This is a genomic window from Spirosoma harenae (assembly GCF_054776975.1).
The window spans coordinates 1-57,671 of record NZ_BAAHBD010000015.1 but is presented as its reverse complement, the minus strand read 5'-3'; the positions used below and the strand labels follow the sequence as shown (position 1 = coordinate 57,671).

The 57,671-nt window shown below is 45.7% G+C and carries 48 protein-coding genes (1 of these 48 running past the window's edge); 14 read left to right on the top strand and 34 right to left on the bottom strand.

From position 1 onward, the window contains the following. The 3 genes in view from ACYVE4_RS20995 to ACYVE4_RS20985 are tightly spaced (each overlapping or abutting the next) and all read left to right on the top strand, a layout consistent with a single transcriptional unit that may run on beyond the window. A protein-coding gene (locus tag ACYVE4_RS20995; RefSeq protein WP_461042215.1) for an anti-sigma regulatory factor crosses the window boundary here: on the top strand, positions 1–385 show its 3' portion. It extends 29 nt beyond the left edge of the window; the window shows 385 of its 414 coding nt (coding positions 30–414); its start codon lies off the left edge, out of view; the stop codon is at positions 383–385. Beyond that, on the top strand, positions 378–1,415 hold the full coding sequence (locus ACYVE4_RS20990) for a SpoIIE family protein phosphatase (protein WP_461042194.1): 1,038 nt from the start codon (positions 378–380) through the stop codon (positions 1,413–1,415). Before ACYVE4_RS20995 ends, ACYVE4_RS20990 begins: the two co-directional genes overlap by 8 nt. Beyond that, positions 1,399–3,066: a sensor histidine kinase gene (locus ACYVE4_RS20985; protein ID WP_461042193.1), complete on the top strand. Its 1,668-nt coding sequence runs from the start codon at positions 1,399–1,401 to the stop codon at positions 3,064–3,066. Before ACYVE4_RS20990 ends, ACYVE4_RS20985 begins: the two co-directional genes overlap by 17 nt. A gap of 32 nt (positions 3,067–3,098) precedes the next feature. Here the strand turns inward: ACYVE4_RS20985 and ACYVE4_RS20980 are convergent, their stop codons facing one another. The 5 genes from ACYVE4_RS20980 to ACYVE4_RS20960 form a co-directional block, all read right to left on the bottom strand. Then, positions 3,099–3,794: a 3-keto-disaccharide hydrolase gene (locus ACYVE4_RS20980; protein ID WP_461042192.1), complete on the bottom strand. Its 696-nt coding sequence runs from the start codon at positions 3,792–3,794 to the stop codon at positions 3,099–3,101. Positions 3,795–3,940: 146 nt separating this feature from the next. After that, positions 3,941–4,777 (bottom strand): formylglycine-generating enzyme family protein, encoded by an 837-nt coding sequence (locus tag ACYVE4_RS20975; RefSeq protein WP_461042191.1) that lies wholly within the window; start codon positions 4,775–4,777, stop codon positions 3,941–3,943. A 22-nt stretch (positions 4,778–4,799) separates the two neighbouring features. Continuing rightward, a complete protein-coding gene (locus tag ACYVE4_RS20970) occupies positions 4,800–7,115 on the bottom strand; it encodes a DUF7133 domain-containing protein (RefSeq protein ID WP_461042190.1) in 2,316 nt (771 codons plus the stop codon). Positions 7,116–7,182: 67 nt separating this feature from the next. Then, the gene (locus ACYVE4_RS20965; protein WP_461042189.1) at positions 7,183–7,998 is read right to left on the bottom strand and encodes a lysophospholipid acyltransferase family protein; all 816 of its coding nucleotides are present in this window, start codon (positions 7,996–7,998) and stop codon (positions 7,183–7,185) included. Positions 7,999–8,145: 147 nt separating this feature from the next. Beyond that, positions 8,146–8,928 carry a DUF3050 domain-containing protein gene (locus tag ACYVE4_RS20960; RefSeq protein ID WP_461042188.1) on the bottom strand — a complete coding sequence of 261 codons (783 nt, stop codon included), beginning with the start codon at positions 8,926–8,928 and terminating at the stop codon, positions 8,146–8,148. A 156-nt stretch (positions 8,929–9,084) separates the two neighbouring features. Between ACYVE4_RS20960 and ACYVE4_RS20955 the strand changes: the two genes are divergently transcribed. Then, on the top strand, positions 9,085–9,777 hold the full coding sequence (locus ACYVE4_RS20955; RefSeq protein WP_461042187.1) for a porin family protein: 693 nt from the start codon (positions 9,085–9,087) through the stop codon (positions 9,775–9,777). A gap of 343 nt (positions 9,778–10,120) precedes the next feature. Further along, positions 10,121–11,158 carry a fatty acid desaturase gene (locus ACYVE4_RS20950; protein ID WP_461042186.1) on the top strand — a complete coding sequence of 346 codons (1,038 nt, stop codon included), beginning with the start codon at positions 10,121–10,123 and terminating at the stop codon, positions 11,156–11,158. Between the two features lie 223 nt (positions 11,159–11,381). Here ACYVE4_RS20950 and ACYVE4_RS20945 read toward each other — a convergent pair whose 3' ends face one another. The 13 genes from ACYVE4_RS20945 to ACYVE4_RS20885 all read right to left on the bottom strand — a co-directional run bounded on the left by ACYVE4_RS20945 (position 11,382) and on the right by ACYVE4_RS20885 (position 29,402). Continuing rightward, positions 11,382–13,358, bottom strand: coding sequence for a M1 family metallopeptidase (locus ACYVE4_RS20945; protein WP_461042184.1), 1,977 nt, complete (start codon positions 13,356–13,358; stop codon positions 11,382–11,384). A 72-nt stretch (positions 13,359–13,430) separates the two neighbouring features. Continuing rightward, complete coding sequence (locus ACYVE4_RS20940; RefSeq protein ID WP_461042183.1) at positions 13,431–14,039, bottom strand: cytochrome c oxidase subunit 3; 609 nt, start codon at positions 14,037–14,039, stop codon at positions 13,431–13,433. A 65-nt stretch (positions 14,040–14,104) separates the two neighbouring features. Beyond that, positions 14,105–14,911: a 4-(cytidine 5'-diphospho)-2-C-methyl-D-erythritol kinase gene (gene ispE, locus ACYVE4_RS20935; protein WP_461042182.1), complete on the bottom strand. Its 807-nt coding sequence runs from the start codon at positions 14,909–14,911 to the stop codon at positions 14,105–14,107. Between the two features lie 84 nt (positions 14,912–14,995). Beyond that, positions 14,996–17,428: an OmpA family protein gene (locus ACYVE4_RS20930; RefSeq protein ID WP_461042181.1), complete on the bottom strand. Its 2,433-nt coding sequence runs from the start codon at positions 17,426–17,428 to the stop codon at positions 14,996–14,998. 81 nt (positions 17,429–17,509) lie between these two features. Beyond that, positions 17,510–19,657 (bottom strand): T9SS type B sorting domain-containing protein, encoded by a 2,148-nt coding sequence (locus ACYVE4_RS20925; protein WP_461042180.1) that lies wholly within the window; start codon positions 19,655–19,657, stop codon positions 17,510–17,512. A 234-nt stretch (positions 19,658–19,891) separates the two neighbouring features. Further along, a complete protein-coding gene (locus ACYVE4_RS20920; protein ID WP_461042179.1) occupies positions 19,892–21,316 on the bottom strand; it encodes an ATP-binding cassette domain-containing protein in 1,425 nt (474 codons plus the stop codon). A 114-nt stretch (positions 21,317–21,430) separates the two neighbouring features. Further along, a complete protein-coding gene (locus ACYVE4_RS20915) occupies positions 21,431–21,997 on the bottom strand; it encodes a hypothetical protein (RefSeq protein WP_461042178.1) in 567 nt (188 codons plus the stop codon). A gap of 161 nt (positions 21,998–22,158) precedes the next feature. Then, positions 22,159–23,883: a GMC oxidoreductase gene (locus tag ACYVE4_RS20910; RefSeq protein WP_461042177.1), complete on the bottom strand. Its 1,725-nt coding sequence runs from the start codon at positions 23,881–23,883 to the stop codon at positions 22,159–22,161. Positions 23,884–23,993: 110 nt separating this feature from the next. After that, positions 23,994–24,632 carry a gluconate 2-dehydrogenase subunit 3 family protein gene (locus ACYVE4_RS20905; protein WP_461042176.1) on the bottom strand — a complete coding sequence of 213 codons (639 nt, stop codon included), beginning with the start codon at positions 24,630–24,632 and terminating at the stop codon, positions 23,994–23,996. 137 nt (positions 24,633–24,769) lie between these two features. Beyond that, entirely contained in the window at positions 24,770–25,834 is a 1,065-nt protein-coding gene (locus ACYVE4_RS20900) for a hypothetical protein (protein ID WP_461042175.1), read from the bottom strand. A gap of 10 nt (positions 25,835–25,844) precedes the next feature. Continuing rightward, entirely contained in the window at positions 25,845–27,287 is a 1,443-nt protein-coding gene (locus ACYVE4_RS20895; RefSeq protein WP_461042174.1) for an MBOAT family O-acyltransferase, read from the bottom strand. A gap of 154 nt (positions 27,288–27,441) precedes the next feature. After that, positions 27,442–28,638, bottom strand: coding sequence for a M20 metallopeptidase family protein (locus ACYVE4_RS20890; RefSeq protein ID WP_461042173.1), 1,197 nt, complete (start codon positions 28,636–28,638; stop codon positions 27,442–27,444). A 68-nt stretch (positions 28,639–28,706) separates the two neighbouring features. Then, positions 28,707–29,402 (bottom strand): RDD family protein, encoded by a 696-nt coding sequence (locus ACYVE4_RS20885; protein WP_461042172.1) that lies wholly within the window; start codon positions 29,400–29,402, stop codon positions 28,707–28,709. A 157-nt stretch (positions 29,403–29,559) separates the two neighbouring features. Between ACYVE4_RS20885 and ACYVE4_RS20880 the strand changes: the two genes are divergently transcribed. The 8 genes from ACYVE4_RS20880 to ACYVE4_RS20845 all read left to right on the top strand — a co-directional run bounded on the left by ACYVE4_RS20880 (position 29,560) and on the right by ACYVE4_RS20845 (position 37,823). Further along, positions 29,560–30,504 carry a stage II sporulation protein M gene (locus ACYVE4_RS20880; RefSeq protein ID WP_461042171.1) on the top strand — a complete coding sequence of 315 codons (945 nt, stop codon included), beginning with the start codon at positions 29,560–29,562 and terminating at the stop codon, positions 30,502–30,504. After that, the gene (locus ACYVE4_RS20875; protein WP_461042170.1) at positions 30,501–31,418 is read left to right on the top strand and encodes a hypothetical protein; all 918 of its coding nucleotides are present in this window, start codon (positions 30,501–30,503) and stop codon (positions 31,416–31,418) included. The genes ACYVE4_RS20880 and ACYVE4_RS20875 overlap by 4 nt, the downstream gene beginning before the upstream one ends. Further along, positions 31,402–32,220 (top strand): DUF4129 domain-containing protein, encoded by an 819-nt coding sequence (locus ACYVE4_RS20870; RefSeq protein WP_461042169.1) that lies wholly within the window; start codon positions 31,402–31,404, stop codon positions 32,218–32,220. The genes ACYVE4_RS20875 and ACYVE4_RS20870 overlap by 17 nt, the downstream gene beginning before the upstream one ends. A 6-nt stretch (positions 32,221–32,226) precedes the next feature. Next, positions 32,227–33,426 carry a DUF4350 domain-containing protein gene (locus tag ACYVE4_RS20865; RefSeq protein WP_461042168.1) on the top strand — a complete coding sequence of 400 codons (1,200 nt, stop codon included), beginning with the start codon at positions 32,227–32,229 and terminating at the stop codon, positions 33,424–33,426. Between the two features lie 100 nt (positions 33,427–33,526). Beyond that, entirely contained in the window at positions 33,527–34,501 is a 975-nt protein-coding gene (locus tag ACYVE4_RS20860) for an AAA family ATPase (RefSeq protein WP_461042167.1), read from the top strand. 3 nt (positions 34,502–34,504) lie between these two features. After that, the gene (locus ACYVE4_RS20855) at positions 34,505–35,665 is read left to right on the top strand and encodes a hypothetical protein (RefSeq protein WP_461042166.1); all 1,161 of its coding nucleotides are present in this window, start codon (positions 34,505–34,507) and stop codon (positions 35,663–35,665) included. Next, positions 35,662–36,480 carry a tetratricopeptide repeat protein gene (locus ACYVE4_RS20850; RefSeq protein ID WP_461042165.1) on the top strand — a complete coding sequence of 273 codons (819 nt, stop codon included), beginning with the start codon at positions 35,662–35,664 and terminating at the stop codon, positions 36,478–36,480. The genes ACYVE4_RS20855 and ACYVE4_RS20850 overlap by 4 nt, the downstream gene beginning before the upstream one ends. Further along, positions 36,477–37,823: a DUF58 domain-containing protein gene (locus ACYVE4_RS20845; RefSeq protein ID WP_461042164.1), complete on the top strand. Its 1,347-nt coding sequence runs from the start codon at positions 36,477–36,479 to the stop codon at positions 37,821–37,823. The genes ACYVE4_RS20850 and ACYVE4_RS20845 overlap by 4 nt, the downstream gene beginning before the upstream one ends. Positions 37,824–37,889: 66 nt before the next feature. Here ACYVE4_RS20845 and ACYVE4_RS20840 read toward each other — a convergent pair whose 3' ends face one another. The 9 genes from ACYVE4_RS20840 to ACYVE4_RS20800 all read right to left on the bottom strand — a co-directional run bounded on the left by ACYVE4_RS20840 (position 37,890) and on the right by ACYVE4_RS20800 (position 48,763). Next, positions 37,890–38,996, bottom strand: coding sequence for an alkene reductase (locus ACYVE4_RS20840; RefSeq protein WP_461042163.1), 1,107 nt, complete (start codon positions 38,994–38,996; stop codon positions 37,890–37,892). 102 nt (positions 38,997–39,098) lie between these two features. Beyond that, positions 39,099–39,368, bottom strand: a complete 270-nt coding sequence (locus tag ACYVE4_RS20835) for an ArsR/SmtB family transcription factor (RefSeq protein ID WP_461042162.1) — start codon at positions 39,366–39,368, stop codon at positions 39,099–39,101. Between the two features lie 140 nt (positions 39,369–39,508). Continuing rightward, positions 39,509–41,173 (bottom strand): complex I subunit 4 family protein, encoded by a 1,665-nt coding sequence (locus ACYVE4_RS20830; RefSeq protein WP_461042161.1) that lies wholly within the window; start codon positions 41,171–41,173, stop codon positions 39,509–39,511. Positions 41,174–41,177: 4 nt separating this feature from the next. Continuing rightward, positions 41,178–43,085 carry an NADH-quinone oxidoreductase subunit 5 family protein gene (locus ACYVE4_RS20825; RefSeq protein WP_461042160.1) on the bottom strand — a complete coding sequence of 636 codons (1,908 nt, stop codon included), beginning with the start codon at positions 43,083–43,085 and terminating at the stop codon, positions 41,178–41,180. 130 nt (positions 43,086–43,215) lie between these two features. Continuing rightward, complete coding sequence (locus tag ACYVE4_RS20820; protein ID WP_461042159.1) at positions 43,216–43,851, bottom strand: 2OG-Fe(II) oxygenase; 636 nt, start codon at positions 43,849–43,851, stop codon at positions 43,216–43,218. A gap of 28 nt (positions 43,852–43,879) precedes the next feature. Further along, positions 43,880–44,191: an NADH-quinone oxidoreductase subunit NuoK gene (gene nuoK, locus ACYVE4_RS20815; RefSeq protein WP_461042158.1), complete on the bottom strand. Its 312-nt coding sequence runs from the start codon at positions 44,189–44,191 to the stop codon at positions 43,880–43,882. After that, the gene (locus tag ACYVE4_RS20810; RefSeq protein WP_461042157.1) at positions 44,178–44,735 is read right to left on the bottom strand and encodes an NADH-quinone oxidoreductase subunit J family protein; all 558 of its coding nucleotides are present in this window, start codon (positions 44,733–44,735) and stop codon (positions 44,178–44,180) included. The genes nuoK and ACYVE4_RS20810 overlap by 14 nt, the downstream gene beginning before the upstream one ends. Positions 44,736–44,753: 18 nt before the next feature. After that, positions 44,754–46,274, bottom strand: coding sequence for a 4Fe-4S dicluster domain-containing protein (locus ACYVE4_RS20805; protein ID WP_461042156.1), 1,521 nt, complete (start codon positions 46,272–46,274; stop codon positions 44,754–44,756). Positions 46,275–46,357: 83 nt separating this feature from the next. Continuing rightward, entirely contained in the window at positions 46,358–48,763 is a 2,406-nt protein-coding gene (locus tag ACYVE4_RS20800; protein WP_461042155.1) for a thiamine pyrophosphate-dependent enzyme, read from the bottom strand. 241 nt (positions 48,764–49,004) lie between these two features. On the opposite strand from ACYVE4_RS20800, the gene ACYVE4_RS20795 reads away from it, so the two are divergent. Continuing rightward, the gene (locus ACYVE4_RS20795) at positions 49,005–49,439 is read left to right on the top strand and encodes a DUF1573 domain-containing protein (protein WP_461042154.1); all 435 of its coding nucleotides are present in this window, start codon (positions 49,005–49,007) and stop codon (positions 49,437–49,439) included. 90 nt (positions 49,440–49,529) lie between these two features. On the opposite strand, the gene ACYVE4_RS20790 is transcribed toward ACYVE4_RS20795, so the two are convergent. The 7 genes from ACYVE4_RS20790 to ACYVE4_RS20760 all read right to left on the bottom strand — a co-directional run bounded on the left by ACYVE4_RS20790 (position 49,530) and on the right by ACYVE4_RS20760 (position 57,644). Further along, positions 49,530–50,450 carry an alpha/beta hydrolase gene (locus ACYVE4_RS20790; protein WP_461042153.1) on the bottom strand — a complete coding sequence of 307 codons (921 nt, stop codon included), beginning with the start codon at positions 50,448–50,450 and terminating at the stop codon, positions 49,530–49,532. A gap of 71 nt (positions 50,451–50,521) precedes the next feature. Then, positions 50,522–51,658 (bottom strand): serine hydrolase domain-containing protein, encoded by a 1,137-nt coding sequence (locus tag ACYVE4_RS20785; protein WP_461042152.1) that lies wholly within the window; start codon positions 51,656–51,658, stop codon positions 50,522–50,524. 255 nt (positions 51,659–51,913) lie between these two features. Then, positions 51,914–53,440 (bottom strand): capsule assembly Wzi family protein, encoded by a 1,527-nt coding sequence (locus ACYVE4_RS20780; RefSeq protein WP_461042151.1) that lies wholly within the window; start codon positions 53,438–53,440, stop codon positions 51,914–51,916. A 40-nt stretch (positions 53,441–53,480) separates the two neighbouring features. Next, positions 53,481–54,860, bottom strand: a complete 1,380-nt coding sequence (locus ACYVE4_RS20775; protein ID WP_461042150.1) for a sugar transferase — start codon at positions 54,858–54,860, stop codon at positions 53,481–53,483. Between the two features lie 185 nt (positions 54,861–55,045). After that, positions 55,046–56,575 (bottom strand): capsule assembly Wzi family protein, encoded by a 1,530-nt coding sequence (locus ACYVE4_RS20770; RefSeq protein ID WP_461042149.1) that lies wholly within the window; start codon positions 56,573–56,575, stop codon positions 55,046–55,048. 159 nt (positions 56,576–56,734) lie between these two features. After that, positions 56,735–57,274, bottom strand: a complete 540-nt coding sequence (locus tag ACYVE4_RS20765; protein WP_461042148.1) for a T9SS type A sorting domain-containing protein — start codon at positions 57,272–57,274, stop codon at positions 56,735–56,737. Between the two features lies 1 nt (position 57,275). After that, positions 57,276–57,644 (bottom strand): hypothetical protein, encoded by a 369-nt coding sequence (locus ACYVE4_RS20760; protein WP_461042146.1) that lies wholly within the window; start codon positions 57,642–57,644, stop codon positions 57,276–57,278. Positions 57,645–57,671: the final 27 nt, after the last annotated feature.

The window sequence follows — 57,671 nt, the reverse complement described above, 5'->3', positions numbered from 1 at the left end:
GTCTATTACCCGCGAGCAGGATGTCGTTCCATTCCGAAATCGTGTCAAAGAAATGGCAGTTAAGATCGGTATGGGGATCGTGAACCAGACGAAACTCATTACGGCCGCCAGCGAACTAGTTCGCAATATGCTTCGCTACGCTGGTACGGGTGAAGTACGTATTGAGGTTGTCAGTAGAGGACGTGACTCCGGAGTTCGGCTCACGTTCTCCGACAATGGCCCCGGTATTCCCGACATCAGTCTGGCGATGCAGGATGGCTATTCGACGGGTAGAAGTTTAGGATTAGGCTTGCCCGGCACCCGACGTTTAGTGAATGAATTCGATATTAAGAGTACCGTTGGGCAGGGAACAACAGTCACGATTTTGAAATGGAAGAATGGATAATTCCACACATGTGCGGTTTTTGGCAGCAGATCGGAGTTATCTGGCAAGTATAAAAAAAGGGATCAATCAGCTAGGCATTCAGGTTGGTTTTCAGGCGCAGCGCCTGAGTGAACTTGATTTGATTACTTCTGAAATGGCCACGAATCTGGTAAAACATGCCAGAGGGGGTGAAATTTTAGTCCGTTGTTTTCAGACGCCTGACAACGCTGGCCTTGAGCTGATTAGTATCGATAATGGACCCGGCATGGCCGATCCCGTCAAAATGATGCAGGATGGCATGTCAACAACCAGTACGCTGGGGCACGGGCTAGGTTCAATCAATCGGCTGGCCGATCAGACACAGCTTTATTCCCTAAAAGGATGGGGTACTATTCTGCTGGCCCGAATCTACAAAAAGCCGTTAATCTCTTCGTCAACGATGAGAACCGGTTTCGATTATCGGTCGGTTCTGGTTGCCAAACCGGGCGAGGCTGTATGCGGTGATGGTTGTTATGTGAAACTGGCTGGCTCACAAATTAAACTGTTTCTCGGTGATGGGTTAGGCCATGGGCCAGAAGCACACCAGGCCGTTCAGGCAGCTATCAACGCGTTTCGGTATTGTCCTGACCAGCAGCCTGCCGATATTATTCGGCACATCCATCAATCTGTGAAAAAGACACGCGGTCTGGTTGGTTCGGTTGTTGTGTATGATAATCAGAACAAACAGTGGAATTGGTGTGGTGTGGGCAATATCTCGACGCGAATAAGCAGTGCTATAACCAATAAAAATTTTCTGTCGTACAACGGTATTATCGGTATGAATCTACCGGCTACCATGAACAATCATATATTGCCTCTGGAACGAGGTCAACTGCTAATCATGTGTTCGGATGGTGTACAGTCCCGCTGGGATATAACCCGCTATACGTCCATTCAGCGGTACGACTTATCGATTCTGGCGGCTGCCATCTATAAAGACTATTCCCGACATACAGACGATACATCGGTGTTTGTCGGGCGAGTTCTGGGAGACTATGGAGGAATTAGTTAGAATAGCGCTCGACAACGAGATGGATTTGATCGTGGCTCATAAGCGAGCCATGAAATTAGCCGAAATGGCTGGCTTATCGCTCGCTTCTCAGACTACGTTTGCGACCGCTGTATCGGAGGTGGCTCGTTATGCAATGGAACAGGGATCAAGTCCCACACTCGCGTTTGGTGCTGACCGTTCACTACGTAATCAGGTGCTGATTGCTGTTGTAGAAGATAAGAATCTGCTGATTACCAACCCACTGCACCAAGGATTGATTTATGCCCAACGGCTGGTGGAAAAACTGGATATAACGAACGACGGAACTACCAATCGAATCACTCTTTATTTTCTTTTACCTAGTTCCCGCAGAATAAGTACCGAACGATTTGAAAGCTGGCGAACTCAGTTCAAAACCGATCAACCGCTTTCGTCTTACGATGAAATCAAGCAGAAAAATGAGCAGTTAAAGGAACTGGCTATTCGTTTACAAGACAGTGAACAACACTATAAACGAGTAACCAATTCGTTACCCCTCATGATTTTTACGGCGAATCAGACGGGGCAACTGCTATATGCCAATGACTGGACTACCGAATTCACGGGTTCGTCCATACAAACGCTGAATCAAACGAAGTGGGCGAAAGTCGTACATCCTGAAGATCAGGCGATTTTCTGGCAGAAATGGACCGAACAGTCTGCTCATGGATTTGCGTTTCAATACGAGTGCCGTTTAAAAGAAGAATCGTCGCAAACGTTTTTCTGGCATTTGATTTCGGCCCAGCCCGTAAAAAGTGAACCGGAAAAAATAACGCTCTGGACGGGTTTTGCTGTCAATATCGATGCGCAGAAAATTGTTGGCAAGACGTTGCGGGAAAACGAAGAACTGGCGCAGGCAAAAGCCCGATTAGAACAATCGCAGCAGGAACTCGAAGCAACTGTCAATGAACTAAATGAAAGCAATAATAAGCTAAGCCAGTTTGCTTACATCGCCAGCCATGATCTGCAGGAACCGCTACGAAAAATTCAGCAGTTTGGCGATTTGCTTAAGACGCGGAATCCCAATTTGCCGGATCAGGATGTAACGTATCTGGAACGAATGCTGGCCGCTGCCAGCCGGATGTCGGTTCTGATCAAAGACCTACTTATGTTTTCACGCTTATCTACTCGCCGACAAGCGTCTGTATCCGTATCACTGAATGAGGTGCTTATAGGGGCTCTGGAAAATCTATCAATAGCGATTGATGAAACAAGTGCGCAGATTCGAGCCGAAACTTTACCCGTTGTTCATGGCGATCCATCGCAACTGGGTCAGCTATTTCAAAATTTACTCAGTAATTCCCTGAAGTTTCGGGAAATCGAGATTCCGCCAGTTATTGCCATTACATCAGAGCGGATATCTGCCTTAGGTTTACCATCTTCTCTTCGATTTCAAAATACCACGCGGGACTATTACCGAATTGATGTAGCCGACAATGGAATTGGGTTTGACGAAAAATACCTGGATCGCATTTTTCAGGTCTTTCAGCGACTGCATACTAAACGGGAATATACCGGAACTGGCGTCGGATTGGCTATTTGCGAAAAGGTAGTAATCAATCATGGTGGTACGATTACAGCCAGTAGCCAACCCGGCCAGGGAGCCACGTTCAGCATCTATCTACCTGCATAGCTACGTTGGTAGTTTGTACGTAATCCGCTGACTTACAATTCTTTTATGGCAATATTTCGAAAGCGATGGGATGCGTCGGGTTTCCATGAACCAGACATCTCGAAGGCTTCGGCGGCTTTGGAATAAACCGCCGACCAATGCGCCTGCAAACCAATCATCCCCGACGTGGCTCCCGCGATAAAATCATTGACAGGTTCCGTTACATCCCACATAAGTTGATCATTGACCCACAAGCGGATACGTGGAATATCGCCCTCCATACGAATGCGAAACGCGTTCCAGTCTCCCGCTTTCCAGATGTTGGCAATGTTGGTTGCTTTCGCACCTTTACTCACGTTCATGCGCTCGCCAAGTAAATCACCGAGTCCGCCGGGAGCAGCTAGTTCGACCTGATAAGCCATACCGCTTTCGGTGGAACGCAGGAAAATACCGCCATTGCAGAATGAGTCAATTTTAGCTTCGAGATAGAGTTCGAAATTGCCGTATTTCTTATCAGTTAGTAGAATTCCTCCCTGTCCGTAAGGTCGCTGTTTCAACGTAATGACGCCCTTCTCTACGTAAAAATTTCCCGTCGTTCCCTGATGCGAGGTACGACTCTTGTGCCAGCCTTTCAGGTCTTTCCCATTGAAAATGGGTGTAAAACCTGCCGGAATCTTTCCAATTTGTGCATTGGCTAGATTAGCAAGTGAGACTAGTAAAAGGAAAATTCGTAGTGACTGAAGGTGCATTTTTTGAGTAATTGGAGATAGATGTTTTTGTCATTCTGAGGTACGAAGAATATTAAGATATCCTCACCTAAGAGTATAGATGCTTTAATATTCTTCGTACCTCAGAATGACAAAAAACTTTCGAATGAAAACAAACCCAGTACAAATTACTTCACTTCCATAACAACCCGAAAACCAACATCCCAACCGTTGCCTGGCCCAGCGGAATGGTTCATATATGTAGCGTTTTTGACATCACCGACAAACGAAGCACCTTTCAATACGTGCTGACTGCCAGAGCGGGGAGGAGTAGGATCGGCGAAAAGTTTCTCGTTGTAATAATCCTGTACCCACTCCCAAACATTGCCTAACGTATCGTAAAGTCCCCAGGCATTCGGCGTTTTCTGGCCAACTTTGGCAGTCGTAGTCGAACCCATCTGTGCCGACGCCCAAATCGCTTTCCAGGAAATATCGTCGTCGGCACCAGCGCGGGCAGCATATTCCCATTCAAATTCGGTTGGTAAACGATAATGATGAGTTTTATCCATCGCATTCAGTTTAGCCAGAAATTTTTGCGTATCCTCCCAGGTAACCTGTTCTACCGGATGCTGGTCAGCTTCGTCTTTTACGTTATCGCCCTGAAATGCAGATGGATTACTGCCCATAATCTGCTTCCACTGGGCTTGCGTTACCTCAAATTTGCCGATATAATAAGGTCTGGTAATCTTAACTGTAAATCCCTCTTTAGCATCCTGCTTGACCATTTTTTCGGCAAGCTCATAGTCTTTTGATGTCCACTGCAAACCTCCTTTTTTAGACGCTGTATTGGTTTCAGGCGGTTTAGGATAGGGCGGCTGAAAACGACCTACAACCATACTGCCCGGTTGGATAAGTACAAACTCCATCCCAATTGAATTGGTATAAGTAGACGTTTGCGCATGAACGCATAACGCGCTGATAGCGAACAGAAAACTTAAAAAATGTTTGCCAAATAGATTATACATAGCAAATCAGGATTGTAATGCATCAACGAGGTTTATTCCAGTTTGTCCGTTCCGCGCGGCCCAGCTTGAAAATTTCCAGTTCCTGTTGCGTCATACCACCGGCAATTACCGGCGTATTCGCTCGAACGTCAGCCACTTCCTTTGGGGTAACAACCGAAGACTTATTCCCTAATTCGCTGCTGTTTCGTACATAACTCAACACGGAAGCAATCCATTTGTCGTCATTACTACCCATCGAAGGCATCATATCGGTATACGTTTTGCCATCGACAGGCCCACGCATACCATTCAGTAACAACTGAATAACTAGCGTTTTATCTCCCCGGACGCGAGGAGAACCGACCAGAGGTGGGGCTGGCATACTGGAACTACCAGCAACTTTGATTCCTTTGCCATCCGGTCCGTGACAAGTAGCACACAACTGCTTAAAAATCGTAGCTCCATTCGTGACCAGCGCACGATCAGCCGGACTTAGGTTTCGCGTACGTTCGCGCTCGGCCTCCAGCATTTTCTGCGATTCGGTAAACGTCGTATACGAAAACTGCATCAATTCATTTTTCGGATTATTCGCCAACAGCGTTTTTACCAATTCAACCGTTTTAGGTGTTTTATGACTCCGAAGCGATAACGCCAATTGAATCCGTACATCGGGACTTGGATCATCCATAAGGTTAGTTAATTTCTGGATTACCTCAGCGTCGTTCTTCTCCAAATAACCTTCACTAATCCAAACAGCCGCCTTACGAACTTGCGTATCTGAATCTGAGAAGGCTTTGAAGAGTGTCGGTTTGTCGATAGCATCTAATCCTTCCAGCGTCCATAATGCATGGATACGTGCCAATGGACTGGGCGTTTTTGCCAACGGCCCTTTTTCACCCGTAGCAATTTGTTTTAACGCAGGTACAACTGATTTATCATTGCGGACAATTAATAATTGCTGAGCATTATCCCGCCACCAGCCGTTTGGATGATCTAGGTATGTAACGAGCTGGTTACTCAACTCATTAAGCATATTGGGCTTCTTATTGTCGCGCTTGAAATCGTCGTGGACGATGCGATAAATACGGCCCATGCCCCGATTTTTATACAGTCCTTTTTCCTTAATAACCTTGCCCAAATACGAATCAGGTTTGGTCCATTCACTTTCCTGAATAATGCCGTGGTACATATCGACGATGTAAAAACAACCATCGGGACCTGTATACGTATTGATAGGTCGGAAATTCATATCGGCCGATGCCAGCCAATCTTTCTCTTTATAGGCGTCTTCGATGTAAATTTTCCCGTCGCGATTAATGACTTTACCGCGCTTAATAACTCGCCCGACGGGTTCGGGAATAAAATAATCGCCCTGCATATCAGCTGGTAAACGGTCTCCCCGGAAGATCGACTGGCCACAACCGGCGGTGTATTTATTCAGCGTATTATCTTCCTTGCGCAACGCTTCCCGACCCCCTTGTGCATCAACATTCCCGATAATCGGCCAGGGCTTGGTGAAATCCTCAGAATATTGATCGGCAAAGTTTAGGGCGCCGTAGGCCGGATTTTGCTGAATCTGTACGGCAGGCAATCCTGGCCCAGCTTCGGAGTAGAATAATCGGCCGTAATTGTCGGTCGTCATTCCCCATTGACCAATCATGTTATCGATCAGCGTATCGGCAATTAGCTTTCCGGCTTTGTACTTGTAGCGAAGGTTGTCGCGGCTTGGGTAAATCCAGTTGTCGATGTTCCAGAGGAAACCGCCGTTTTGATGCTCCAGATTACGAGAATCCATCACATCGTTTTTAAAGACGATTTTCTTTTCATCGGCTTTTCCATCGCCGTTCGTGTCCCGATAACTCCAGATGTGTTGAATATTGGTGATACCTACCAATAATTGATCGTCAACGGGCAGAATGGTACGTGGCAAAACAAGGCTGTCGATAAAAATGGTCGATTTGTCCATTTTACCATCGCCATTTGTATCCTCCAGAAGTTTTATACGGCTCGTTGGCGCGTATTCGCCTGTGGCGTTGGCATCTTTCATGTACGTATTCATTTCGGCTACGTACATGCGCCCGTTGCCGTCCCAGGCAATCGCAACGGGTTCCTGAATCATCGGCTCACTGGCAACCAACTCAACATGATAGCCCGGCGGCAGTTGTATCTTCTTAATACTAGCCTCTGGAGATAGCGGCTCTATGGGCGGATTTGTATCCTGAACAACGCGGGCGAAATCGGCCCCGGTGCTATTTTTAAGCGACTTATTACAACTGGCGGCAGATAAGGCAATTGCCAGAAAACAGATTGGTAAAAAACTGCTTTTAAGCTTCGCTGCTGTGTTTAAACGGGCATTCATGGTAAAAATGTTTTCGTAAATACGGCTATCAATCAAGCGTATTGGAGAAAATCGAGGAGGGCCGCAACTAAGGATTCTGTTCCTGCGCCCATTCCGGCGCATCCTGCTCAATGGCGTGTCTGACGCGGGCAACAAGATCATCCACGCTATCCTCAGCAGAATAGGACATGGGTGCTTTAAACTGGACTGTCAGTAATGTATTGCGCTTTTTGAATCGTAACCCTTTCTTATCGAACGCTCTACGGAAACCGTTTATAACGACTGGTACAACAATTGGCTCGTTGCTTTTAATCAGATGCCCTGTTCCTTTTCGAATCGGTGCATACGGCGTAGTGGTCCCTTGTGGGAAGCTAACAACCCAACCATGCGCCAGGGCTTTAGCAATCTTATCATTAGCTGATGTATCGACCGAACGCTGTACTTCGCGTCCTTCGGCTCGCCAGGAACGTTCAATCGTTAATGCTCCACCCGCAGCAAACACGCGGGGTACGAAACCCTTTTTCATCGTTTCGGATGCGGCAACGTAATATTGTCGGGCGCGGGGTCCAAATAAATACATCGGTGGGACAATCGTATTCTGAAACCCCCATTTGACAGCGCAAAAAATGTGGAAGAACGCAATTACATCCGCAAAATAAGTCTGATGATTGGAGAGAAACAGGACGTTATTAATTGGCAGGTTCTCCAGGTTTTCCGTGCCTTCGATTTGAATACGGTTCACCACGGTGTAGCGGGCGTAGGTAAACCACCCAACAAGACCAATAAGTATTCGTCTGATTAACAGCGAACTACCGAACGGATCGCATTCAAAAAGCCCCAATATATCCAACGGCATCAGAAACTTGGGAAGGTAGCTGAATTTAGTTGGCTTAATGTATTTCATGATTAAGGTTAAGAGATAGGTAGTGGGTAAAGTTAAAAGGATGCGTCAATGTTTTCAAGAAAAAATACAACCCTGCCTTTGAAAGAAAATGCCCGAGCACTAGTAGATGGTCTCGGGCAGAATAACGAATCTTTATTAATCAACCAATTACACAGGCTCTGAAAGAATAATCTGCTCGTACACACTATTCCATAAAGCAATCCGAGCATTTAAAGCGGCTTCAACAGCTAAAGCGGCTTCTTCCCAGTTGCTGGCGTTGGAACCACAAAGTTCAGCAGTCATGGCTTTGGCCAGATGCGAATGGTGATCGCCGTCTACTTCGATATGTCGTTCGAGATAATACGTAAACAGGCCTAATTTTTCAGGTGATTGGTCACGGAGCTGACGCACAAGAGCTATGAACATATCCGGAATCAGATCCTCACGACCGTAGGTGAATACGGCTGCTATTTCATGCAATCGCCCTTTGTCGATCAGATCGAACGTAAAATTAATAAATTGACGACTTCCGTCCGGGATAGAAAGCGTATCCAGTGCTTCGGTCAGTGTATGGCCAGAAGTAATTTTTGCTACCAGGGTTTCTATCTGACTCGTACTGGCTCCAGCCTGTTGCATTGCGTTTAAGTAAAGCTCAAAATGGCTTACTCGGTTTCCAGCGGGATCAACGTCACTTTCTTCACCAACGACAATTTCGTTGATTAAATACCGGGTCTCTGCATTACCAACAGGAACCCAGGGAACGTCGACGCAGGTCAGGTTTCGCTGTAAGGCTTTCAGTAACGACATAAAATCCCAAACAGCCCACACATGCGACTCCATAAAAATGCGCAAATCATCGAGTGTTTGGACGGATGTGTAAAGTGGGTGATTGGTTAGCCGTTGTCGAAGAGATTCAATTCGAGTGGACAAAAAATTTAGTTGCTCATTCATAGCGGATTAAAAAATATTTTCTAGACAGCATTAATCTTTTCTGGTAACGCTCTGTCAAACCATCGAGTTGCACAAAAAACAAAAACGCCTATCGCCGACACTTTACACAATTGAGTTCAGGTTCACTTTTTTACCATCTGTTTTCCCTTCAAGACCATGAAACGTATTGTGCTTGCCAGTGTCATTGCTTGTTTAGTTCTCACCATCACTACAGCTTCTTTTGCTCAAGTTCAGGTTGGTATCCGGGGTGGGGCAAACTGGGGCTTTGCCTCCAAACCTGATTTTATTACCAGTCTGTTGCCTGATATGTACCCAACTGTTGGGCCAACTGGAGCTATTTTCCTGGATATTCCGGTGAGTAATAGCATTTCATTTCGGCCTGAATTAGCGTACGTTCAGAAGGGCGTTGCGGTTAAAGAAGGCATGGATTTAAATCTGGGTGGGCTTAATCTGCCAATTGGGGCTACAATTGCTTATCAGTCGCAAAACATTGAAATTCCGCTTCTTGCCAAGATCAATTTAAGCGATGGCGGAGTTCAGCCCTACTTACTACTAGGACCCTCTGTGAGCTATGCACTCGATGGCCGCATCCGCACCCGTGCATCGGCTTTATTTACGACCAGACCGTACGATATTGATGTAAACTATGGCGGTATGATGAGTCGATGGGATGTTGGCGCAGTGGGCGGTTTAGGCCTGGCAATGGATGCTGGTCCGGGCAAATTTTTCATCGAAGGACGCTATACACACGGATTCACCCGCCAGATTCAGGTTCCGGTTGTGAATGTCAACGTTCGAAATCGTGGAGTGGCTGTTTCATTGGGCTATTCCTTTCCGATTAGCTATTAATCAAGGAGTTACAAAGGAAGTCTCACTATATCTATCCATCAACCTACCAGTTATTTTTGTTGAATCAACCTGAATTAGTAAAGGCGGAGCAAATGAGCTTCGCCTTTCTTGTTGAGATGAGAAAAGGATTAATTTCTATATAAACCAACTAGAGTTAACGGTCAGGTTTTCTATTTAACCATCTGAATATCTATATCTTACCAAATTAGACGGACCGTTAACTATAAACGTCAAATGACTTACAGCCAGGGAATTTCATTGGAAAGAGTGGAATTACCAGCGAAAATTATGTTAATTTTACTGACTGTTTTTTCACCGAACTGTACGAGCGATACCTTTATTTATGACTAGATTAACTGATTTTGTTCGTTCAAATAGCACTGAACCACATCGAATCCGAACTCGGCTAATTCTCAAAGCTCACCCCGAAATCAAGCAATTAATTGGACAGAAAAACCCAAACACGTTCTGGGTGATTCTCGGATGCGTATCGATGATGGTGGGTATGGCCTGGCTCGTTCGCGATCAACCGTGGTGGGTAATTGTGGCGGCTGCCTGGTTTATTGGCGCTTTTCCTGCTCATACGCTCTTCGTTTGTATTCACGAGGCTGCTCATAATCTAATTTTCCGAAAGCCAACGGCTAATGGTTGGGCCGCCATTTTTGCGAACCTGCCAACCGTACTACCTACGGCTTTATCGTTCAAAAATTTCCATATCAAGCACCACGCATTTCAGGGTGTGCATGAGTTAGATGCCGATCTGCCGGATTGGTACGAAGCAAAACTGATCAACAACTATTCAATTGGGAAAGTAGTTTGGATGCTGTTCTTCCCAATTTTTCAGGCCATTCGTACCCTCCGAATGTATGAATTAGCGGTATTTGATAAATGGGTTGTGACGAATATTGTTGTACAACTTACGTTCGATGCCACGATTGTTTTCTTTTTCGGGTGGCCTGCACTGGCGTTTTTGCTGCTATGTTTGTTCTTCTCGGTCGGCCTGCACCCACTGGGCGCTCGCTGGATTCAGGAACATTACCTGACCCTCGATCCGGAGCAGGAAACATACAGCTATTATGGTCAATTGAATGGGGTAAATCTGAACGTTGGTTTTCACAATGAACACCACGATTTCCCGTCGATTCCCTGGAATAAATTGCCTCAGATCAAAAGTTCAGCTCCAGAATATTACGATACACTGAAATACCATACATCATACGTTCGGTTGTTCTTCCGCTTCCTGTTCGATCAGGAGATTTCACTTTATTCGCGAATTGTCCGCAAAGAACGCGGTCGCGTAACGGTAGCTGACCAATCACGACCGGATATGGAATTGATTGAATCACAGGCGATTCCAACCAAAGCTGAAGCAGCTGCTTAAGTGAAGAACTCATTCTCCGAATAAACTCTTATTGAAGCTGTCGAAGTTTGAAAAGAGAGTTTTGTCATTCCGACGTTAGGAGGAATCTCCAGCTTCATTGTTAGTCAACTTTGAGATTCTTCCCTGCGGTCAGAATGACAGAAATTGGGGAGATTATCATGCTTCAGAATAAAAAATCCCCGCCAGGTACCTAGCGGGGATTTTTGTTGATATAGGGGATTACTTATTGAGCTTCGGCACGCCAGGTATTATTCTTTGGATTGATATCGGGAAGTACAGCATCTGGATCGACAACAACGGTTTTCAAAGACGATGTCGAGTTGTATTTAAACGTCCAGGAACCTCCGCGCTGCCATGTTTCGATAGGCAAATTGATGCGTCCTTTCTTACCATTAGATTCCGTTACTTCGATCGTGACGGGCATGGCCATTTTTTCGAGGTTGTCAATGGTAATCAACGATCCTTTATCAGCGGCTCCATCCACGTATTTTACGTCCTTAACGCCCTGGTCTAATTTCCAGGTTTCGTAGAAAAACCCGCGCCAGAACCAGCCTAAATCCTCGCCAGCGCCATCTTCAATGCTGCGGAAGAAATCGTAAGGCGTTGGGTGTTTAAACGCCCAGCGTTGTACATAGTTTCTGAAGGCGAAATCGAAACGATCGTGACCCAGAATAACATCCCGAAGCAGTTTTAACCCAATTCCTGGTTTGTAATACGCCAGAATGCCTAATGCTCTGGGTTGCTGTACATCCGGAATCGTCATAATAGGCTCATGCGGGAAGGACAGGGCAGGAGCCAGATCGTGCATTGTACCGCGTTCCCGATTGTATTCACCTTTGTTGAAATTAGCCGTTGATAAACCATTGATAAAGGTGTTGAAGCCTTCGTCCATCCAGGGAAATTTTCGTTCGTTATTTCCAACAATCATCGGGAACCAGTTGTGGCCGAATTCGTGGTCGGTGACGCCCCAAAGTGCGTCTTTTTTGTCGCGATGATCACAGAAAATAATGCCCGGATATTCCATACCACCCACAATACCAGCTACATTCGTTGCAACGGGATAGCTGAATTCGTAGAGGTATTTTGAATAAAACTCTACGCAGCCTTTTACATATTCCGTAGAGCGGTTCCAGGAATCATTCGTCGCACTTTCGACTGGATAAACCGATTGAGCAAGGCCTGTTTTGCCGCTTGGCAAGTTCATTTTAGCGGCATCCCAGACAAATGCTCTCGACGAAGCCCACGCAACATCGCGGCTATTTTCGCAGCGGAATTTCCAGGTTAGCGTACCCGATTGTTTCGGACGTGAGGATGGGTTGGTTACTTCATCTTTTCCCCGAATGATGACAGTCTGATCGCTTTTTCGAGCTTGTTCCAGACGCTTTATCTGCTCGGCCGTCAATACCTCGTTTGGGTTGAGCAGTTCACCCGAACCGACGACAATGTGATTCCAGGGAGCCGTAATGCTGTATTCATAATCGCCGTAATCGAGGTAAAACTCGCCCGCACCCAGGTAAGGAAGTACGTTCCAGCCTTCAATGTCGTCATACACGCACATACGCGGATACCATTGCGCAATCTCATAAATGATCCCGTCTTTCCGACGAAGCTGCCCCATTCGGTCAGAACCATATTCCGGAATTTTGAATGAGTAAGCGACTTTCACTTTCACAACATCGCCTTTGGGTTTTACAGGCTCGGCCAGACGCACCTGCATCCGTGTGTCTGTAATGGTATAAGGAACGGCTGCAAATTTCCCCTTGTTCTGTTCTATGGTTACGCTGGTGATTGTTAACCCTCCCGAGAAGCCCTGGTTACCAAATCGACCACCTGATACAGGCGTTGTTTTGGCTGCCCGCGAGGTATCGCTAAACGCATTCTGATCCAGCTGAAGCCATAAATACGGCAACGTTTCGGGTGAATTGTTTTTATAGGTGATTGTCACTTCGCCTGTAATCGTATTCTGCTGATCATCAAGCGTAACATTTATCTGATAATCAGATCGATTTTGCCAGTAATTGGGACCAGGTGCCCCGCTGCCTGTACGGTAATCATTACCCGGCTGCATGTTAAACAGGGGGTGAAATAAGGCAAGAGGGTCATATTTGGAGCCTGGTGCGGACGTTGACGAAGGACCGGTTTGAGCGAAGGAAGCACAGCCCAATAGCCATACGCCTAGCCCAATAGCAATTTTTTTCATGAAGTTCTACTACGTAATAACTGGTTGATTTAAATACAAATAACGTGATAAACCCCCAAAAATTAGCTTTGGCTATAGCGTAAGATGCCAATCGATGCCGTGATGAATCAGTAAAAAAAGGAACAAGCCAAGCCAGAGAATATCGACAAAGTGCCAATAGAGCGTGATAAGCTTTATTTTTAGCCTATTCGGTGGATTGACACTATACACAAACGATTCGACATACGCTCGCCGAAGTAAGGCTTCGCTCAGAACTATGCCGAGTAAAATTAAGCCAACCAGAATATGAAGCAGATGTAAGCCCGATAAAATGTAAATGAAGCCTCCTGCCGGATTACCTTCCAGCCCAACGCCAGAGCGAATGAGATCGCGCCAGCCCCAGCCCTGGAGTAGCATAAACAGTAGGCCGAGAATAAGGGTAGTGGCTAAATTGGTGCGGTAATTGCCGAAGCGCTCATGCCGAAAGGCAATCCGGGCATTGTTGAGTGTAAAGCTGCTCAAGAGTATGACAATGGTACTGATTACAAAAACCAACGGCAATTTCACCATCGACCAATTAGAACCGGCACTGCGAACCACATAAGCCACTAACAACATTGTGAACAACATCGTACTACTGGCAATGCCCAGCCAGACCATAAAATGCGACGGCTCCCGCCGTTTGGTCACGATGTTGCTCATTCGGTTGATTGATGAATTCCGTTTGTCGTTACGTCAAATTAGTAACGAGAGTGGCGGTAAACGGATTATAATTTACCCTGCCAAACGCTGTATTGCTGAAATTGGTTTGGTATAGCAACTGGCGCATGAAAAATACCATATACCGTCGATCCTGATCCACTCATGCTGGCATACACCGCTCCAGCTTCGTATAACTGCTTTTTGAGTTGGGATAGAATTGGATAGCGTGGAAAAAGGCTATCTTCAAAATCATTGTGAATCGTATTCTGCCAGGCATCAATGGGTGCCTTGAGTTGATCAAGTAATGGCGTTTCGGGTCGACGAGGTCTAACACCTGCGTAAGCTTCAGCAGTAGAAATAGCTAGATTGGGATAAACAAGCAAGATATGATAACCCGTCAAATCGACCGAAATCTCCGAAAACACGTCGCCTTTTTCAGTGCAATAGAGCGGACGATTTTGAATGAAAAAGGCGCAATCGCTACCTAACAACCGAGCGTAATCTTCTAACTGAGAGGTACCTAAATAGAGCTTAAATTGCTCATTCAATAGTTTCAGAGCGAAGGCTGCATCTGATGAACCACCGCCTAAACCAGCACCAATTGGCACAAGTTTATGCAAATGCATCTGTACAGGTGGTAAATCGAAATCTGCTTTCAACAACTCATACGCTTTCACGCAAAGATTACTCTGCGATGCCCCCGGAATGGGCAAACCACTGCTGCTAAAACTAAACTCATCAGAAGGAATAGTTTCTACTATATCACCCCAGCCAACGGGGTAAAAGCATGATTGAAGATTGTGAAATCCGTCGGCACGTTTTTCAGTGATCCGTAGTCCGAGATTAATTTTACAGGTAGGAAACGTAAGCAAGAGTGATGTGCTATGAATGATGAGTTATGAATGTAAAAATAGTTTTTGTAAAATCACTCATCACTCATCACTCATCACTCATCACTATTTTATAGACACCACTTTGAATTCTGTTCGGCGATTGCGTTGGTGTTCGGCTTCGGTGCAGATAACGCCATCGGTGCAGTTATTGATAAGCTGCGATTCGCCCATGCCAAGTGTGGCCATTCTTCGGCGACTAATTCCCTTGGATACTAAGTAGTTAGCAACTTCTTTAGCACGTTCCAAGGATAGTGCTTTGTTGCGCTCGGCATCGCCCCGACTGTCGGTATGCGACCGGATTTCAATAATCAGCGATGGGTATTTCTGCATGGTAGCGACTACTTTGTCCAGTTCGCGCATGGCGTCGGCGCGTAAACTGTGTTGGTCGAGATCGTAGTAGATATTGTCAATTGTGACTACGTCCCCAACACTAAGCATTTTCAGATCGGCTGATAATTCTTTAGGTTTCGCCTTTTTGGTGATTCGCTTGATTTTATTCGTATTGGTGCCAAAAGAAGCCTTGGATGCAATAAGCATATAATCGCAGTCTTCGACAATATCGAACGAATAGCGGCCATCCGCTCCCGTTACGTATTCAGCTATTTTGCCATTACATTCATTACGAAGCCGAACCTTGACGCCCTGAATCGGTTTACGGCTGCCTTCGCTGATAACAGTGCCGTGAATACGCGATTGGGTTAAAGTGGCATTTTGAGATGCCTCTGCAATTGTATCCATCACGATCGTAGGCTTGATGAGCCCCATCTCTAATCGAATAGGCTGGTTATCAGTCATACCTCGCGTTGTGAAACCAACAGTGCTATTGATGTAGCCATCCCGACTGGCCTGAAATATAAACGCATTACTGCCTTCCAAACAGAAGCGAACGTACCCGTTTGGATCACTTGTTAGCGTTTTGTCGGGGAAGCCTTCGCTCTGCGATTTAATGAGTACGCTGGCGCTATCGAGCGATTGCCCGTTAGAGGTGTCATATACCCGAATAGTTAGATCACGGCATCCATTTAGGGAACTTTGCCGTACAAACCGATAAATGTCATCGTTACCCGTCCGTCGATTGCTGCTGAAATATCCACCAGCCCGGTTTGCATCGGTAATCAGGCCAAAATCATCCTGAGGGGAATTTATGGGGGCATCCAGATGATCGACTGTTTGCACCGTTGTTCCGTTCGATAGCGTGGCATAAAATATATCCAGACCGCCTAATCCTTTGCGTCCATCCGTAGCGAAATACAAATTGCCCGCATTATCGACAAATGGAAACAGCTCATTCCCTTTCGTGTTTATTGTGCTTCCCAGATTGTAAGGGCGACTCCATTTTCCATTCTGGAATCGGCTGACGTACAGGTCAGTACCGCCAAAACCGCCCGGCATGTCGGAGGCAAAATACAATAAATCGTCATCCTTGCTCAGGGTAGGGTGCCCTACTGAATATTCATCGCTATTAAAGGGAAGTTCAACGATATCCTTCCAGGCTCCGTTTTCCTGAATCGCCGTATACAGTTTGAGCTTATTAACACCTTCTGTGCTTTTATTGGCCTGACCGTTGTTGTAATTATTACGGGTAAAAATGATTTGGGTGCCATCGTGCGAGAACGTAGCAGGTCCCTCATGGTATTTTGTGTTGAGCGTTTGACTAAACCGTTTGGACGCGCTCACCATATTCGCTTCGTAACCCAAGCCCTCTGAAATATTGATACTCTGACTATAATCCGGAATGGTCGGGGAGTCATTCGCTGTAGATCGGTTGAACGAAGGACGCTCGCTTTGAGTCCGGTTGTTGGCCGGTTTACTCATGCTTCCGTCGGCGTTTATAATACTGGCGACTTTTAAATTATTTCGATCCGGGATATAAAATAGATCCAGATAGCCCGAGCCACCTCCACCGCCTGTTGTTTCGATGGCAGACGTTCCTTTTTTGCCGGCTACATAAACAAGGCCACTTTGATAAAAAGCTGGACTAAATTCCTCGCCGGTTGTATTCAGATCGAGGTATTCCAGCCGATATTTTACAGCAGGTTCCTTTACCGTAGCGGATGATTTCAGACGGACTGCTGGCGGAAGTGGTGCGCGTGCTGGCTGCTTATCTTTTAGCTGTTCGTAGCGATCAAACTCTTTTTGAGCTTCCTGAAATTTACCGTTTCCAGCTAGCGTCTGCGCGAAAAGAAGTACTTGCTGAGGATTTTCGTCGGCATTATTAGCTAATGCATCCCGGTAAAATTTTTCCGCTTTGGCTCCGTCGCCAACCTGATGATAGGCAAAAGCCAACTGACCTTGAATCGTTGATTTTTGGGCAGGCGTAAGTTGATCGGCCTGCTCGCTCAATAATTGCGAGTAGGCTTCAATCGCGCGGCCATACGCCTTATAGCTAAGCAGACGGTCGGCCTGCTGCATGAGTGAATCGACCTGTGCTTGGGCTGATAAACAGCCAAACCACAGTAATCCACCCAAAATCCACCTGATCCAATTCTTACTCATTAGTGTCTACTAGTTCCCTGCAACCAATCGCTCTGCACACATTCGGCAAACGAATTTGGTCCAAAATCATTGCTAAAAAACTTATCGCGCCAAGGTTAGGAATCGAACAAATTCACGTCCATCACTCAGGCGAATCTGATAGTAATAGGTTCCATCAGGAAGTCCCTGTTTTGTATCGGCGGTTTTAACTCCCTGATTAGAAGCACCATCCCAATCATTCTTATAATTTATATTTTGATAAACTAAATTCCCCCATCGATTGTAGATTTCTACGTGAACAGTAACATCTTCTGGTACATATTGAATCACAAATCGATCATTGATACCGTCCCCGTTGGGCGAAAAGCCTTCCGGAATAAAGACCGTTGAGCCTTCTTCCCGTTGCAGCGAGTGTAGCGTAATCGTCGTCGGCTCGTTGTTGTCGGCTGGGTTTCCATTCTGATCGGGATCGACCTCCGCACCATTGGTAGATTGATCTACACACAGCCCACCGTTCGCATCAATTGCTTTGACAAGAGCGATGTTAGCAAATGTCAGCGTATTAGCCTGACTAACATCCAGGCGAACGGTTAGCCATACATGCGCCTGACGGCCCGCTTCTAACCGGCCACTTGTAATCAATGATGTATCGGCTCCACGCCCAGAATAAGCTGTATTTATGACCAAACCACTATCAGCGCGAGTTGTTATAGAATGGATTTGAGCGCCTGAACTAGAAAACGCGGCTTCTAAGTCATCGGCTACCTGTATATTCTTAAGGTCGTTTTTGCCAAAATTGGCCACTGTAAGCAGATAAGTTAGTTCGACCAGGCGATTCTTTCCATCCGTTACCCACAGTGGCTCACTAACCTTTTTGCTTAATCCTACAATTTCCCGCGAAGGTGCTGTAACCGTTTGTTGTGTTGATGCGCCCTGACAAGGACCATCTCCATCCGGATCAGAAACTACGAGTGTGAAGGTTGCATAGCCCCGTTGCCGATCCGTTTCAGAGAATAAATAGCAAGTCTTGGCTCCCGCGTCGGTAAACAGACCGCCACCAGCACTCTGCCAGGTAGGTTGTGTCGCTGAACCTTTCAGTTGAGCAGTTAACTGAATCGTTCCTTTTGCCCAGTTAAGCGAATCGAATTTGATTGCGACATAAGCCGGGTTACTCAGGCAAGCTGGTATCGCATTCTGGCATGGTTGATTAGTTACCGTAACTGCGACGGGTTCGGTATAACAACCATCGGCTGTGCGACCGAATAGGTAATAAGTACCTGGTAAAACTGCTCCCGGCGATTGTACTGCCGAAGATAAAACCGATGCCTCCGTCCGGAATTCGTAATGCAGAATTGAGCTATTTTTCGTGACAATTGCTTTCGACAAATCGGCTGTCTGAAACGGGCACGTATTGGTAAGCGTTGTTTGTAGGGCCAATGTCTGGTCAGCTTTGCGAACGACGATAGCGATCGATTGTGAGCTATCGCTCTGACAATTTCCGATCTGACAAGTAGCGCGATAACTCGTTGTTTGAACGGGGTTTATGGTTCTTGCTACCCCTTCTTGCCCATCTGACCACCGGATCGTACCTTGGCAACCCGATGCCGTAATACGGACAGGTTGACCAGCGCATATTTCTCGGTTATCTGCCGAAATCGTGGGCATATTGGGCGTGCCTACTTCAACCGCCAGAGCTATTGATAGGTTGCTGCGGCAGTTTGCCTGTTCGCAAGTAGCTCTGAAGCTCGTTGTTGTTTGAAGTTTTTCGATTAGAGTAGATCCCGTACCTAATTCGGCTCCATCCTGACCAAGCCAGTGAACAGTTCCCCCGCAATTCTTAGCTGTTAAGGTGACTGATTCTCCGGGACAGATCAGTTTGGCCGATGTTGTTATTGTTGGCGCTGCTGGTGTATTTACGGTAATCTTCCAGACGTCGGCAAAACAGCTGATGCAACCCGGCTTGGCGCGACAGATAGCGGTGTATTTTGTGGTCTGCTGAGGTTGTACAGTGATTGTATTTCCTGTATCGCCATTCGACCAGATTACCGTGCCCGTACATCCGGTGGCAGTGAGGATCACCTGCTCATTTCGGCAAATAGCCTTCGCAGAACCCGTGATGAGGGGAGGTTCGGGATGTTGGCAAGTATCGGCCAACGGATAATGCTTAGCTACTACAGACGATGCTGTGAGTAGCCATACAATGATCCAGCCATACCTTCCGGTAAATTTATTAAGTAGTTGTTTCCTCATCAATGCACGTCGCTTACGGGGTAGTAAGACGAATATCATGCCAAGCCCTTTTTTAGTTATTAATTGGGGCTTTTAAGGAAACGAATGACCCGGAATCTAACGAAATAATCGCTTTATCATCATGCTGAAAACCCTTCCCTGATTCCTCACAAACCATGCCAAGTTTTGTGAATTTCGTCGTTCGCTGATGGTACAAAAGGTAGCCTCTTTGAAATGGTTGATGAATTGGCTTGATTAGATTGAATCATCCGGCTTTAAAGAAAAAACCTGATTTATTGTATTGGGAAGTTCATGCCGGTCGTGGGTGACAAAAAGAATAGTCTTTTCGGTCAGACTGTCGATTAACTGACGAGCTAACTGAACATGACTATCATCAATGGCCTGGAAAGGCTCATCGAGTAGTAGTACAGGCGAATTTTTGATCAGTGCACGCACCAGCAAAATCAATCGTTGCTCCCCGGCAGATAATGTACCAAAGGGCCGATCAATAAGCGGCATAAGCCCAAAATAGTCCAGCAGATTTCGTAAATCAAGCTCGTTTTCAGGGCTGATTCGTTGAGGAGGAGTGAGCGTATCGGTCAGGCCGGTCAGAGCTACTTGTTTCGTCAGTAAACCCTGTGGAAAATAAAGGTGTAATTCTGGAGAAACGAAGCCAATGCGTCGTTTTACGTCCCAAATACTTTCTCCCGATTTGCCCCGTCGATGACCAAAAACGCGTACATCATTGGAATAAGCTTGCGGATGATCGCCGTATAATAAACTGAGCAATACCGATTTGCCAGCACCGTTTGGCCCAAATAGAGCCCATCGCTCACCAACTTTCACTGTCCAGTTAAGATGATTTAGAATAATAGTTTCGCCGTAACGGACCGTAATATCATTCAATCGAAACGCTTCCTCAAAATCAGCTTTGGGCGCATCGGCCTGCAAAACGGGCAGATTAGTTCTGGAATGAACAGTGGGCCTATATTTATAGGCTTCTTTGGGGCCTGACCAGCTTATCTGTCCTTTTTCCAGAACAGCAACATGAGTTATAAACGATGGAATATCGTTAGGCTCTTTGATCAGTACAAGTGTCAAGCCGTGGTTGGTAAGTTCACCTAACCAGTTAGTCAATTCGGCTCGAAATGTGGCATCTAAACCTACAAACGGGTTGTCGAGCAATAAAACAGACGGATGCTTCAACAAAGCTCTGCCAATTCGGGCCTTGCGTGTTTGTCCGTTCGATAACTTGATGAATGAGCGGTTCAAAATAGGGGTCAATCCCAGCCGATCAACCAAAGCAATCGATTCAGGCGAATCAGTCAACTGCAAAAAATCCCGTAAGGTAGGAATGGCCTTATAACTCGTATCACTACCATCCGGGTTGTCGCTCATAGTCGCCTGATAGCGCTGTTGATAAAAGAAACTGCTGTACGAAAACTGACTGGATTCTTCTTTAAACGAAACGAACTCAGTAGGCACTGATCGAACTAATGTATTCCCAGGAGCATGAAACTGCCCAGCCAAAGCCTGTAGAAACGTAGTTTTGCCACTTCCAGTTGGACCAACGATGGCCCAGCACTCGCCAGAACGAAGTGTAAACGTTAAATCAGATAAGACAACCTGACCACTTCGACGAATAGTCAGATTAGTAAGCGTAATCAAATCAGCAGACATAAAAAATCGGGTAAACAACTTCGCAAAGTTATCTACCCGATTTACGATCTATGCGTTACAACTTACGATTTATTCCTAAGATTTTAGAAAACCGCAAATAAGTTGGCACAAACTCTATTGATTTGTTCTCGAACGAGGACTTGTTGTAGTAGGCATCGTTGAATTGGTTGTGCTGGAAGGCATACTCTGGGTTTTGGTTGTCCCGTTAGTAGTTGTTCCATTGTTTAGCCGATCCGTTGTGCCCATTGTACTTTGTGGGTCCGTTGTCGTTGTTGAGGGCATAGTACCATTGGTCGTACTATTCGTTGTACGTGTACCAGTGCTATTCATCGTTCCGTTTGTAGACGAATTAATGCCCGTTTGTGGCTGAGTCTGATAGGTACCAGTTGTTCCCGTTGTGGGCGTATTGACACCTGAATTTACGGGTGGCTGGCTCATATTTGTGTTAGTTGGAGTGCCTACAGGCTGATTGGCGGAAGTAGGAGGAACCCCAACAGGCTGAACACCCGTATTCACCGATGGTGTAGTTGTTGGTTGGGTAGAATTCGTGCGGGGGCTGGTTGAAGAGGTACCTGTTGTTCCCGTCGATCCTGCATTTGTGCTTGAATTTGTTGTCTGTGCATTTGCGTTAAGGGCGATGCCGGCTACCAGCATGCAACCCAATACCATTACTTTTTTCATTGTTGAGTTGAGTATAGTTTATATTTTTTTTACTGGATATTCTATGGTATAACTCTACTAAAAGGTAGTTGTTTTAATTTTTCATTAAAAAATGGTCTTTTCGGCATTAAAAAAAGCAGGGAACCCGAAGATCCCCTGCTTTTTACACCCTATAAATGAGATTATAAAGTACCTTTTTTCATCTCCTTCACGGCGAAATCCGCTGCGCGAGCGGTTAGTGCCATATAGGTTAACGAAGGATTTACGCAAGAAGCTGATGTCATACAGGCACCGTCCGTATTGAAGACGTTTTTCACTGTATGGATCTGATTATGAGCGTTTAAAACCGATGTCTTTGGATCGCGTCCCATGCGCGCCGTACCCATTTCGTGAATACCGATGCCCGGATTTTTGGTCGTGTCGTTATACGGAGTCACATTTTTGAAGCCAGCTGCTTCGAGCATTTCGGCTGCGTCGTTCATCATGTCTACACGCATTTTTTTCTCATTTTCACCATAAGCCGCGTCGAACACAATAACAGGTAAGCCCCATTTATCTTTCTGATCGGGCGAAAGCGTCATACGATTATTTGGATCAGCAATCATTTCACCGAACCCGCCCAAACTCATCGTCCACGGACCTGGCTTGGTGAGATTTTCTTTAAAATCAGCGCCAAAACCGTCCATGCCGTTTCCGCGTCCCCAGCCTCCACGACCAGCACCACCCTGGTAACCAAAACCACGCACATAATCGCGCTTGTCGCCGTTCCAGTTGCGGTAGCGAGGGATGTAAACACCGTTTGCCCGACGACCGTAGTAATATTGATCTTCCATGCCGTCGAATGAACCAGCAGCACCCGCAGCCAGATGGTGGTCCATGATGTTACGACCAAGCTGATCCGAATCATTACCCATTCCGTTCGGGAATCGGTGCGATTTGGAGTTCATCAGAATCGATGTGCTGGCAAAAGCAGATGCATTCAGGAAGATAATTCGGGCGTAGTATTCGCGAACTTCTTTGGTATTCTGGTCAATAACCCGAACGCCCGTAGCCTTCCCTTTTTTCTCGTCGTATAGTACTTCCGATACAATGGAATCAGGACGCAGGGTAAGCTTACCAGTTTTCATAGCGGCTGGTAATGTAGCCGATTGCGTACTGAAATAAGCGCCATACGGACAACCGCGCATACACTGGTTTCGGAACTGGCAAGCTGCCCGGCCCAAATCGTAATGCAATTGTTTCGGCTCAGTCAGGTGAGCGGTACGACCAATCGTAACCAGTCGTTTTGGGAACGCTTTTTCGATTCGCTTTTTCGCTTCCTTCTCCAGACAGTTCAACTGCATCGGGGGCAGGAAATTTCCATCGGGCAGTACGTCGATTCCATCTTTATTACCAGAAACACCCACAAAGGTTTCGACACGATCATACCAGGGAGCTAGATCTTCATACCGAATTGGCCAGTCGACACCGATGCCTTCTTTGCCATTGGCCATAAAATCTTCCTTATTCCAGCGATAGCTTTGCCGTCCCCACATCAGCGACCGACCACCGACGTGATATCCCCGAATCCAGTCCACTTTGCGACCAGGTTTTTCTAGATAAGGGTTTTCCTTGTCATTCTCGAAGTGGTGACGCCATTCTTCATTCGCTGTATACCCCGTACGCATATTGGCCCAATATTCTTCAGCAGCCATTGTCGTAATGCGTCCCCGGTGCGGGAAATCCCAAGGGTTATTGGTAGCGGTTACGTAGCCTTCAATATGCTTAATATCGCGGCCACGCTCCAGCATGAGCACTTTCAATCCTTTTTGGGTTAACTCTTTAGCAGCCCAGCCACCCGAAATACCCGAACCCACAACGATCGCGTCGTAGGTCATATCTTTTTTTGCGTCTATATTGAGATTCATTCTTGTAAAGAAGTTGTAGAGTTTTAAAGTCGTAGGGTTGTATAGTTGAGTAGTTGGTCCAGCTTAGCATGAACTTTGCAACTCAATAACCTGTCAACTTTATAACTTCATTAAATAGCCCACGCTTTTTGGCCGGGTTTGAGAGGGACACAACCGTCGTAACGGCCTGGAACTGCAACATACTCAAGCGCTTGTGTACAGCCGATTTCAGACGTGAAATAGCCCGTCAGGGTCAAATCTTTCAGGATTGAATAGAACGGCGTGTAGACCTTTTTAGCGTCGGGCATTTGTAGGTCAGCCTGTGAGTTCGACACTTTAGCCACCTCTTTGCCCGCCTTCATTTTCGCTTTTTGGTCTTTATCGTCGGCTTCAAGTTTCTTGACGATCTCAATACGTTGAGCTGGGTCAAGCTGGACAAACGCTTTGCCGTAGGCATCCTGACTCCATTTGTTCGTCTGCGCCAGACCTTCAACAAACCGTTGCTGATCGTCGGGTTTATAGCAGTCTTTCAGGATAACGTCGATGATTTCGTTCACCTTAGCGGCTTTGGCTCCCGGCGTTTTAGTCGTCGGAATAATCGTATCAGCCAATTCCGCGACGGTAGCGTCCTGGTCGGCCGTAAAGAAGACGGGTTTGCCTGTCAGGGCACGCCGGGTGGCCGAGGCTTCAAGCGTATCGGCCAGCGCAGGCAACGTGATCGTTGCGCCAGCCAGCGCGGCTACCCGCATGAGGGCATCTCTTCTGTTCATAGGTTTAAAGCAATTAGACTTTCAGGTAGAACGTTTTAAGGAGTTACAAATGTATAACAATCAAGGATTGGATTGTCCTATTTGGGGATGACTTTTCGGATAATGTCCAGACTATAAGCGCTAATTCTAAACGAAAATCATCGCTGAGGTTTGGGCTTGTTTTCCCATTCAGCCACTACGGCATTGACTCGCTGGAGCCAGAAACGTTTTCCCTGATTGTTCCAGTGTCCATCGCCCAAATGATACCACTCAGGATGACGACGTAAGGTGTCAATCATAGAAATAATAGGGGCTTCTAAATGTGGATTAGCTTCGATCCGTTCGATTTGATGATTGTAAACGCCATACGTTGGATCTAGCACCGTCACTTTGTTAGGAATCATGCATATGTACACTTCATCGAAACCCATATGCAGATAGCGCTGGCGAATCTTATTCAGATTCATCACTAACTCATCAATTCGTCGATCCGTAAGATGACGAAATGAACTTAGTACGTAACTCGTATCGGCTTCAGGGGTATAAAACAAATGCTTCCTATCCTGAGAGATGGCCGCGCCCGATACCCGCCCAAACAGGCTGAGCATTAATTGTGCTTTCACCTCTTTGAACCGAATAAATAAAGGGCCGTTAAACAGAATAAATTCGAGTCGCTGGTTTATTTCCGGAGCAAAATGCGTGAATAGTTTATTTGTAGACGTCTCGGTCTTTTCTTCCTGTTTGGTGGATGTAGTAAACTGCTTTGGTTGAATCAACCCATCTTCCAGATAAATTTTTTCGTAATCGGGTGCATACAACCGTTCCTGAAGCACGCGTTCGATAAATTCAATAACCAGGATATTTTTTTTGGTTGTATCCAAAGGCGCGACAGGTGGATGCTCGTGGCCGATCCAGGCATGGACATTACGTTCACCCGCGTAGAAGGATGTGTCCATGGTGGTAAAACTGTCGCCAATTGTGTACAGATGCACATCTTTATGATGCGTTTTGGGCTTGTCAGCTTCGGTCAAATCATCCTCTGCTATAAATGACTCTTCCCGAAAGGCTCTCAGGTTCGTCATATTATATAGATCTCCGTAATTGTATTGATTGGGAATAAAGCCGTGCTGATCGAGCCAACGTTGTAGTCTGGGTGTAAGACCGACAACAAGTACTCCACCAGATAGAATGATAAAAAACCACTTTAGCACTGTACTGATCATATCGATGTGGTTAGAACTGGAAATAGATGAATTGATTGGACGTAAAGACGCCAAAGAAATAAATGGTCAATACGAACAGTGGCATCAAAATCCAGAACGCCCGATTATTCACTTGTTTGACAAAAGCTATCCAATAATTTTCTAGCAATAAACTACCGATCAGAAGAAAGCAAAAGGCGAGTTCTGCGGGCTGAAGAGCTGTCTGAATCGTTCCCATATTGCTAAAGCTTAGTGTTTTTTGCAGCACTATAAACGCGTCGCTGGTATTAAGCGCCCGGAAAAAGACCCAGGTAAACATGACCAATAAAAAGGTCAGTAATTGATTCGTATACGATCCGACCAGACTACTGCGCTGCTTGATTCCTTTAGATTCTGTTGCTAATGCCTGGGGTCGAAAACGGTTCAAGACTTGCCCTATAACCAAATAAAGTCCGTGTAAAGCCCCCCAAATGATGAATTTCCAATCGGCACCATGCCATAGACCACTTACCCCGAAAACAATCAATGTGTTGATTGCAGCGCGTGAAGCTGATACTCGGTTGCCACCTAATGGAATATAGACGTAATCCCGGAACCAGGTTGACAACGAAATATGCCAGCGACGCCAGAATTCCGAAATCGATTGCGATAAATAGGGCGTTCGGAAGTTTTCCATCATCTTAATACCCATCACTTTACCCGCTCCAATAGCAATATCCGAATAACCGGAGAAGTCGCAATAAATTTGGATGGCGTAGAAGAAAACGGCTATCAATAATGTACTACCACTAGCGGTCTGCACATTGGCATAGGCCGGATCGACCACCATAGCCAGTCGATCTGCAATAACTACTTTCTTAATCAGTCCTCCCCCCATCATCAACAATCCTGATCTAACTCGTTCCCAATCAAACGAATACGTTAGGTGTAATTGCGGTAAAATGTTCTGTGGTCGCTCGATTGGCCCCGCAACCAATTGGGGATAGAATAGAACGTAGAGCGAATAGATGCCAAAATGCCGTTCGGCAGGATAGTTTCCTCGATACACTTCAATCGTATAACTCATCGACTGAAACGTATGAAATGACAGGCCAATGGGCAATACAACACCTGGTAGTAACACCTGTAGCGGTGGGATATGATTCGGCGTGTTGGTAAGCGAGAGAAGATCTGTTAGATTGTCATTGAAGAAATTGTAGTATTTGAAGAAAGCCAGAATACCAATATTCGAAAGCAAACTGGCAATTAATAAGACTTTTCGCTTGTGTCCTGTTGTCTGTTCAATCCAGATTCCGGCAAAATAGTCGATCAGGATAACAACGAAGAGAATCAGTAAATAGACTGGAATAAACGCTGCATAGAAATAGCAACTAGCTACCAGCAAAAGTATCCATTGGGTACGCTTGGGAACTGTAAAATACAGTAGGGTAACAAAAGTGAAAAAGAAGAGAAAATGTAAGGAATTAAATAGCATATAAAGAGCGAATCAGCATCAAAATCAAAACATTGAACCTGTTTAAACTTTTATTTGAGGGCGTTTTTTGTCATTCTGACCGGTCCGCCGGTGCGGCAGGAAGAATGACAAAAAACTCAGTTGTAACATTTTCTCGAAAGTTTAAATAGCTTCATTATATAGTTTTTAACTCCTGAACAGCTAGCCAACTCATTAATCCAGCACCCGTTTCCAGCGACGCTTCATCAATATCGAACGTGGGCGTGTGAACGCCGGAAATAATGCCGCGCTCTTCGTTACGAGTGCCGAGACGATAGAAACAGGAATCGACAACTTGTGAGTAGAAGGCAAAATCTTCGCCAGCCATCCATAGATCGAGATCAACGACGTTTTCGGCACCCATGTATTCAACCGCTTGGGCGCGGGTGCGTCGGGTTAATTCGGGGTGATTTTTTAAATACGGATAGCCATGCACAATCTCAAATTCGCAGGAGCCGCCCATTGCTTCGGCAATGCCCTCAGCTAACTTCACCATCCGACGTTTGCCTTCGGCCCGCCATTCTTCATTCATGCAGCGGAACGTACCCTGAATGGTCACTTCGTTTGGAATTACATTTGTAACACCATCCGCAATAAATCGCCCAAATGATAATACGGATGGACTGGCCGGTGGCCGATTTCGGCTGATGACCTGTTGTAGCGCGACAATAATGTGAGACGCAATCAGGACTGGATCGATCAGATTGTCGGGCATGGCCGCGTGGCCACCTTTCCCTTTGACAGTCAGATACAATTCATCGGTACTGGCCATGTACATACCTTCGCGAAAACCGATTTTACCGACCGGAATATTGGGCGCTACGTGCTGTCCAAGCATACTCATCGGGGCAGGATTTTCCAGAACGCCTTCTTTAATCATCAGGGAAGCGCCACCGGGTGCTTTCTCTTCGCCGGGTTGGAAAACCAGCTTTACGGTTCCGTCGAACTGATCGCGCAAAACGTGTAAGATACGTGCTACGCCCAGTAGACTTGCCGTGTGCGCATCGTGGCCACATGCGTGCATAACGCCATCGACGGTCGATTTATAGGGAACGTCGTTTACTTCGTGAATGGGGAGAGCGTCCATGTCGGCCCGTAAGCCGATCACTTTTGGTGATGCAGAACCACTTTTTTGTCCTTCGATAATGGCTACTAAACCGGTATCAGCTACGCCTTCCTGAGGAGTTATGCCAATGGCTTTCAACTGGTCAGCCACAAAGCGGGCTGTGTTTCGTTCATGAAACGAAAGTTCAGGATGCGCGTGCAAATGCCGACGGGTCTGAACGATGTCGGCTGCGTATTGACGGGCAAGTGATTTAATGGAGTCAAGCATATTGGAAGCAATCAGGTAGCTTTCTAAGGAAATGCTACACTATGAAACATGGCGGATTGGAAGCCGCGTTATTGAGTCGTAATAAACTGGTAATCACTAATAACCGTATTCAGAAATTCGCGGTTTCCAAGGTCGCTCTGAATACCGGTTACCTCTTTTATTTTATCGGCGGTACGCTTCAGAACCTGTTCATCGGTTTGGCCAACGACGGCTCTTACAATGTTAATATCGTGATCCGATAGCAGTCGAACGTCAGGGAGTTGAACGACGTAGTTCTCGGCCATAGGTTTTATTAGTACATCTTCCAGTAAAACGGCGGGTTTGAGCCGGACAACAGTAGTACCTGCTGCAATGTCGCCCAAACGTTGGCCTTTGCCATTAGCAGCTACCGTAATAATAGGCACAAGTCCACCCAGAAAAGCTACTGATTCAATAATTCGAAAAAGCCAGCGAATTAGGTAAGCGCCTAAGCCTGGTGGCGATCCATCGAGCATCACAACGCGGATTTTCATCGCCAACTTACCGAGACTTCGACCATTGAGCCACCATTCGGAAAACAAATCATAGCCAATTACCGGAATGGCTACAAAGATAGTATAGAAGGAACCAGGGTTGAAACCAATCGAAGCAGGTAGAAAAAGTACCAGGATAAACCAGCCGAAAATGACGAGATAATCGATTAGGGCCGCTATAATCCGTTCGCCAACACTGGCTGGTTCATACTCCAGAAGAACGTTTTGAGAGGTGCGTATCGCAATAGACATGCAGAAGGGTTCAAAAGCCGTAACTCAAAAGTCGTAAGTAAGCGTGTCTCGTCAAAAACTTTTGGCAGAAAACTAATAACCAGCTTGGTCACCTTGCCGAACTTCACTAATTTAACCCTCTCTGTCGACAAATAACTGCTGACTGACGACTTGATTTATGCGCGAAGCTCTTTTCGTTAAACGTAACTCCGATAAATGGCGTGATATGGAGCAAAATCCCACTCGCGATCCGGACGAATTGACGGCTCGCTTTGTGGAATTGACCGACGATTTATCGTACGCCCGAACGTTCTATCCGAACTCAAATGTAACGCGTTACCTGAACGGATTGGCTAGCCAGATGCACCGGGGACTCATGCAGAATCGGCGCGATGATCGGAGTCGGTTCCGTACATTCTGGCTGTATGAATTGCCACTTTTGTTTCGACAATCGCATAAACTACTGGCACTTTCGGCAGGTATCTTTCTGGTAGCATGTATATTAGGTTGGCTATCAGCCGCTCACGACAATACGTTTGTCCGATTGATTTTGGGCGATTCGTACGTCAACATGACGCTGGAGAATATCAAGAAAGGCGATCCGCTGGGCGTTTACAACAGTAGGGATCAAGCGAGTATGTTTGTTCAGATTACGATGAACAACATTTTTGTCGCCTTTCGAACATTCGTGTTTGGCCTGTTCGCTTCATTCGGTACGATGGCAATGCTTTTCTACAATGGAGTCATGCTTGGCTCGTTTCAGTACTTTTTTTACGAACGCGGTCTTCTAATTGACTCGATTCTAAAAATCTGGATACACGGTACACTCGAAATTTCAGCCATTGTGATCGCCGGTTGTGCCGGTCTGACGGTAGGAAATAGCTTATTGTTTCCCGGAACCTTCTCCCGGCTGGAGTCCTTCAAACGAGGGGTGAAACAAGGACTTAAAATTGCCATCGGACTAGTGCCTATTTTTATCATGGCGGGTTTTCTGGAAAGCTTTATTACCCGATTGACGCTACCGCCGATTGTGAGTGGCAGCATTATTCTGATTTCGGCTGCCTTCATTGGCTGGTATTTTATTCTTTACCCCATTCAACTTAACCGTAACATGCAATCATGATACAGCTCTTTCAGAAACGTGATTTTGGCGATAAAATTAACGTTACCTTTCAATACATTACCCAAAACTTCCGTAGCCTGGGTTTGGCGTTGCTCTACATTGCAGGTCCAGTGGCGTTGATTGCCGGGATTGCGACGGGCATGATGCAGTCGGATATTTTCGACCTGATGAAAAACTCTGGAAAGGGAGATTATGGAACGGGAATATTCAATCCATTTACCCGAGCCGTCTTCTCGCCAGCTTTTGGCATTTCCATTTTGTTTAGTCTGCTGGCTATTCTGGCGGTTAGTCTGGCGACCTACGCTCACATGAAACTGTACGTACGTAAAGCGGCACCAACTGTTTCGGACATTCCGTCGACACCTGTTGACATAAGCGTTGCGGAAGTATGGGAAGAAATGCAACCTACCCTTGGTCGAGGTATATTGATCAGTGTATTGAGTTTTATCGTTACCTGTGTAGCATCTCTGTTTTTTGTCATTCCCGGTATTTACGTAGGCATTGTCCTATCACTCGGATTAGTGGTTACTTTATTTGAAGGAACTGATTTTGCCGAAACCTGGAACCGATGTTTTACCCTGATTCGAGACAAATGGTGGTCAACGTTGGGCGTTATTATGGTGATGAGTATTATTTCGGGGCTTGTAGGAGCCGTGTTTACCGTACCCGCAGCTATTATTAATTTTCTGACGGCCTCAAAACTGCTGCCCGATATGGATAATTTCTGGGTTGTATTGGGAAATGTTGTCAGTACCGTTGGCGGAACCATACTCCGGACACTCGTTTATGTCGGTCTCGGCTTTCAGTACACGAATTTGGTTGAGCGGCAGGAAGGTCGCGGATTACTTTCAGCCATCGATTCCATTGGTACCACACCTACTCGGCCCCGCCCATCGGATGAAGGAACGTATTGATTTACAGGTTACGCTTTACGGTTTACGCTTTCGCCTTTCACTAAGGCGTCTGGCAATTTTCTGTGTTGTTTTTTTATTTCTGCTAGTAGGAGGGCAGCAACGTGCACAGGCTCAGGAAAAACCGGCCTCAACTTCTGCCATTGTGACGCGTGATGATCGCGCACCAATTCGTGTTCGCTATCCAGAGTCAGATCATTTGAAGGATCTGCAAACCGATCACGACTATCAGTACGGTACCGATGCGCCACCGCCAGAAAACCCGATTGCGCGCTTTTTTGACTGGCTGCTTACCGAACTTTTTAAATTCTTAAATAGTAAATCATATCGAAACATCTGGCAATACGTAATCCTGGCGGCTGTTGCCGGATTGGTAATTTATTTGCTGATGAAAGCGGAAGTGCTGGGATTCCTGTTTCCGAAAAAAGCTCAATCAGGTGGGCTGGATTATGAAAACCTAGCTGAAAATATTCACGAAATCGATTTCGATGCGGCTGTAGAGGACGCGATTTTGCACCGAAACTTCCGGCTCGCCGTTCGATTGCGGTACCTGCAAACGCTCAAAATCCTTGCTGATAGCGAAAAAATTCAGTATAAACCTGACAAAACGAACTGGCAGTATGTAAACGAGTTGGTACGTTCTCCATTACAGACTGAGTTTGAAGCCCTAACACGTCAGTTTGAGTTCGTCTGGTACGGCGATTTTCCAGTTGATGAACACCGTTTCAGCACCTTGCAAAACCAGTTTCGGCAGTTTAATGGAACCGTATTGTCGAAAGCCGGAAATTATATACCTAAACCGTAGCTGACTTTGCGAAAACCGAACAAATACTTACTGATTCTGCTCGCTACCGTTACGGCTTACATGCTCGTCGAGTATTATCGGCCAAAGCCGATTGACTGGACTGCAACGTATCAGAACGACGATAAAATACCGTTTGGCACGAAGGCCTTGTTTGAGTTATGGCCCGAGGTAATGAATCAATCGGAAATCAAAACGATACGGCTACCGATTTATAATTTTCTGAGCGAAACGAAATTAACGTCGCCCAGCAATTACGTATTCATCTGTCGGGAATTCCATGCAGATAGCATTGAGCAAAAACGACTTTTCGACTACGTCAAACGTGGGAATACGGTGTTCATTTCGGCCTACGATATTCCAGAATCGTTTGGAAAGGAATTAGGCTTCAAGGCTGATGTAAAAGAGTCGGATCAGGCTGATACAACCTTAATCCAGAATTTCACCAATCCGCAACTGAAAAAAGCGGCTGGCTACAATTTCTTCCACGACGATGGCCGGAATTTCCTGGATATTAAGCAACCGAAACAAATAACCGTACTCGGTCGGAATGCTCGAAAAGAACCTGTATTTGTTCGGATTCAATATGGGAAGGGTACTTTTTTTATCCAGAATTTGCCCCTTGCACTTACCAATTATTACGTGTTGGATACCAAAACCTCGGACTACGCATTCAAAGCCCTCTCGTATTTACCCGCTCAATTTACCTATTGGGATGAGTACCAGAAACAAGGGCGATTTGATGAAGATCAACAGTCGATTTTCCGGTACATTCGTTCGCAACCCGCGTTGAACTGGGCGTATTATCTGGTTGTCTTTGGCCTGCTTTTTTATGCCATATTTGCCGGAAAACGTACCCAGCGAATTATCCCTGTTGTTGAACCTCCAAAAAATACGTCGCTGGACTTTGTCGAGACGGTTGGGCGAATGTATTTTCAGCAGGGTGATCATGATAATCTGGCGCGCAAGAAAATTCAGTATTTCCTGGCCGATCTTCGCGAACGATATGGCTTAAATACAACGGTTTTAGACAAAGAATTTACCGATACCTTAGCCCGAAAAAGTGGTGTGCCGCTTGTCGAAACATCGGAGTTGGTACTCCTTCTGCGTAATGCGCAAAAGAGTATTTCCCTGTCGGAATATGATTTGCTAACGCTGAATCGGGCAATGGAAAAATTTAAACAAATCTCCGAACCGGGATTTAGCTGATTGATGGAGTAAACAGCTTTTGTTTTTCGCTTCGAAGAAGCACTATCAAGCAAAATCCGTTTACTCCATCAATCAGCTAAATCCCGGTTCAGAAACATATATGGAAAATTTTGAAACGCGTTTAGACCTTACTCCACTGAAAGCGGCTGTCGATGCCATTCGGGCCGAAGTCGGTAAGGTGATCGTTGGCCAACACCAAACGGTCGATTTATTACTGACAGCTCTGCTTGCCGATGGCCATGTGCTTATTGAGGGCGTACCGGGAGTTGCCAAAACACTGACGGCTAAACTATTGGCGAAAACCATGTCAGTAGGCTTTAGTCGCATTCAATTTACACCTGATTTAATGCCATCCGATGTATTAGGCACGTCGGTTTTTATGCCAAAAGCGGGCGATTTTATGTTTCGCCAAGGGCCTATTTTCTCTAATCTGGTACTGATCGATGAGATTAACCGGGCTCCTGCTAAAACACAGGCTGCTTTGTTTGAGGTCATGGAAGAGCGGCAAGTTACGAATGATGGGATAACTTACACGCTGGCTGAGCCCTTTATGGTGCTGGCCACGCAAAACCCTATTGAGCAGGAAGGGACGTATCGGTTGCCTGAAGCTCAATTAGACCGGTTCCTTTTTAAGATCGTTGTTGGGTATCCGGCCGTTACTGAAGAGGTGAATATTCTTCGTGGTCATCACGAGCGCCGAAACCTGAATGATGCGCTCGAAGCTGTTAGCGCTGTACTTGCCCGCGAAGAGCTATCAGCTCTTCGCGGGCAAGTACATAATGTGCATGTAGAGGATAAACTCTTCGATTACATCGCTCAGATTGTGCAGTCGACTCGGGCTAATAAATCGCTATATCTTGGCGCATCGCCCCGAGCATCGGTTGCCTTACTGAATAGTGCAAAAGCCCTGGCAACGCTTCGCGGTCGCGATTTTATCACGCCTGAAGATGTCCGGGAATTAGCGGCCCCCGTCTTACGTCACCGTATTTTATTAACTCCCGAACGCGAAATGGAAGGCGGAACTGCCGATGAAGTGATCGCTCAATTGGTTCAAAAGATTGAAGTGCCGAGATAAGAAATGGATAGGGGAGGATCAGTAAGGAGTAAAGAGGAATACGTTGACTGGCGATTTCGCTTAGGTCATATTCGCTTTGGCCGGACTGCCAGATTCATCAGCTGTGTATATGGCCTTCTTAGCTTTTTCTCATTTACACTAGCTCAGGTACCAACGCGCGATCAATTGATCGGCACCTGGATCGGGGTACATTCAGAATGGGATCTTGACTTCGTTTGTCCCTTACCAACATACATTCAGTTAGATGCCGATAGTACGTATCATTTAGGATTGGTCGATGGATCGGCAACGGAGAAAATCTCTACCTGGGCGATCCACGGAGACGCGATGCGGTTGGATACCATTCATTTTGCTCCCAGGCTGGTTACGTTACAGCAAGATTTGCTCAGAATCGGAACAAACTATCCGATGGTTTTTCGCCGGTTTGCGGATATGCCGATTGATTCGGCAAAAGCTTATCAGCAACTCAGGGGTCGCGTTTGGCAAACCGATAGCCTGACAATCTATCTCTACGGTAATGGAAAAGTAGCGTTAGAAAATCGTACAACGGGTCAACGAACGGCTCATTTCTGGCAATTGACCAAGTTTGGAAAATCTGTTTTTCTAGTTATTCGTGGCAATCAATTTAATCGGAATAGTGGCTATAAACCGCTCTGGCAATTGAGCAGTCTATCCGCTAGTGGCCTAAAGGCAGTTGGTTGGGCGGGCCGAGCGGTGGCTACGGAAAATTTCCGATTCGTCAGAAAATTAACTCCGGGGGATTCGTGTCGGCCAAGTGGTTTTCAGACGTGCGACAACTGTTTTCGGCAGATGTGGTATGGTAATCCGCTATCGTATGGGCAAGAACGGTACGATTTGATTCAACTCTTTGCAAAACAGTATCAACCGATTCACTTGCCAGGAGCAACGGGTTTGGTGCGTATTCAGTTTGTGGTGAATTGTGAAGGAGAAAAAGGATTATTTGACCTGAGGGCTTTTGGAGAAGATTATTGTGCAAAAACATTTGATGCTCGAATCACCAGTCAGCTAATGTCGATTTGCCGTGAACAGGTTGCCACAGATCCATCACTGCGCCAAACGGATCGTAGCGATTGGCGTCACGATCTTTTCGTTTCTATTACATTTCGGTTTAAAGATGGTCGCATAACGGAAATACTGCCATGAAACGATTGATCATTTTGTGGATTTTGCTGCCAGTGGCAAGCCTGGCTCAAGATGGAGAGCGTTTTCTGAATGCTACGTCATCAATGCTGGCTACGAATAGATCAGTGCGAAAGCAATTCTTTTTTGCAGAAAAGCGTGAAAAATCTCGTTTCGATACGATGTCGACGAATGCGCCTAATTTTCGCTCCCGTTACCTAAATTTTGTGTGGGAGAATGATTATGAATCGGCTGTTTTATGGATGGAAAAAACGGCTACGCTTTACCCAAAAGAGCATGGAATGGTTGGTGAAATCTATCTCAATCACCTTCACGATTATTCTCGTGCCATCACTCATTTTGATGCATACGATGCCCTTACCCCAAAATTCGACGATATAATTGGCTATAATCCTGTTAGTTATATGCGTGGACTGGCCTATCGAGGTTTGGGCAATCATGAAAAGGCTCTTGAGCAGTTCTCGAAAGCCATTGATTCGCTGATCAATAAACACGGAACAGAATGGGTCAATTATAAACACTTTATAAGTCGTGCTGTCAGTTATATAGCTACCAAACAGCCAGAAAAAGCTCTGGCCGATCTGGACAAAGCCCTTAAAAATTATTCGCGTAGCGCACTTGCTTACTATCATCGTGGACGTGCTTTAGTGCAGCTCAATCGAATGGAAGAAGCACAGACGGCGTTTCAGGATGCCTCCTTTTTTTGCAAAGCTCTGCGTGCTGAGCGAAAAGGCAATTACCAGGAAGATGATTTCAATCCGATGTACGAGTCTGAAATTGACGAGGCTCTCACTAATTTAAAAAACGTAAATCGTTGACCTCTATCCGCGCTTTATTCATTGCCAATCGCCTTTGGTTCAGCTTAATAGCAATTGTGCTGCTGTTTGTTGGGGCTTATGCATTTCCAATCTTGTTCCCCTTGATGCAGGTCATATTGGCAGTTTTTATAGTCCTGATCATTCTGGATGGTTGGGCTCTGTTCCGACCAAAAAATGCTTTTTTTGCCCGACGCGAATTACCTGAACGACTATCGAATGGCGACGATAACCCACTAACCATTTACCTCGAAAACCGCTATTCATTTCGAACTGATGTGGAAGTAATAGATGAAATTCCGTTTCAGTTTCAGCGACGTAATGTACTTTTTCAAGCCCAGCTAAAACCGCGTGAAACCCAGGCTATTCGGTATGAACTTCGTCCGACACGCCGGGGCGAATACAGCTTCGGGGCCGTGAATGTGTTTGTGAAATCACCGATGGGTTTGCTGAAACGGCGATTCCAATTTGAGCAAGGTAAAATGGTGGCTGTTTACCCGTCGTTCCTGCAGATGCGTCAATACGAACTTCTGGCCGCTACGAATCGACTGAATGAGATTGGTGTCAAGCGCATTCGTCGTATCGGGCATAGTATGGAATTCGAGCAGGTTCGTCCGTATACAACCGGCGACGATGTTCGAACAATCAACTGGAAAGCCACATCTCGTCGGAGCGACCCGCAGGGAACAACGCTGATGATCAATTCCTTTCAGGATGAACGTTCGCAACCTGTGTATTGCCTGATTGATAAAGGGCGTGTTATGCAATCGCCGTTTGAAGGACTTACGTTGCTTGATTATGCCATTAATGCTAGTCTGGTTTTGAGCAATATTGCGCTGATGAAACAAGACCGCGCAGGCATCCTGACGTTTTCAGATCACATTGGCCAACTGCTTCCCGCTGATCGTCGTACAGGGCAAATGTTGAAAATTCTGGAATTGCTCTACCGGCAGAAAACGCGCTTTTTGGAAACGGATTATGAGAATCTGTATGCCAGCGTCCGGACGCATATTCGACAGCGGAGTTTACTGCTGCTATTCACCAATTTCGAAACGGTCAGTGGTATGCAGCGCCAATTACCTTATCTACGCCGTCTAGCTAAAGATCATCTATTACTGATTATTTTCTTCGAGAATACAGAATTGACCAGCCTGCTACACCAAACAGCGACAGATACTGAGGATATTTATCAGAAAACCATTGGCGAAAAATTCGCTTACGAAAAAAAGCAAATCGTGAAAGAATTAGGACAATATGGAATCCAGACTATTCTGACAGCTCCTCAAAATCTAACCGCTAATACGGTGAATAAATATCTGGAACTGAAAGCACGCGGTATGATCTGATACCAGCTAATTTTTATCATTCCTATCGGGATGCGTAGTCGATAGGAATGATAAAAAACAGAATGTCTATACCTGTACTTCGGTTAATGCAGGATAATCGATATAACCCTGTTCAAAACCTTTGGGACCGGGAGCGTAGAGCAAAGCTGGATCAAGTTGGGCTAATTCAGCGCCTGTTTCGAACCGTTCGACAAGGTCAGGGTTGGCAATGAAGGGGCGTCCAAAAGCAATCAGATTGGCTTTGCCACTAACCAGATCAGCCTCCGCCCGTTCTGGGTTGTAGCTACCACATAAAATCAACGTGCCTTTGAAATGTTCGCGGACAGCCTCAACAGTAGCGGCTGGAACAGGAGGAGCACCTAGTCCAGAGTGATCGACCAGGTGCAGGTAAGCAATTCCAAGTTGATTAAGCTGGCTGGTCAGGTAAACATACAGATCGTGCGTATCCTCGGCATGCGGAGCCAAATCCCCTGCTACACCAAAAGGCGATAGACGGATTCCGATTTTATCGGCTCCAATAGCCGCAATCGCGCCAGTGACTATTTCGAGTACGAAACGGGCTCGATTTTCAACCGGTCCGCCGTATTCATCCGTACGCTGATTACTACGGGCACTCAGGAATTGTTCAATCAGGTAGCCATTGGCACCGTGCAGTTCGATCCCATCGAAACCGGCTGCAATGGCATTTTTAGCCGCCTGAACAAATTCCTGAATGGAAGTTTCAATGTCGGTTTTGGTCATTTCCCGGGGAGCAACGTGATCCTGCATTCCATCTGAATCCGTCCAGATATTACCAGCCGCAGCTACAGATGACGGGGCCACAATTTCAGCTCCGGTGGGCAAATTCGCACTATGAGCAATACGGCCCGTATGCATGAGTTGAACAAAAACCTTACTTCCTTTTTCATGTATAGCTGAAGTAACTTTCTGCCAACCTTCAATTTGTTCAGCACTGTAAATACCAGGAATTCGGGCATAACCCAACCCATTGGGCGATGGCGATGTTCCTTCTGTAATAATCAATCCGGCTGTTGCTCGTTGCGCATAATACTCAGCCATCATGTCGTTCGGTATGTTACCCAGCGCACGACTGCGGGTCATTGGTGCCATTACAATGTGGTTGGCTAACGTAAGCGCACCGAGAGTCGCTTCCGAAAATAGTTTCTGTGCCATTATATAAATTCGTTAAGGTGATAAACAAAGCGCAGGCCAGCGTTACATTTCTCATCACAACGAATCCATATATTTAAAAGTTTGGATGGATTTGGGAAATTTTCAAGCCAATCCATCCAGGAAGGACGTTAATTGTCGGATAGCTTCTTTGTTTATGCTCAGGTGTACATTACGCCCTTCTTTTGAGGTTGTCACTAAACCGCTCTCTGTCAGAAGCTTAATATGGTGAGAGACACAAGGTTGTGATAAGCCGACCAATTCAATCACCTCGGTGTTGGTGAGGGTTTCTTTTTTCGTTAACTCTATGAGGATCGAGAGCCGTGATTTGTCGGCCATAGCCCCGGTTGCTTTTTCGATGAATTTGCAATCCATGATTTCCTGAAGCTTTCAGCTATTCAAAGAATGTGCTTATCAATGGTAGTTTGTAAAACTAACAAAATTTATACGGCAATCGTGCAAAGGGCTCTTAGCTGATCGTATAACGGTGGAGGTTACCAATAGACGCTTTAACGCTATTCTCCCGTAAATTTAGTTAACCATTCCGCAACGGTTGTATTGCTGATAGCAAAGAGAAGGTTTGGGAATAGACCCAGCAGTAACGTCATGATGCCCAGCGGAATCAGCAGGAGTTTTTCACGAGTGGTCAGATCAGTAAGATCGGATGCGTTTTCATGACGAGTCCAATACGGGCCAAAAAACATCCGTTGCAGTGTCCAGAGGAAATAGGCAGCCGCCAGCAAAATACCCGTAGTGGCAACGGCGGTAAGCCAGCCGGGTAGCCATTTTGATTGAAAGCTCCCCATGAGCGTAAATAACTCACCTACAAAGCCTGAAAAACCCGGCAAACCCAGCGACGCAAAAAACGCAATAGCCGTTACAAGTGTATAGCGTGGCATTGGTTGCATCAATCCCCGATACGACTCAATCCGTCGGTCGTGCGTGCGGTCATAAAGTACCCCAACGATCAAGAATAACATCGCAGACAAAACCCCATGGCTAACCATTTGATAGATGGCCCCATTAATGCCTTCAGCCGTAAGCGAAGCTATACCTACTAATACAAAACCCATGTGGGATACCGACGAGTAGGCAATCATTTTTTTGAGATCGCTCTGCGCCAGTGCGTTTAATCCGCCATATACGATGGATAATACGCCTAGAACAGCCAATAGTTGAGCGTAGTGGACTGCGCCATCCGGGAAGAAATTCCAGGCTACCCGTAAAAAACCGTAACCGCCGATCTTCAGTAAAATACCAGCCAGTACAACCGATACTGGCGTCGGCGCTTCTACGTGCGCATCGGGTAACCACGTATGTACAGGTACAATCGGTAGTTTGATGGCAAACCCGGTAAAGACAACCCAGAATGCTAATGAACGCGCAGGAAGCCCCCAAAGGACAGGTTCGGTAGATGGATTCAGGAAAGCAGTGGGCAAATAATTGTTTCCGTCTGTCAGATAGCGCATATCGAACGTATGCACAATTTGGCTCGAATCGAGTTGTCCATTTTGCAGGGCGGACTGAACGGTTCGGATGACTTCATCGGTAATGCCCGAAGGATCAGCAATAAGGCCTGCCATAATTGCCGTACTGACGGGATCCATTACGGACAGATACAGACCAATCATCACCAGCAAAATCAATAATGATCCAAGTAAGGTATAGAGGAAAAATTTGATCGACGCATACTCCCGACGGGGTCCACCCCATAAACCAATCAGGAAGTACATCGGTAATAACATGAACTCGAAAAACAGGAAAAAGAGAAAGAAATCGAGGGCAACGAAGCAGCCCATGATCGTTCCCGTCAGCAAGAGATAGAGGGAATAATAGGCTCTAAGCCGGTGTGTCATGTTCCAGGATGAGACTACCCCAACGAACATAACTATGGCCGATAGTATTACCAATGGTAAGCTAATGCCATCGACACCCACCAGGTAATCTATGGATGCAATTCCCAAATTCCCTAACGAAAGAGTAATCCAGTCGGCCTGTTCGAGTAATTGATACCCCGCAACGCTTTTATCGAAAGTCAGGTAGGCTACTATTGATAACATTACCTCGGCCAAGGTAATCATAAAGGCAATCCAGCGAAATTGAATCACCTGGCTATCTGGTAGTAAGGCTATTACCATTGAGCCAAGTATAGGAAGAAAAATAAGTAACGAAAGAATCATAAGATTAAAGCAACCACCAAAGTACGACCAGCAAACCAACCACGGCTACTGTAATATAAGATTGTACTCGGCCGGTCTGAATTGAGCGTGTTACTTGACCTAACTGACTTGCTACCCAAGCCACTCCATTAACAATTCCATCAATACCCAGGCGGTCTAGTATTCGTACTAGCTGAGCCAGAACAACCGTAGAAACTCCCACGCCATTGACAAATCCATCCACAAAACGCTGATCTGCCCGGTTGAGAAAATTGGCGAATTTAAGGGTTGGATTGATCGCGAAATACTGGTATATACTATCGAGAAAACCGTACTCCTGCGAAAGTCGCACAATGGCTAAGTTCGGATGCGGTTCAGCCATTCGAAAGCCAATCCAGCCACCAAGAGCAACCAGTCCTACAGAAACGGGAGCCAGCCACCACCACAAAACTTCTGCATTCATCGGTAATAGCCTAAAAAACCAGCTTTCATGCGCTGAAATCGGATTGAGCGAAAACCATATACCGACTGATAAAATGGCCAACAAAGCAACAGGGGCCCGCATGAGCCAATCAGGTTCGTGCGCCTGTGTTAGTGGAATATCAATATTCCGATACACGCCAAAAAAAATAAGCCGCCACTGCCGAGCCATATACAGCGCCGTAAGTCCTGATGATAGCAGTAATAAGATCGGGACCATATAGGCGAGTGGGCTTAACTGGACTTCGGCCCACCCGAATGCGTTACCTAGTATCACTTCCTTCGACAAAAAACCCGACAGAACCGGCACACCTGCCAACGAAGCCGCACAAATGGTGTAGCCCCAGAAAGTGACTGGTAATGCTTTTCGTAGGCCGCCCATTTGGTGCATATTCTGCGTATGAACCGCGTGAATAATGGCTCCTGCGCTTAAGAACAAGCCTGCTTTGAAAAAAGCATGTGTCAGCAAATGGAACATGGCCCCACTCACATTGCCAGTTCCCATGGCAGCTACCATCAAGCCCAGTTGAGAAACGGTTGAAAAAGCCAGCACTTTCTTAATGTCCGTTTGAAAGAGAGCCGAATAGCCACCCCAAACCGTCGTAATCGTTCCAACTAAGGCAACTACAATCAGCGCATCGGGCGATAATAAAGGATGAATTCGTGCCAATAGAAAAATGCCAGCTGCCACCATCGTAGCCGCATGCAGCAAAGCCGAAACCGGCGTAGGCCCTTCCATCGCATCGGGTAACCAGCTCAGTAGTGGAAACTGAGCCGACTTGCCCACGCAACCCATAAACAGGCAAAGACCCAAAGCAGTTGGGGCAATAACCCCCGCGTTGTTTGCTGCTAGCGTAGAGAAATCCAGGGTACCGAAATAATAATACGTCAGGAAAATACCAATTAGGAAACCAATATCGCCCACTCTATTCATCAAAAATGCTTTTTTCGCGGCCTTTGATGCGGCTGGTCGTTCGGTGTAAAAACCGATTAGCAGATAAGAGGCCAAGCCAACCAGTTCCCAAAAAGCATACATTACCAGTAGATTTCCTGCCAGGACAATGCCTAACATAGACCCTACAAACAATTCCAGATAAGCGAAATAACGGCGTAGTTTTGGCTCATCGTGGAGATACGAAACCGAATAAATCTGGACAAGTAAGGCTACAAAATGCACAATGACCAACATAAGTGCCGCCAGATTATCGACCCGCAGACTGAATGCAAAGAAGTGGTTTGCCAACCTAGCCCACACGGCCTGAAAGGCCACGGGCTGTTCAGGTAAGGATAAAGCCAGGATGACTGACAAAATCAGTCCCAGGCCCGTTAGCCCAATAGCCCACGCCGATGCTCCTTTCCGGCTGACGCCTGTCATTGCCAGAAAACCCACAAAGGGTAATCCCAACAAGGTAGCAGTGATGGGGATAAGTAGGTGGGAAATATCGACGGGCATCCGTAGTCGGTCAGAATTGGCCGCAAATATCCCGATTATCCACTGGGGATGCAAACCTTCTCAGGACATCTATACCCGACGGAGCTAAAATCAATTAATCTTTCTTTAATGATACCCAGTTAATGGGTGACTAGCCCGTTTTTAGCCAGCCTGTTATACTCAAACGTTCACGGGTAGCGGGCAATACTTCATGCTCTAATCGACCACTTTCAAAACATACTAATCGTCCTCCTAGTGGGTTAACCAGAACTTGCTTTTCAGTTTTATTATCCGCATCAGGAAGATAAATTGCTAATTGTCCGCCGTCAGTTTCCTGCCAATCCGTATTGAGGTAGCAAATGACTGAAAGTTTCCGACGCGAATCGCTGCGGAATTGGTCCAGGTGCCGTTTGTAGAAAGTGCCAACTGGATAAAGTGCATAATGAAATTCGTATTCACGTAAACCTAAATAACAGGTCTGGTTTATGTACTGAACGAACTCACCAATTCGGCGCAGAAAAGCAACCTCATCGGCTATCGCAGACGCTTCGTCTAACCATAAAATCTCATCACCTCGAATTGTATTCTCAACAACGATCTGCTGGTTACCAATCCCTGCTGACCGAAATTGCCCAGCTTCCCGACGTTTGTGCAGTCGATTTGCTAACGCAGTTAGTTCGTCAGTGGACAAGAACTGATCAACAACACCGTATCCATCTGTCAGAATGCCCTCAATAATCGGTTCAAAGAGCAATTCGGGAGAGAATAGACCGTCTGACGTATTCATAGATTCAAGTAGAGTAGGCTTACCAGGACTATTGTTTTAATTCGGTTAATTCGTCTAATTGTGCGGTTCGGAAATGGCGATATACCTGCAATACAATCGCTAATGCCACAGCTGATTCTGCCGCAGCGACAACCATCACAAAAAGTGCTAGCATCTGCCCCTGTAAACGATCAGGATCATATTGGCTGAAGGCAACTAAGTTAATATTGACCGCATTCAGCATCAATTCAATTCCCATCAACACGACAATGGCATGTCGCTTGAGTATAACAACCGCCAGCCCAATGCTAAACAAAGCGGCTCCAACCAGTAAAAATAAATGACTATCAACGGGCTGCATTTCGAAACGATTTAGCGAGTGGAGAAGCTAAATAAGTGGCGCCAACCAGTGCTGCCAGCAACAAAATTCCAGCGATTTCAAACGGAACCACATATTCTGTCATGAGTTGTTTCCCAATCGTGTTCACTGTACTCTGCCAGCCAACAGGCTGATCCAGCAAGGCAAAATTTGCCCGCATCAACAAAGTAAATAATGCGACGAATAAACTCCCCGTCACGAAGATGCCAATCAGCCATCCCCAAACACCTCTCGAACGATTCAAGGAGGCAATACGATTAGGGTACTGGCTATTTGCCTCCGCTGGCAAACCTGTCTTATGGGTAAGCATCACGCCAAAAATTACCAATACCAAGACTCCGCCCACATAAATCATGATCTGAGCAATGGCCAAGAAATCGGCGCTGGCTAACACGAACAGGCCGGCTACGCCTAAGAGTGTCAACAGGAGGAAGAAAGCGGCATATAGCACATTTCTGGTAAATAAAACGGCCAATGCGCCAATAAGGCTGAGGGCAGCAAACGCGTAAAAAGCAAGTTGGATCACGGCGATAGCTGTGTTTAATTAACTGTATTGCCCGTCATCCGGTTTGGGCTTGGGCTTCATTGTCGGTCGGAAGGCGGGTTTGGGCTTTGGGGCCTCCACTTCCTCCTTGTCCGGGCTCTCAATAATCGGTTCCGCCTGTGCTTTTGGTTCGGGTTCCGCCGTTTCGTCCTTTTCCGCTGGCGCCGAAGCCGGTTTCATCGTTGGCCTGAATGCTGGTTTTGGCTTTGGTAAACTCGCTTCTTTACGTTCTGGATCTTCAGGGATAGGATCAGTAACTGGAGTTTTAGACTCTGGCTCAGGCGTACTATTATCCGTTTTAGCTGAAACCGATGCGGGCTTCATCGTCGGTCGAAATCCACCGGATTTCGACTTTTCAGGTTCGGCTGTGGGAGGAACGTCCTCTTTTGGTTCTGCCGCTTTCGCGGCTGGTTTCATCGTTGGTCGGAAAGCCGGTTTGGGTTTAGGGGCTTCTGTTTCATTCGACGTATTCGGTTCCTTAACGGGTGGTTTCATCGTCGGCCGGAATCCAGCTGGTTTAGCAACGGGTTCTGATGGCGTCGACTCTGGCGTTACCTCTGCTTTCGGGGTAGCTTCTGGCTCGGTTGGTTTAGTTGCCTGTCCAGGACGCATCGACGGTCGGAAAACAGGTTTTGGAACGGCTGTTTTTTCCGTAATTGGTGTATTGTCTGTTTTTTCGCCTTCGCCAGGTTTATCAATGGGTGGTTTTACTGGTCGCTGAGTTGGTTTGAATGTAGGGTGTTTTTTTACTTCCAAGCCACCTTGCGCAATCCGTTCCATTTCGGTGGGAGTCGCATCCGTCAACGGGTGTTCAATCGATGAGCCTTCCGAATTTGCGGACTCCGCTGGCGGTGGAGTCGTTGGTTTTGCCGTTGGACGAAATACAGGCCGTTTGGGTGCTGTATTTGCTGGAATATTTGATTCTGATGATGCGGCAGCCGCTTTGGCAGCTACTTGAGCAGCCTTAGCTTCTTCTTTTTCGCGCAAAAACTGTTCGTACAATGATCGCTTTTCATTGGCTTGGTCTTCCGTTAAATTCGAGAAATTGTAAGTCAGCTTGCCTAATTCAAATTCACTGTAATCAAATTTTTTGTCCATTGTCAGGCATTCCGTGGGACAAACAACCGTACAGAGTCCGCAATAGCAACACTTCGCCATGTCGATATCGAACGTAGCGGCATACAATCGAATGGGAGAACCATCCGAAGCCCGTCCGACTTCTTCCGTGGCTTTAATGGCATCGATGGTTATGCAATCGACCGGGCAAACTTTGGCACATTTATCGCAAACGATACAGTCGTCAATCTCATTCCGAAGCCTATAACGGCCATTGTCGGGTATAGGAAGTTGTTCGTGCGGGTACTGAAGCGTAACTAAGCCATTTTGAAGATCAAAATAGTTATCGCTCGTAATACCTTCGGATGTCCGGCGTTTCGTAGCACTTCGAAGATGGCGAAGCGTAAGCTGCAAGCCTTTCAGCGTCGTTCGGATACCCGTTTTTATATCTTGGAAGTAGGACATTTTAAAAGAGTGAATGAAAGAGCGAAAGAGTGAATAATTTACCGTTAGCTGTCCGCTCATTCACCCTTTCGCTCTTTTATTCATTAAATAGGGGGAAATCGTTCTGGCTCGGCTTCGCTCATAACAGCGTAGGCCATTTCGATCACATCGTCAACATTAGGTTTGGAGAAATAGTCCCCGTCAGATCCGTAAGGGGGCCGATGCGCTTTGGCCGACAGCGTTCGGGGAGCGGAATCCAAATAGCGATAGGCGTTTTGTTCTTCGATAGCCTGCTGCATCATATAGGCCGACGCGCTACCGGGCACGTCTTCATCGGCAAAGATTACTCGATTCGTTTTTTTAATGGATTCAACTATTGAGTGATGCACGTCAAACGGTAGTAGCGTTTGGACATCAATTACCTCAACATTAATTGCCATCTGAGCCAGCTGATTAGCCGCTTCCATTACAATACGGCACATTGAACCATAGGTAACAATCGTTAGATCAGTGCCAGTTCGTATGATATCAGGTACACCTAGTGGAAGGCAAAACTCATCAAGGTTATCAGGAAGTACTTCTTTTAGGCGATACCCATTTAAGGATTCAATCAGCAATGCTGGATCATCGCCCTTGATGAGCGTATTATAAAAACCCGCAGCCTGGGTCATATTGCGCGGTACCAGTATATGTAAGCCGCGTAAACTGCCCAACATTGCACCCATAGGCGAACCGGAATGCCAGATACCTTCCAGCCGATGTCCACGCGTACGAATAATAACCGGCGCTTTTTGGCCTCCTTTGGTGCGGTAAAGTAGTGTTGCCAGATCGTCGGTGAGGGTTGCTAAAGTATAGTAGACGTAATCGAAGTATTGAATCTCGACGATGGGTTTCAGACCTCGCATCGCCATTCCGATTCCCTGCCCAATGATTGTTGTCTCGCGAATGCCTGTATCGGTAATACGTATCTCGCCAAATTTCTCCTGTAATCCGGCAAATCCCTGATTTACGTCGCCAATCTTACCAACATCCTCCCCAATAGCGACTACGCGCGGATCGCGAGAAAAAAGATTATCGAAGTAATGCTGGAGAAGTTGGTAACCATCTACTATCGGGCTTTCGTCGGAATAAACGGGGGGCGTACCTTTTATAAGCATTGGTGAATCAGGCGATTCACTATACAGATGCGAATTGAAACGCTCCGTATTCTCACTATCTGTACGCGCCAACCAGGCTTTTAATCGCTGGCGACCTACACTCGTATCAGTCCGTAATAAACGTAATGCTTTTTTAACCGCACTGACAGCATCCCGACGAATAGCCATATCGGTTCGGCGTAATTCTTCCCGAATGGCCATCAGTTCCGCCGATTTTGGGTTATGTCGGGCCGCTTGCTGAAGTAAGTCGATCGCTTCCTCAAAATCTCCCTTCATCGATGCTTGAAACGCATTCCAGGCATCGGCACGGGATTTTTTAGCTACTTGTTTGGCATCAGCTTCAATTTTTTCCAACTCATCGTTGGTAGCATAGCCATTTTCCAGAATCCACTGCCGAAAAATTCGGTTACAATCGTATTCGACTTCCCAGGCTAATCGGTCTTTAGACTTGTATCGTTCATGGGAACCTGATGTAGAATGGCCCTGCGGTTGGGTCATTTCCTGAACGTGAACCAGAACAGGTACCTGTTCCTGTCGACAGAGATTGGCTGCTTGCTGATACGTTTCGAGCAAGCCAAGATAATCCCAGCCCTTTACCGTGAAAATTTCGATTCCGCTTTCGTTTGTATTCCGCTGTAAACCCGCTAATGCTTTTGAGATACTCGACTTAACGGTTTGATATTCAATTGGCACTGAAATGCCAAAGCCATCATCCCAAACAGACATGAGCAACGGTACCTGTAATACACCTGCAGCATTCATGGTCTCCCAAAACATTCCCTGCGAAGTTGAGGCATCACCAATGGTTGCGAAAACAATTTCATTCCCGTTATGGGAGAAATTGGTCATATTGCTCAATGCAGGATTATTTCGAAATAGTTTGGAAGCGTAAGCGAGTCCTACTGAGCGTGGGATTTGCCCGGCAGTAGGCGAAATATCACAAACGGAATTATAGAGTTCAGTCTGATTACGCCAAAGGCCCCGCTCGTCGAGCCATCGAGTAGCGTAGTGGCCATTCATGGATCGACCGCCCGTATTAGGTTCCGCTTCTAAATCAGTATGTGCATAAAGCTGGGCAAAAAATTCAGTCCAGCTTAGTTCCCTTAAAGCAGCTACAAAGGTTTGATCACGATAATAACCCGACCGAAAGTCTCCTCGTTCGAACGCCCTGGCAGCGGCTAATTGCGCTAATTCTTTGCCATCGCCAAATATGCCGAATTTAGCTCTCCCCCCCATCACATCGCGTCGGCCAAGCAAACTTACTTGCCGACTTTCGCAGGCCAGTCGATAGTCTGATAGGATTTTTTCGCGCGTTAGAATATCAGTCAAGTGATGTTTTTCGTTTGCTATCACAACAGAGCTACGGATTGAAATCGTCTAACCATCAATTTATCGATGAAGCGGCTGACACCGGAAATTCCGATTGCCAAGCAAAAGTAAAAGTAAGGCAAAACAAGTCAGCTTTCAAAAAAACGATTTTTTGAGTTTCTTTGTTAACCCAATACAACCTGCAAAGATTTGGCAAAGTGTTTGCTACGACTAAGGTTGTGATGGTAAGCATCTTAACAACCAAATCATAATTCCGTTTAGTCCAATGAAAAAGATTTTTTCACTTTTCGTAGCTTTATTTGTGTTGGTCGCAGTTAGCTACGCCCAAAAAGGAGTTCTGAAATTTGCGAAAGAAACGCACGATTTCGGCAAAGTTGAGCAAGGCAAACCAGTAACCTACGTATTCGAGTTCAAGAATACAGGCACTGATCCAGTTGTGATCAGCGATGCACAGGCATCCTGCGGCTGCACCAAACCAAGCTGGACTCGTGAACCAGTCATGCCGGGCAAAACGGGTTCGGTATCAGCAACGTTCAATGCAGCCGCTGCTGGTCCATTTAACAAATCAGTGACGGTAACGAGCAACGCAGAAGCGGGTCAGGCTGTTTTGTATTTAAAAGGAGAAGTCGTAACTCAGAAAGAAGCAGAAACCGCAGCTACACCAGCAGCAACGGCTCCTAAGAAGAAAACTTCACGCTAATCTACTGAAGGGTTAATAGTGTGGTTAAGAAAGGCATCGGGTAGTCTACCGGATGCCTTTTTTTAGGCTCTGACACAAAATAAACTAAACCTATTTTGTCAAACCTAGCCCAATTAACCAGGCTTTACAGGCATCTGGCCAGGTATTGAGTGAGCCAAATTTTGCGGTACGCATGCCATAGCCATGTCCTCCAGCTGGATATAAGTGCATTTCAGCCGGAACTGAATTTTTCAGACACGCTAAATAATAGTTAATGCTGTTTTCAACCGGAACGGCTTTGTCATCTTCTGAATGAACCAGAAATGCAGGTGGGGTCTGGTTCGTTACCTGCAACTCGTTTGAATAGTAAGCCACCATTTCGGGTGATGTATTCAATTTTCCAAGTAATTTATCGCGGGAACCCGCATGTGCCTTTTCGCCAAACGTGATCACGGGATACATTAGAATGGAAAAGTTGGGCTTGGCTATTTCACTGGCTTTGGGGCCTTGATGATAGTGCGTTGATAATGTCGCAGCCAGGTGGCCTCCTGCTGAAAAGCCCATTACACCAATTTTTGCCGGATCGATGCCATAACGACTTGCATTCTGTCGAATGAGCGTCATTCCCTGCATCGCATCCATCAAAGGCACCTCCTGTTGGTTGGTCATGATGTCAGGATTGGGCAATCGATATTTCAGAACGAAAGCCGCTACGCCCAATTCATTAAACCATTTTGCTATATCCGACCCTTCGTGACTAGCTGCCAGAATACCGTATCCTCCACCAGGGCAAATCATTACGGCTGCCCCAGTCATTTTAGCTTTATCTGGTAAATAAGCGGTTAATGTCGGTACAGATACGTTACTGATCCGCAGGATTCCGTTTGCATCTGTCTCTGACTTTTCTGTAATCTTCGCCCCTGCAATAGCATTTGGAATGGCATCATCGGGCCATAACTTAATTACTTCCTGAGATAACGCTATTTGGGGTAAACTGGCGACAAAAAGCATACTGAATAGAATAGAGCGCATAAATAACAATCGGAATAAGGCCTGAATCAAGCGTGAGCCATTAAAAAAGCCGACCTAATGGTCGGCTCTACTTATATTTCGACTTCAGTTTCGGTCTCAGAGTTGGTATTATTGGGAGTTCCTAATACATCTATTAATTCCTTAACCCGATATACCGTTGTGTTATAGCGGTTTCCAAGCATAATAATGACGTATTCATCTTTAGGGCTAAACCAAAACATTGTGTTGTATCCCTTCCACCAGCCTGAATGATAGATAAATTCGGGCTGATTGGTATCATTGAGCATCATCCGAAATCCATAGCCATAGTTCTTAGTGCCTTTCTTTTCAAAACTTCGCGGAATAAAAGCTTCGGCCAGCATTTTTTTCGGCAATAAGCAATCGCCATTTAGTGCTCTATACCATCGAAATAAATCCCCCGTAGTTGAATAAATCCCTTTATCGCCGACTACATCATCATAATAGTCTTTGGGTATCCGGCGATTCCACTGATAACCAGCCGTACGATGGTGATTTATTGAGTCATTTTTTGTGGTTGCCACGAAGGTCTGGTGCATACCTAATGGCTCGAAAATGTTTTTATGAATAAACGACTCGTAGCTCTGCCCGGTTGCTTTTTCGATGATCGACGCCAGCACCATATAGTTGGTATTGCTGTAACTGAAGGTTCGTCCAGGAATATTATAGGCTCTTGGTGTTGGTTTCACCGTGGCAAACCAGTGCATAATCGTTGCATTCGACGGATAAGGCTTTTCTCTTTTATAGAAATTAACCTTCATGCTATCGTCAAAAGCATACTGGTAATTGGGCAAGCCACTCCGGTGGCAGAGCAGATTTCGAATGGTTATCCCATGATAAGGGAAATCCGGGTAGAATTTCTGGATGGTATCTTCAAAACTCAGCTTCCCAGCCTGGATAAGTTTGAGTGTACCAACCGCTGTAAACGTTTTGGAGAGCGACGCTAACTGGAATTTAGAATCCTCAACCAGCGTATCGCGCTGACTTCGCTCAAAATGGCCTAAACCAAAGCAGTTTTTATAGAGAACAATACCTTTCTGAGCAACCAACACATTTCCGTTCAGGCCACCTCGAACTTTCTGCCGGAAAATCTCTTCAATCTGCTGCGTTTTTCTATCAGCATCGATCTGTTGTCGAATTGCGTTTTGCTGGTTTGAGGTGAGTAATTGTTCATCAGCACAATTACGCATGTCACGCGCTGACCGGTTTAGGTTTTTCTGCGTATCCTGCCCACAAGCCAATACAGCTCCGATTAGTATTAAACCACTAAACCACCCCCAATTTTTGTTCGTCCACACCATCCTTTCACACTTTTTCAGCGTTACTATAAGTCATTACCACTATAGCAAAAATAATAGTTACCTAAGACAGACTACTAATTCAATCGTTAAAATCGAGTGAAACTTTGTTACCGGTTAATAAACTAATTCGTTTGATGTCATTTCTCAAAAACCCCAGCGAGGTGATAAAGTAGTCGGGTGATTTTGCTTTTTGCTCAAAACGCCGGTTTTCCGTAAACTGATATATCCACCTACACTATTGGGTAAGAGTTCTCCGGTATCGATGGCAAGTGACCCATTTAAAACAGTTCCACCGAACAGCTTTAATGGCAAAGAAGCAGTTATCAATCCCGAAAATTGCCCTGGAATTGTCAAATAGGGGAGAGCATAGGTTCCTGCATTACGACTCCAGGACAAACGGGTCGTAATATTCATTTTATTAAATAAAATGGCATTCAAACCTACATGAAAAACGCTAACCCGATTATTCGCAATACCATAACGAATAGGTAATGACGGATTTACTTCCGCTAAAGGTGTCAGAAATGGGGTTCCAATAGTTCGTCCGAAATAAGTCCAGCCATCAATATATTGACTGTGATTAAAGTAGTCATCACGCCCTCGTCGCTGTGGATCTTCGAGAATAAATACATCTCCTCCCTGGCTACCTGTAAATAAATATTCCAACGTAATCTGACGCAGAAAGAAAGCCGAACTTTCCGGCTGTTGCTGATTACGCAACCGCAATCCATTTAAACCGTCGTCAATATTGGTGCCATAGAATAGTGACCCATCGTCGTAGAAAAACTGACGGTATAAAAACAGATTCCAGTGCGAGAGGTTAAGATCGACGGCTAAATCTACCGATCCTAAGTGGTTACCAATGCGATTTTCTTCAAAACTTGTTGCAGTTTGAATGCTTTTATCCTCTGGAAAGGGGTTTCTCGTACCTAAGACTACCGCGGGGAAATATTTTATTGCTGATGGCAAATGACCGTCTGCGGATACACTCGATCCTAGATAATCCGACTTTCCTGCCCACATAACCTGATGGTTTAACCCACCATATAGCCGAAATCGCCAGGAAGGTTTACCAAATCGCCCATAAATAGATGATTGATGTATATAGGAGTCTTTTATCAATCGATCCGCATTTTCAAACCAGCCATGAGAGAAAGTCCCCATAATAGAAAGTATCCCTTTGGTAAAGGGGATTTCCGTATAAGTGGGAAGGCTAAACTGAATTTTAGGCATTGGCAAGGCATTGCCAGACCATATATAGGATCCTGTTGTCAATAAGGTATCGACTAACCCCACAACTTCTTTCCGACGTCCTGCATAAAGTTCAAACGCGCCAAATCGTCCTTTAATGTATGCTTCGGGGAGGAGAATTTGACTGGTTTTACCCGCATTTGCAACCATTGTAACCCCGTATCCCCAATCTACTTTAGGTCGATGGCCTAAACTATCATACGGTTTGTAGTCGGAGCGCAGGCCAGCATCTATATGTGCCAGTGGAGCCGTTAGTGGAACAACTCCGTATTGATTGGCCCGCAACCAAAAAGGCGTTTGCCCAGGCGAGATGAAACTACCGATTTCAATATGGTATTGGCTCGTTCGCTGACCATAAGCTAGTGTAGCCCAGATAGTGCTCAAAAACACATACTGAGCCAATAAAATTACAAACCTCATAGAGCTGAACGACCAAACGATATGTTGGCCATAAACGAAATCATTTGCCACGCCCCTGTGCCATAACCCGGAGCGTTTGAGCAATGATCCACATATCAAATAAGAAAGACCGGCGCTTTGGATAGATCAAATCGTAGCGCAGCCGTTGTACCATTTCCTCAATATTAGCCGCATAGCCATAACGAATTTGGCCGATGGAGGTAATACCGGGTTTTACCTTTAACAAAGACCGATATTCGGGCGCAATCTCAACAATTTGGTCAATAAAAAACTGGCGTTCAGGTCTAGGACCAACAACAGACATATCCCCGATCAATACATTGTAAAATTGAGGAATTTCGTCGAGTCTTGTTTTGCGCATAAACCTTCCCCAGGGAGTAATACGACTATCAAGTAATCCTCCCGACAATACTGGCCCCGATTGCTCAGCATTGACGTACATGCTTCGGAACTTATAAATATTGAATGGTTTTCCAGATCGTCCAATCCGCTCCTGTGCATAGAATATCGGGCCGGGCGATGTTACTCGTGTAATAGCAGCAATAATAGCAAATAGCGGGAAACCTAAACTAAGTGCTAGTACGGAGAAGAGTATATCAAACGATCGCTTGAAAATATTGACCCGAAAATCAGTAAAGAGTTCAGGCGAAAGATTTAGTACTGGCAAAAAATCATGGTATTCTACCGATGTACTACGAGCTAGGAATCCTCTAAAATCAACCAATAATTTCACCTGATAATCAAGGAATTCAGCATTGTCTGCAATCGTTCTTAAGTGATTGCTATCGATATAGGGCATACAGCAGTATACACAATCGATTCGTTCCCGCTCTATATAGGCCGACAAATTATCATAATTCCCTTGTAGCAGGCCCTGATTTTCAGCAGAAGGCTGATCAAAATAGCCATGGAACCGAAATCCCATTTCTGGGTGAGCATCATAAAAGCTCTGAATAGACGTAGCCAGTTTTCCGTATCCTACAATTATATAACGTCGGTTGTTATAGCCTCTGGACCGAAATTCTCGCAGGAATATCAATCCACCAATTCGAATGGAAGTGGCCAGCCCTGTAAAGAAAAAATAGGTAAGAAATAAGTGTTCCCGGGAATAGTAGTATGCTTTGATCACCACCCAATATACAGAAATGACAGCTATGTGTATAACCATCAAAATCAGTAGTTTCTTAATCAGGTGATCGGCTTTGAGTAATTGACGGGGGAATATATATGGCTTAAGTAATAAGATTTCGATCAACCAAACTAAATTAAATAAGCCAAGAAGTGATCCATAAGGCGGTTCTATAACTGGATCAATTGTGTGAAACTTTATCCAATAGGCACCTACAAAAGCAGCATTAAGACTTAAAAAGTCAACAATTACATGAAGTGGAAAAAATAGTATGGAATAACGATGTCTCATACTTATTGGTTTTACTCATCAGAGGACGGGTATATCATCCAAACTTAATACGCTAAAATAAGGCATCGAGTTAATGAGTTGGCATGAATATTATTCTACGGTCCAATCAAAAGTCGTGCAAATTAGCCATTACTGATGATTAAAAAAAACACATGGTTAAAGAGTGGACTAAAAAGTTACTTACATTACCGTGTGCCCCAACTTTTTGAGAGACTAATATATGCTCCCACTCCACTCTGATAGAGAGTTCCAGAATCAACTGCAATGTTACCGGAAAGTTGAAGTCCACCCAATATATCCAGCGGTGCTACAATACCAGCATAAGCCGACAATTGGTCCCGAGCCGAATTATAAGGAAAATTATACGTACCGAGATTCCGACTAAACGATAACTTAGCCTGATAGGAAATTGGCGCTGATAGTACGTTCCAGCGCACAGGTATACTTCCAGCTATACCAACATGAAATACGTAAACCCGATTGTTTAGGGTAAAAATACCCGATGGGTATTGATCCTGAGGGCCAAGCGCAGGCGGAATAAATGGTGTTCCAATGGTATGCTGTCGATATGCCCAGCCATCCCGAAATTGTTGATGATTAAAATAGTCATCTTTACCACGCTTTAGCGGATCTTCAAAAACAAATTCTGGACCGCCTTGGCTAGTTGTATTTAAAAACTCAAAGAGAATATCCCGAACAATCGCCTTAGGATTATTTCGCCGAATTCGAACACCATTCAGTCCGTCTGCAATATTAAGTAAATAGAAAAGAGAACCGTCTTCGTAAACATTTTGCCTGTATACGTAGAGTGTATGTCGAACTAGATCTACTTCAAAAGCTACATCTATAGAACCAAGGTGATTACCGACACGGTTAGTCTGGTCAAAGAAAGTGTATTGGGCAGTATCCGATAGGGGAGGGTAAAGGGTTGTTACAACGTAAAAAAAATTTTGTAGACCCGATGGTAATTTTCCATTTGTGGGAATGGTAGTAGGATTATTTTTAGGATCGGCTACTCGTCCGCCCCAAACTACCTGATGATTGCCCCCGGCATATACACGTACTACATCCTGCGGCCTCCCAAAACGTAGATACAATGATTTTTGATGTAGCATGGTATTGTTTATGTACCCACTTGCATCCAGATATCCATGAGCAAACGTGCCCTGCACAGCTACCCATCCTTTTGTAAAACCAATTGGTGTAAAAGTTGGAATTGAAATCTGAAGTTTAGGGATCGGCATAGCATTGCCCGACCAGGCGTACGATCCGGTTGATAAGGTTGAATCGGCTAAGCCAAACTTTTCACGCTGCCGACCGACATACGCTTCAAAAATTCCTCGCCGGACTTTTACGTAGGCCTCTGGTAATAATAGATTACGCTCGTACGGTAGTTGATTGACGGTAGCGTTGGCGACTAGGTTCAATCCATAACTAAAATCATATTTTGACTCACGCCAACGACCCGTACTTTGCCGTGTAGAATCATAACTGCCGTAAATTCCTACTCGTAATGTGGCCACTGGAGACCGGTTCGGTACGATGCCGTATTGATTAGCCCGCAACCAAAAAGGCGTTTCAGTTGATGAAGAAAAATAAGTACCTAGTTCGGTAGAATACTGAGTTGGTTTACGAATTGATTGGGCCAGTAAATATGTGGAAGCGAGTAAATAAAGGAATAGGCTTAGGAAAACTAACTCTGGTCGATTTCGCATCGATTATATAGGCAATGTGAAAAATAAGCTACAATAATAAGCGTGTTCTTTTGTCTTTATTGCCAAAATATTAAATTTCTGACATAATGGTAACTAACAACAAAAAAGACCCCGCATTTAGCGTGGGTCTTTTTTGTTGTTCTATCAGCCAGTTTGCTACTAATTTTTCACAATACGACTAACAGCTTTCTTTTGATTAGCTTCAATAATTGGGATATAGACACCATCCGTTAGGGTATTTGGAGTCCATTCTACTGTATGAGAGCCTGCAGATTGTGTCTCACTGGTTACTAATTGTCCAACAACTTTTCCTTGGGCATCCGTGATCCACAAATTTACTTTTCCATCAGCAGGCAGGTAATATTTAATAGTAGTCGAGTGCTGGAATGGGTTGGGCGAAGCAGCAAGCTTAAGAGATGTTTCTGCCCCCGTTTCGCCAGAAACTGGCTTGATCTCGGCCACGAACCGGCTTCCATTATGAGCTATAAAACCTGGTAACATAGTTACAGATTTCCCCGCTTTATATTCTACATTAGCAGACTTTCCTATTATATTAACTGCCTCTATAAAATCCACAGCCTGTTCCAAATATTGACCTGGCTTTTCGTAGCTTATCTGGAGACGCAGTTTCTGTTGAGGTGCTTGTCCAAAAGCAAGCAGCGTCATACAGCAGCTTAACATCGTAAATAGAAGTCTCATATTACTTACGGGTTTTAGCATTAGCTTTATTAAGACGTTGTTCCAGATTATCGCTCCGCTTTTGCAGAAGTTCGTTTTGTTTTTTAAGCTCGATCACGTACAGTGTGAGTTCTTCTACTTTCTCGAGTAGTTTGGCCTGCATCTTGCCCACATCCACGCCCTCTTTCACCACGTCCGCAGCCGATGGCACACCTGGTAAGTGCTTCTCCCGGTTGATGAACTGCTCTACTTCACCCAACGACCGTAGATGATAACCGTTCTCAAACACGCGGTCCGACCAGTCGTCCGCGGTTTTGACGGCCACCTTCACCTTCTCGGTCAGAATCCCATCCGCTACGTATAGCTTGTAACCCGCTGGCGTCTTGGTCACCCCTTTACCGATAACCACTCCCCCCTC

Excerpts from the sequence above, each read along its gene's own strand:
- ACYVE4_RS20945 (WP_461042184.1), bottom strand. The coding sequence starts at position 13,358 with ATGAAAAAAATTGCTATTGGGCTAGGCGTATGGCTATTGGGCTGTGCT.
- ACYVE4_RS20780 (WP_461042151.1), bottom strand. The coding sequence starts at position 53,440 with ATGAGGTTTGTAATTTTATTGGCTCAGTATGTGTTTTTGAGCACTATC.
- ACYVE4_RS20960 (WP_461042188.1), bottom strand. The coding sequence starts at position 8,928 with ATGAATGAGCAACTAAATTTTTTGTCCACTCGAATTGAATCTCTTCGA.
- ACYVE4_RS20870 (WP_461042169.1), top strand. The coding sequence starts at position 31,402 with ATGAAGGAACGTATTGATTTACAGGTTACGCTTTACGGTTTACGCTTT.
- ACYVE4_RS20790 (WP_461042153.1), bottom strand. The coding sequence starts at position 50,450 with ATGCGCTCTATTCTATTCAGTATGCTTTTTGTCGCCAGTTTACCCCAA.
- ACYVE4_RS20970 (WP_461042190.1), bottom strand. The coding sequence starts at position 7,115 with ATGAATGCCCGTTTAAACACAGCAGCGAAGCTTAAAAGCAGTTTTTTA.
- ACYVE4_RS20905 (WP_461042176.1), bottom strand. The coding sequence starts at position 24,632 with ATGAACAGAAGAGATGCCCTCATGCGGGTAGCCGCGCTGGCTGGCGCA.
- ACYVE4_RS20765 (WP_461042148.1), bottom strand. The coding sequence starts at position 57,274 with ATGAGACTTCTATTTACGATGTTAAGCTGCTGTATGACGCTGCTTGCT.
- ACYVE4_RS20975 (WP_461042191.1), bottom strand. The coding sequence starts at position 4,777 with ATGTATAATCTATTTGGCAAACATTTTTTAAGTTTTCTGTTCGCTATC.
- ACYVE4_RS20860 (WP_461042167.1), top strand. The coding sequence starts at position 33,527 with ATGGAAAATTTTGAAACGCGTTTAGACCTTACTCCACTGAAAGCGGCT.
- ACYVE4_RS20950 (WP_461042186.1), top strand. The coding sequence starts at position 10,121 with ATGACTAGATTAACTGATTTTGTTCGTTCAAATAGCACTGAACCACAT.
- ACYVE4_RS20980 (WP_461042192.1), bottom strand. The coding sequence starts at position 3,794 with ATGCACCTTCAGTCACTACGAATTTTCCTTTTACTAGTCTCACTTGCT.
- ACYVE4_RS20885 (WP_461042172.1), bottom strand. The coding sequence starts at position 29,402 with ATGTCTATTGCGATACGCACCTCTCAAAACGTTCTTCTGGAGTATGAA.
- ACYVE4_RS20910 (WP_461042177.1), bottom strand. The coding sequence starts at position 23,883 with ATGAATCTCAATATAGACGCAAAAAAAGATATGACCTACGACGCGATC.
- nuoK (WP_461042158.1), bottom strand. The coding sequence starts at position 44,191 with ATGCAGCCCGTTGATAGTCATTTATTTTTACTGGTTGGAGCCGCTTTG.
- ACYVE4_RS20985 (WP_461042193.1), top strand. The coding sequence starts at position 1,399 with ATGGAGGAATTAGTTAGAATAGCGCTCGACAACGAGATGGATTTGATC.
- ACYVE4_RS20895 (WP_461042174.1), bottom strand. The coding sequence starts at position 27,287 with ATGCTATTTAATTCCTTACATTTTCTCTTCTTTTTCACTTTTGTTACC.
- ACYVE4_RS20835 (WP_461042162.1), bottom strand. The coding sequence starts at position 39,368 with ATGGATTGCAAATTCATCGAAAAAGCAACCGGGGCTATGGCCGACAAA.
- ACYVE4_RS20820 (WP_461042159.1), bottom strand. The coding sequence starts at position 43,851 with ATGAATACGTCAGACGGTCTATTCTCTCCCGAATTGCTCTTTGAACCG.
- ACYVE4_RS20855 (WP_461042166.1), top strand. The coding sequence starts at position 34,505 with ATGGATAGGGGAGGATCAGTAAGGAGTAAAGAGGAATACGTTGACTGG.
- ACYVE4_RS20875 (WP_461042170.1), top strand. The coding sequence starts at position 30,501 with ATGATACAGCTCTTTCAGAAACGTGATTTTGGCGATAAAATTAACGTT.
- ACYVE4_RS20850 (WP_461042165.1), top strand. The coding sequence starts at position 35,662 with ATGAAACGATTGATCATTTTGTGGATTTTGCTGCCAGTGGCAAGCCTG.
- ACYVE4_RS20940 (WP_461042183.1), bottom strand. The coding sequence starts at position 14,039 with ATGAGCAACATCGTGACCAAACGGCGGGAGCCGTCGCATTTTATGGTC.
- ACYVE4_RS20990 (WP_461042194.1), top strand. The coding sequence starts at position 378 with ATGGATAATTCCACACATGTGCGGTTTTTGGCAGCAGATCGGAGTTAT.
- ACYVE4_RS20965 (WP_461042189.1), bottom strand. The coding sequence starts at position 7,998 with ATGAAATACATTAAGCCAACTAAATTCAGCTACCTTCCCAAGTTTCTG.
- ACYVE4_RS20840 (WP_461042163.1), bottom strand. The coding sequence starts at position 38,996 with ATGGCACAGAAACTATTTTCGGAAGCGACTCTCGGTGCGCTTACGTTA.
- ACYVE4_RS20925 (WP_461042180.1), bottom strand. The coding sequence starts at position 19,657 with ATGAGGAAACAACTACTTAATAAATTTACCGGAAGGTATGGCTGGATC.
- ACYVE4_RS20795 (WP_461042154.1), top strand. The coding sequence starts at position 49,005 with ATGAAAAAGATTTTTTCACTTTTCGTAGCTTTATTTGTGTTGGTCGCA.
- ACYVE4_RS20770 (WP_461042149.1), bottom strand. The coding sequence starts at position 56,575 with ATGCGAAATCGACCAGAGTTAGTTTTCCTAAGCCTATTCCTTTATTTA.
- ACYVE4_RS20955 (WP_461042187.1), top strand. The coding sequence starts at position 9,085 with ATGAAACGTATTGTGCTTGCCAGTGTCATTGCTTGTTTAGTTCTCACC.
- ACYVE4_RS20785 (WP_461042152.1), bottom strand. The coding sequence starts at position 51,658 with ATGCGTAATTGTGCTGATGAACAATTACTCACCTCAAACCAGCAAAAC.
- ACYVE4_RS20900 (WP_461042175.1), bottom strand. The coding sequence starts at position 25,834 with ATGATCAGTACAGTGCTAAAGTGGTTTTTTATCATTCTATCTGGTGGA.
- ACYVE4_RS20915 (WP_461042178.1), bottom strand. The coding sequence starts at position 21,997 with ATGAAAAAAGTAATGGTATTGGGTTGCATGCTGGTAGCCGGCATCGCC.
- ACYVE4_RS20920 (WP_461042179.1), bottom strand. The coding sequence starts at position 21,316 with ATGTCTGCTGATTTGATTACGCTTACTAATCTGACTATTCGTCGAAGT.
- ACYVE4_RS20825 (WP_461042160.1), bottom strand. The coding sequence starts at position 43,085 with ATGCCCGTCGATATTTCCCACCTACTTATCCCCATCACTGCTACCTTG.
- ACYVE4_RS20775 (WP_461042150.1), bottom strand. The coding sequence starts at position 54,860 with ATGAGACATCGTTATTCCATACTATTTTTTCCACTTCATGTAATTGTT.
- ACYVE4_RS20805 (WP_461042156.1), bottom strand. The coding sequence starts at position 46,274 with ATGTCCTACTTCCAAGATATAAAAACGGGTATCCGAACGACGCTGAAA.
- ACYVE4_RS20880 (WP_461042171.1), top strand. The coding sequence starts at position 29,560 with ATGCGCGAAGCTCTTTTCGTTAAACGTAACTCCGATAAATGGCGTGAT.
- ACYVE4_RS20930 (WP_461042181.1), bottom strand. The coding sequence starts at position 17,428 with ATGAGTAAGAATTGGATCAGGTGGATTTTGGGTGGATTACTGTGGTTT.
- ACYVE4_RS20890 (WP_461042173.1), bottom strand. The coding sequence starts at position 28,638 with ATGCTTGACTCCATTAAATCACTTGCCCGTCAATACGCAGCCGACATC.
- ACYVE4_RS20830 (WP_461042161.1), bottom strand. The coding sequence starts at position 41,173 with ATGATTCTTTCGTTACTTATTTTTCTTCCTATACTTGGCTCAATGGTA.